This is a genomic window from Novosphingobium sp. 18050, assembly GCF_902706195.1.
Taxonomy (GTDB): domain Bacteria; phylum Pseudomonadota; class Alphaproteobacteria; order Sphingomonadales; family Sphingomonadaceae; genus Novosphingobium.
This window is the reverse complement of record NZ_CACSJO010000027.1, coordinates 1-57,671: the sequence shown is the minus strand read 5'-3', so window position 1 is coordinate 57,671 and position 57,671 is coordinate 1. Positions and strand designations below refer to the sequence as shown.

The window sequence follows — 57,671 nt, the reverse complement described above, 5'->3', positions numbered from 1 at the left end:
ACATCGCCGCCGATGCTCGCGCCGGACCCTATCGCAACCGAACCGTTGCCATCGGCGAAAGTGTTGCTGGTGCTGACGACGGTCGTGTTGGTAGCCGCCGTGTAGGTGCTGTCATAAGTGTAATTGGCGGCGTTGGGCTGGCGTGCAGTGATGCTGCCATCGACATCGCCATTGGCGACCACCGTCGCACCGGAATCGCCGACCGCCGTGATGCTGCTGCCGACCGAGCCGCCGGCACCGACCGTCACGCTGGCCAGGCCGCCGGAACGGGTGTTGGTCTGTACGTTGGTGGTCCCGGTCAGGTCGCCATCGGCATTGTAGCTGCTGGTGTCTGCGTAAGTATAGTCGGTTCCGGTGGAGGCTGCGTTGATGCTGCCGGCCACTTCGCCGTCGATCGCTACGGTCGCACCGGCATCGCCGGTCGCGTTCACGCTGCCAGCCACGGTACCGCCCGCGGCCACGGTAACGTTGGATGCGCCGCCGGTCTGGCTCTCGGTCAGTGCGTAGCTGTTGCCGGCGAGCAGGTCGGCGGTATCGCGCGTTTGGGTGTTGGCGTAGCGATAGTCCTGTGCGGACGACGTGGCGTTGACGCCGCCGGTCCCGACCTTGCCGTCGATGGTCACGTTGGACCCGCTGTTTGCGCTGGCGATTACGCCGGTCACGTCGCCATCGGCGCCCACCCCTACGGTGGCGGTGCCGGTCGCGGAGGTGTAGCCGTAGTCGTAAGTGGTCGTGGTCGCGTCGGCGACAGGGGTGCTGCCACCGTTCCAGGACGTGCCCGAGCCGGAGGCGCCGATCGCGTTGACCGTACCCGCCTTGGCGTTGACGTTGACGGCTGCGTTACCAGTGTTGGCGGAAGCGTTCAGGCTAGCGCCGGTCGCGCCGTCGGCAAGCACTGCGTCGCCATTCTGGGTGATCGCCGCGTTGCCGCCTGTGTTCGTCGACGTGGTGATACCGTTGGCGGTCGTGCTGGTGCCCTGCGAGAACGCGGTGGCGCGCACTCCGTTGAACGCCGATGCGGCGATCAGCGACCCGCCCGATGCGGTGGTCACCGAGACGTTGCCGAAACCGGTGCCGTTGATGGCGCCATAGACGGTCCCGCCGTTGGTGATCGCAACGTCGCTGCCGAAGTCCGTGGCCAGGATACCGGCCGTGACCAGTCCGTTGTTGGTGACGGTTGCGGTGTTACCGGCAGCGGACGAACCGGCGCCCACCAGACGCAGGCCGACGCTGTCGGTCACCAGGCCGTCGTCGTCGATGGCACCGAGTTCGCCGACGCTGGCGAAGCCGAGCGCTCCGTCACCGCGACCCGCGCCCAGCGACTGAAGGAAAACGTTTTCGCCGCCGGTGACGACACCTGTTCCCGTGACGCCGACCGAGACGGCGCTGGACGGCGTGTTCGTCGCTGCGGCGATTGCGGTATTGGCGGCGGTGCTGGTGGTCGGTTCGGCGATGCTTACGCTCTGTGCAACGGCATTGCCGCCGCCGAGCGAAACAAGCGCGGTAGTAATCGCCAGTGCTGCACGGCGATGGCGCAGACGACTGGCCATGTCTGTCGAAACATTAAATTTCATAAAGCCCCCTAAACGCAATTTCAGGTTCAGTAAAAGAGATCGCATAGGTGAATATGTGTTTGAAATTCACCTAGTCTCGATTTGCGCATTAGGGGATCGATAAAAGTCGTCATAATCATTTCGCCTGCACTAATTGCTAGTACAAAATGCGGTTAAAAATAACCGGCAATATATGCATGCAACTCTAGCTGTCGAAGTTCGTTCCTTGCTGCTGCCCCCATGAATATAGGCATCCCATTCGAACGCCGTGATACGAGGCCTGCGGATGTGGTCATGGCTGCGGGGTACAGGGATTGGTCGTCCACCATGCGGGGCGATCGCCGGGAATGCTGGATGTGACGCGGATGACAGGAACAGGCGCGGTAAGTTCAGGCGATCAGGGGCAGGTCCACGATACCATTCACAAATTGCTGGACCTCGACCAGGATTTGCGGGCGACGTTTGGTACCAGCCTGCTCAGTCACGATTTCAGGCTGATCCTACAGGCGACAGTCAGCAAAAGCCTGATCGTGAAGGACGCGTCGGTATCGTCGCTGCTGTCAGGAAGGGCTTTCCATGAATTGCTGAAGCGCCTCGAAACATCCGGGATCTTGCGCTTACAGGCCAACCCGGACGATCGCCGCTCCAAATCGATCGTGGTCGACGACGATTTCGTGGAGTTGATGAACGCGCACCTGCGCGATTGAATGAGTTGGAGAATGCCGGGGCCGCCATCTGCCTCGGCAATCGGCAAGTGCCAGGTTCGCAGACTGGCACTTGCGTGGAGGGCCTCATCCGCCAACTATACGCCCGGTCGTTACATCGTCGACATTGGCAGGCAGCGTATCGCCGCTTGGCCGCATGATGCGGGCAAGACCATGCCATAAGGCATCGCTGAGGTGCATCTGCTTGGTCCTGAGGTCCCCTGGTGCGGCCTTCTGACGGATCACTCCGTGGCACTCCAGACGCTTCGACAATTGGTAAAAGGCCCGATCCGACAAATGTGAAGACAGAGCCGCTTCCTTGACGATCGTTCCATCCTTCACCGCCAGCTGCAAAATAAGCCGCGCCTCATGGCTCAGCAGGCCGTTGGATGTAATCGAGCGCAATGATGCATCGGCTTCGAGCAGGGACTTACATCGATCGGCGATGGAATGGCGGTCGTGTTGCCCGCCATCCGTTGCAGAGGCTGTGAGGCCGAAGTGAAAGGCCTGGTTGGAAGGCGGCGCCTTCCTGCTGGCATGTTCAGTCGCAAGTTCCAATTTTACCCCCCGGTATTTAAACGGAAATTCTGGTGAAGTGCGACCCTCGGGCCGGCTTTGACCGACATCGAAAAGCGCAGCATCCCACATTTGTGGTATGGAGGAATTATTCTACATATTATTACGTATGTCCGTCGGTTCGGTGCGCGTAGCAGCCTTTTGGAGAGTTTTTACTATCCGGGAAATATCCGGTGTTTTCGCGTATGCCTCCGAATTGAGGGCAATAGAAAAGGGTCCGGAAGCGCTATCGCTTCCGGACCCTCATTACGCAAAAAGCCGGGTACTATTCAGGGTCAGAAGGCGTAACGAAGCGAGAATTGCAGGATCGGATAGATCTTGTACCTGTCGATGTCGTCCTCGATCTCCTGCTCCTCACGGGCGAGTGCTGCCTGGAACGCGGCATTCGCGGCGATCGGACCGCTGGCGCGCAGGCTGTTGATCCTGGGGGAACCCTAAAACATGGCCCCAGCTTCGACGCCGAACTTCACTCCGGTGGTGAGGCCGCCAGCGTAACCCACGGTCAGCGTGGGCGCGAACTTCTTCGTTTTCACCCGCCCGGCGAGCGTACCAATAGCGGCGCCGGAATACTCGGTGCCGCCAACTTCGACGATAATATCCTGAGCGGTGTTGGCCTTCAGGTTCACCTTGTTGCCGTTGAAGCGAAAGCCCCCTGAAACGCGCAGTCCGCTGCTGAACGGTTACAGGTCGGCCATCAGCCCGATCGAACCCAGCTTCAGCCGGCCATCATAAATGATGTCATCGCTGTCGACCGAGTGGCTGACCCGCAGGAACTTCGCGTTGGTACGCAGCGACAGCACCGGCGCTGCTGATATGATCATCGCCCCTGCAGAAATAACATGGACATACTTGATCACTTCAAACCCCTTAAGTAACGCGACAGGACGACTGATATTCCGGCACCGATCTCCGGACCTGCATGCCCATCTCCAATTGGCGCGGGCGCCTCCTGTCACGACCGGGCCGGACGTTCATCGCTCGATCGCGGTATTAATTGGTAAATTTCCTCCCATGAATAGGGATTCACCCAATGCAGGTATTTCGCTTCAGGCCAGACGATGCGAGCGCAAGGGCCTGCGATGCTAGCGAGGATGATTGCGCGATGGATTTCCCTGGGATTGTAGACAAAGGTAATCGCATTTGAGCGATCGCGCTCCGCCACTTCTTTCGACCGAACAAATCTACGACGCCCTGCTCGACGACGAGGCGTTCGACCGTTTGCCCGACCTGCTGGCGCGGATGGTCGGTGCGCGCTCGGCGACACTGGCGTGGCGCTATCCGGACGGCGACACCGATGTGCTGCGGCACAATCACTATTTCACCGATGCGCATTTTGCCGATTACTGCGCGAATTATGCCGCCGCCGACCCCTGGATCGCAGTGGCCCATCGCCCACAGCGGATGAACCGGGCGATCCGCATGGATGAGGAGATCGATGCGGCCGCCGTGCGGCAAACCTCCTTCTACAACGACTGGCTGCGTGCGATGGGGGACGACACGCTGCACTGCCTGGGCGCGGCCACCCGCACCGGTAACGGTGAGGGCATCATCGGTCTGCACCGCGGCGAATCCGACAGGGGCGCTTTCACCGTTGAAGAGTCCGGGAGGCTTGCCGAAGTATTCCCGCATGTCGCGCGCATGCTGGTACTGCGCGGTAAACTGGCTGAGGCGGCACGGCAGACGCAAACGGCGCAGTCCGCTCTCGACGCCACGGGGCTGGCGATGATCATCGTCGATCCTGCTGGGATTGTCCGTTCGGTCAACGCAGCGGGCCAGGCGGCCCTGTTCGAGGGGGAACCGCCTGCCCGCTTGCGCGGGGGAGCCATTTCAGCCGGCGCAGATCTGACCTGCGCGATTGCCCATGCCACGCACCGAGCCGTCCCAGGCGCGACGGCCATTATGGTGCGGCGATCGGACGACAGCCCGGTTTATGTGAACGTCACGCCGTGTACCGATCCTTCGGGGCGCCGTGCTGCCATGATCTTGTTCCGGTACGGAGCCGATCACGCGGCGCGTCGGGATGGACTACGGCAGTTGTTCGCGCTGACCGAAGCAGAAGCCGATGTCGCGCTGCTGCTGTCGAGAGGTGAACCGGCATCACGCATCGCGATTCTTCGGGGAACCAGCTTGCAGACGGTTCGCACACAAGTGCGAACCGTCATGGGCAAGATGGCGTGTAGCCGTCAGGCCGAACTCACTGCATTAATAAACGCACTGCCATTTTGACAGGCTACGGAAAAAGGCGCGTGCCCTGCGCAGGAATAGCTGCTGTCAGGATTGCGCTGAACGATGGGCACGTCATCAATCAAACATAATGATGGCGGATGCGAGATGTATGCCTCTGAGGAAAGAAAATAGGCGTCTATCGTGGCTAGTTGTAGCCGCTTGCAATCGTAGCAGCGGACAAGCGCTTCGATCTGCAGGGATGAGATCGGCGGCCTCCGTTGCATTTTCCGGCAAACAGGGCCGATCGACATTCAGGATTGAACTAACCCGCTGACGCGGGGGAGGGCGGGCTTTGTCCAATCGGTGCTGAACGTATCCCGAAACGGTGAATTCAGTTTATTAAGTGTCTTCTTTGTAAACATTACAATACAAACAATGTACAAGTTTCCCAAAATTTATTCACATATTTCAAAAAAATGAAATAAAAATTCTCAAAATTATAATTTTGAAAATGTCAAAATATCCCAATATTCATCCTTGCGACACAAAGGTAATTAACGTCACTTATCTGTCTTATTTTAGTCAAGAAATCGACCAAAAGTACCATAAAGTGTACCTAGTTCCGGGACAAATTTCACTAAGACAATGATCACCTTGTGATTTTCCGGAGCCTTTATTCAATGCGCAAAGCGTTTGCATCTGAAGAATCTATAGTCGCCATATCTATTCGCCTGTCTACAAATACTGTCAATGCGCAGGACAATAGCGGAACCAATTCGAACGACGAGGCGGTTGCTGGTGAAATCGTAGTAACCGGTTCACAAATTGCCCGTGCCGCTCTGGATGTTGCTGATCCTGTAGTTTCGGTTTCGCGCGATGCGATTGATCAATCCGGGCAAGTCAGCCTCGACGAAATCCTATCCGAAATGCCGCAGATGGGCATTGGCTTTGGTGCTTCGAACACCTTCTTCAATTATGACGATCCAGGCGCTGCTTTCGCCAACTTGCGCAGCCTTGGCACGAACCGCAGCCTTGTCTTGGTCAATGGCCGTCGCCGCGTTTCCGGCTCACGTTCATCCAGCGCGGTTGACTTGAACTCGCTGGCCCCCGGCATGATCGAACGGGTTGAAATTATCAGCGGCGGCGCTTCGGCGATTTACGGCGCAGACGCCGTCAGCGGTGTTATCAACCTGATTACCCGCAAAGATAAGCCCGGCTTCCGGATTTCGGGCAAGACCGGGATCAGCGAAAACGGCGATGCCGCCACGCGCAGCGTCAACGCTTTTGGCGGCACGACATTTCCTGGTGGTCGCGGCAAGATCAATGCGGGCGTCAACTACAGCACTCGTAAAGCGCTGATGTTCGGTGATCGGAAATTCTCCGACCGCCAAATGACCAGCCAAGCCAATACCGCCAATACCGGTCCAAACGATGGCATTTCCGATCTGAAGACGTGGGATGACGTTCGCGTCTCCTACATCACCCCGGACGCCAGCGTTTACATGGGCGGCCAGCACCACATGTGGACCGCAAACGGTCTTGAAACGGTGACCGGCCAGCTTCTGACCGGCGGCGCCTTTGGCCACAATCAGGGCGGTAACGCTCCGCACTGGTACAGCTATCTTTCGGTCAGCTCGCCGCTCGATGTCTATTCGGGCCAAGCCGATATTAGCTTCGACATCACGCCTAATATCCGCGTGTTTGCCGAAGGCGAATATTCGCGCACCGCATCAGATACATTGAAACAATATTATCGCTTCGATAATCGTTCGTTCTATTTTGCCGGTAATGGCGGCCCGAAGATCAAGTTTGACAACCCCTATCTGCCTTCACAACTGGCGGATATGGCGCACGGAATGGCCTGAGCAACGTGCCTATTCGTAAGCAGTTGCTTGATGAACTGGGCGGTTTGCGTAACAAGCATGAGCGCGAAACCTTTACCCTTGTTGGCGGTTTTGAAGGCCAGTTCAACAATGGCTGGAACTGGCGCGCTACGCACCAGCACGGCAAATTTGTCGATAATATCACCAATACCAACCTGATTATGGGCACGCGCTTTACCAACGCCGTCGACGTGATCAGCGACCCTTCGACAGGTATGCCAGTGTGCCGCAGCGCCGAAGCACGGGCCGAGGGCTGCCTTCCGGTCAACTTGTTCGAACGTCAGCCTTTCTCGCAGGGGCAACGCGATTACTTCGTTCGTGATCGCACCCAGCGCGTACAGAACACACAGGATCTGACCACCCTCAGCCTGTACGGTAACTTGGTAGAACTGCCCCATGGGCCGCTTTCGTTCGCCGTGGGCGCGGAACGTCGCAAAGAAACCTTGCGCACGAACGATGATCCACTGGCACTCAGCGGTGAGCTATACTTCTTTGGCGTGGTTCCTTCCGAAGCACTGAGCGAATCCTTTGAAGTTATGGAGGCTTATGCCGAAATCACAGCGCCGGTGCTGGGTGACCTTCCCTTCATCCGCAAGCTGACACTGGAAGTGGCTATCCGCGTTTCCGACTACAGCACCATTGGCACCACCACGGCATGGCGCGCTGGCGCCAACTGGCAAGTGAATGATGACATTCGTTTGCGCACAGTTCGTTCGGCCAGTGTTCGCGCACCGAACTTGTTCGAAATGTATCAGCCGCTTGCCATGTCCACGCTGCGGATCACCAATCCTTGCTCCTCCGTGCTGATCGATGCCAAGCCCAATCGTCGTGCCAATTGCGCGGCCATGGGTATCGACCATGTTGTCGACGATCAGAACCTGACGACATCATGGAGCGGTGGTAACCGCCAGTTGAAAGAGGAAAAGTCTAACAGCTTCTCGGCTGGTATCACCGTGACGCCATCGTTCCTGCCGGGGCTGATGCTGAAAGCCGATTATTATAACATCGAAATCGATGGTGCTGTTTCCTCTTTCACCGCACAACAATATGTGAACAACTGCTTTGATGCTCCGGCCATCAAGAACCCGTTCTGTGCGCAGATCCACCTTGATGAAAACAATCTGATTAACGAAGTCTATGTCGGCAACATCAACGTTGCCAAGCTTGAGACTTCCGGCATCGATTTCGGCATAGATTATAATCTGAGCCTTGGCAGCCTGGGCCGTTTGAACCTTTATGCTAACGGCACTTATCTGATCAAAAAGAGCCAGCAGGTTGTGCCTGACGATGCTTCTACGAAGATCATTCAGGCCGGCGAATATACCGATCCGGAATGGATGGTGAACACCCGCATTTCGTACATGAACAAGGGATTCACCCTCTCGATGAGCAACCGTTACATCGGTAAGTCAAGGGTCGATGTGCAATCCAACCTAGAATATTATGACCGTCCTTACGTTGCATCGCGCTTCTACACAGATTTCATGTTGAGCCAGCGCATTAACGAAAAGGCGCAGTTCTATATTGGCATCAACAACGCGTTCAACGTGACCCCGCCGGAGATCGCGCATTCTTACATCTATGCTGGCGTACTTGGCGGTGCCCGCTATGACAATTTGGGCCGCTATTTTCACACAGGCGTAAACTTCGACTTGTAATCGAGAGGCAGCCGCCGCCGCGTTTCATGCGTGGCGGCGGTCATAGTGCCTGCGAACGCTGACGGCGCCTTCCATAGCTTTGTGAAAAACGCTCACGGACAGGTGCGCGGGATCGATGAAAGCTTTGTCGAGACCGGTTGCAACAAGGAATATATCATGGACTTGGGTAGGGTTAATCGTCGCTCCGCGATCGGCTTATTTGGTTCTGGTGCGCTGCTTTCGGCCACTGGTGCGGCAAGCTCCTTAGCCGCCCAATCCGCCAGTGCCTCCTTCATTCATGGTATTGCCAGTGGTGATCCCACCGCAAATGGCGCCATCCTGTGGACCCCTGTGACCCCTCAAGATGCAGGCCATGGCGCCGCCATCCCAGTGCGCTGGCACGTTGCCACATCTCAGGACAGTAAGCCTGTTGAAACGGGGACAACCGAGGCCGGCCCGTCACACGACTTTACAGTCAAAGTAGAGCCGCGCCTGCTCAAGTCAGGCCGTGAGTATTGGTATTGGTTTGAACTGGCTGATGGCACACGCTCACCACAAGGGCGTTTTCGCACTTTGCCCAAGGGCAAGGCAGCCGAAGCCGTGTTTGCCGTCGTCTCATGCCAGCTGTATTCGGGCGGCTACTTCAACGTCTATAAATCCATCGCCCAAAAGGATCGGATCGACGCTGTCATCCACCTTGGCGATTACATTTATGAATATAGCGCAGACGGTTATGGCGCGGAGATTGGCCGCAAGCTGGATCGATTGGCAGAACCTGCCCATGAGATCCTAACGCTGGCGGATTATCGCACTCGCCATGCGCAGTACAAGCGCGACCCTGACTTGCAAGCCGCCCATGCCCGCGCTGCCTTCATCTGCGTTTGGGACGATCACGAAAGCGCAAATGACGCCTGGATCGGTGGCGCAGAAAACCACCAGGTCGCCACGGAAGGCGATTGGGCCAAGCGCAAGGCCGCAGCCATGCAGGCCTATTTCGAATGGCTGCCAATCCGCGACCCACAAAGCAATGATACGTGGGCCGCTATTAATCGTAGCTTTGAATTTGGCGACCTTGCAACATTGCTGATGGTACAGACCCGCCTGCTCGCTCGTAGTGAGCAAGCCCAGCTTTCCAGCAAGACGCCAACCCCCGCCGAATACGCCGCACTTCTCGCTACGCGTGCACGCCCTGACCGCGAACTTCTGGGCGAGCCACAACGTGAATGGGTTGAGCAGACACTCGGCGCTTCGGTCAAAGCCGGCACGACATGGCAAGTCATCGGCAATCAAGTGGTGACAGCGCGCGTCAACGGTCCCGATTTAAACGTTCTGTTCGGCGAGGAAAAGGCCAATGCCATGGTGAGTGCGCTGCCCGCACCCATGGTGGCTTATATCCAACAGGCCCAAGCCAGCGATCGGGCCGGTGTGCCGTTCAATCTCGATGCGTGGGATGGTTACCCTGCCGCGCGCGAACGGCTTTATGCCAGTTTCCGCCGAGCCGGTTCGCGCCCGCTCGTGCTTGCAGGCGATAGCCATGCATTTTGGGCTAACAATTTGGCCGACGACCAAGGCCACCCGGTGGCCGTGGAATTTGGGACCAGTTCGATCACTAGCCCCTCGTTCGGAGATGTCCTACCCGGCTTACCCTTGGGTGAAATGCTGGAAAAGGTCAGCCCAGAAGTGGCCTTTTGCGACATGCTGTCCAAAGGCTACATCCTGTTGACCCTAACCCCGCAGGCTGCACAGGCAGACTATATCGGGGTATCGACCGTACTCGATCGTACTTTCCAAGAAAGCCAACTGGCGCGTTTCAACGTTGATGCTCAAGCGGCAGAAAGAAAATTGAAGGTCGAGAGCAAGGGCTAAGGTTAAGGCGGGGGCTTATCCCAAAAGAAGACTAGGGCAAACCGGGGGCAGGGATCGGATAAGTGGAGTTCTAGTTCCGGATGGTGCAGTCGCTGGCGATGCCAATTTTCGTCAATGCCGAGGAGCGTATATAGCTTCATGTGATGCTGCTTAATGTTGGGCCTGCGCCATGACGTCGATTTCTGATATGGCCCGAGACGACGATCGACGAGCTGCATTGGCTGATCCAGCTCTGTATGGGCTGGGGCGAGCACAGCTGGCATGAGTTTCGAATTCACGGCAACCTCCAGTTCGTTCGCCGTCGCGGCTATGGCGGTACTGATCCCAGCGGCACGGCCGACCGGAGGCTTTCCAGCTTTTGCCTGATCGCTGGCGAGCGCTTCCGCTATGACTATGGTGGCTGGCGCTTTCAGTTTCGCCTGGAAAAGGTAGTTATGGTTGAGCCGGGGCTGACTATCGCGGATGGCGCTGCGCGCGGGCCCACTCAGCTTTAGCTGGGCCGACCTCGCCATCCCTATCTTCTACGCATCACCAGAATTCCAAGCCGCCCATCAGCAGATCGATAATGAACTGGGCCTGGGACCGGGCCTCCATTGCCGAAAGCGGTCTGCCCATGCCGCGGATATTCAGCCATCCTGAGATCATTGCCATGATGGCATGGGCGATACGCTCGGGATCTTCGGCATGAATCCCGGATGCGGGACCATACACGGCAATCTCATTGCTCATGAATGCAATCATGTCCGTGTAGCCGAAAAAGTCTGTGAGGACATCTTGGGGCCCGCGCCCCGCGGCATTGAGCGCAAGGCGGATGATGGCACGGACATCCGGCTTGGTCGTCCAAACCAGCATCGTCGTCGTGTGGTGGACGAGGCGTTTCTTCAGATCTTTCGGCAGACGGCCGTCCTGGCGCGAGGTCACTTGAGACCACGATGCCACCTGATGAATGATTACGTCGTTTACCAAGGCTGCCTTGTCGGCATAACGCTTGTACAGGGTTGTTTTCGGTATCCCTGCGGCATTCGCGACCGCCTCCATCGACGTGCCATCAAATCCGTCCTTGACGAACAATTCGGCCGCCACGGCGAGAATGGCCTCGCTAATCGCCGCAGATTGCTCGTGCGAGGGTCTGCCGCGTTTCGTTGGCCGGGCTGTCGCCGGTTTTTTGATCCTGGGAGGCGGGGCAGGGCTTGCGTCGCTCAACATGAGTTCCTCAAATTGGGAGCTCACCCTTAGCGCGGCCACCGATCTCCGCAACATCCACGGGGAGGGCCGCTCGTGCGTCGATGGCGGTCTGGGATATGCGCGCCGTTGGTCGGGGGGACACCCTCGACCAACGGCTGGAGCACTACGCCCGGTCGACGACCCGCTGGCGCCGGGACCCGGAAGTGCGGTCGTTCGGTGAATTGATCCGCGAATGCCGGGGCACGGTCCGCGCTGTGGCCGAAGAAATGCAGACGATCCGCGTGACGCGCATGCTCGACGTGATAGAGAAGGACATCCGCGAATTCGGTCCGAAGGCCGGAGTGACGCCTTCCAACCCCCGGCTGATTGCCGAACTTTTTCTCGGAATGATCGGCGGTGTCCATCGCTACCTGGAGGAGTCCGGCCAGCCGGACGACGGCGCGATTTCACAACATTGCTTGAACCAGGCGGTGAATGTGTTTGTCGCCGGCAAAGCTACATGGAGGTAATATTCACGGCCATAGTCCGGCGATGTGTCCGGGCTATTTTGCGACTTCGAATGTGCCGGCGAGCGAGGCTAGGGAATCGCCGCCGATCCAGACGTCGAAGGCCGACTCGTCCTGGACCTGCTCCTTAGTGATGTCGCTCCAGTAAGAGAGGTCTGCGGGCGTGATCGTGAAGCGCAACGCGCGCTTTTCGCTTGGCTTCAGGGTGACCCGCTGGAAGCCCTTGAGCTGACGAACCGGCCGCGACGATCCGCCGACCTTCTGGTGAAGATAGAGCTGGGCCACCTCGTCCCCCGTTCTTTTGCCGCTATTCTCGAGGTTGACGGTGACGGTTACGCTATGGCCCGGGGCCACTTTAGGCGTGGTAACTTTCAAGTCGGAATAACGAAACGTGGTGTAGCTAAGGCCGAAGCCGAATGGCCAAGCGGGTTCGTTCGACCCTTCCTGGTATCGCTTGAAGGCGTCGGCAGGAGCATGGGATGGAAGGCGCGCGTAAGTCATGGGCGCTTGCGAAGCGCTGCGCAGCCAGCTGATCGGCAGCTTCCCGCCCGGCACGGCGTCGCCGAACAGAAGGTTCACCGCTGCATCGGCGCCCTGGCTTCCGGGGTACCAAAGGTCCAGGATCGCTGCCGCCTTGCTGTCAAATATCGTCAGCGGGCGCACGCTTGTCAGCAGCAAGACGACAGGCTTGCCAGTGGCCACGACGGCATCGAGCAGTTCGCGCTGCCGGCCGGGAAGTTCGAAGGTGGCGCGCGAGGCCATCTCGCCGCTCATGTCCTGCGATTCGCCGAGCACCAGCACGGCGACGTCGGATTGCCGGGCGATCGCGACGGCTTGGGCGACCCCGGCGGTTTCGTCGATCGGTTCACGCTTCTTGTTCGTGCCGTCGAGCGTGCCGAACGGGGAAGGGTTGACCCGCTGGGGGATCTGCACGCCTTCTGCGTAGGCCACGGCGACCTTGGTTCCCAGCTTCTCGCGCAGGCCCGCCAATACGCTCTTCCCGCTCGGCGAATTCATGGGGAAGACCCATGATCCCATCAGGTCACGCGCGGAATCCGCGAGCGGCCCGATCACGGCGATGGATTTCAGTTTCGCATGATCGAGCGGAAGCAGATTGCCCTCGTTCCGCAGCAGCACGGCGGAGCGTTCGGCTGTGATCCGCGCGGCGAGTGCATGCTTGGGATCGTCGAATACGGTTTTCGCCTTGGCTTCGTCGACATAGGGGTTTTCAAATAGTCCCATCCGAAATTTCGCCGCCAGGATCGGGCGGACCATGGCATCGAGCTCGGTCCGCGACAGCTTGCCCGCAGCGATCGCCGCCGGCAGGCTCACCATGTTGGCATTTTGCCCGGGCGGGATCATCTCCATGTTGGTCCCGGCCTTGATCGCCTTGAGCGCAGCCTCCGCTCCGTCGCTCGCAACGCCGTGGGTCACGAGCGAATTGACCGCGCCGGAGTCGCTGACGACCCATCCCTTGAAGCCCCACTGCCTGCGCAGCACGTCGGTCAGCAGCCAGTGATCGGCTGTGGCCGGGACCCCGTTCAACGCCATGTATGCAGACATGATGTTGCCCGCACCCGCGTCGATGGCGGCCTTGAAGGGCGGGAGGTACAGGTTGTGGAGCTGGTTCTCTGAAATCTCCGCTTCGTCGTAGTCGCGCCCGCCCATCGCGGCACCGTAACCGGCGAAATGCTTGGGACCGGCAATGATATGGCCGGGGGCGCCGATGTGGCGGCCCTGGAAGCCGCGAACCTGCGCTGCGGCCATGGCGGCGCCGAGATAAGGGTCTTCGCCCGCGCCTTCGAATATGCGGCCCCAGCGCGGATCGAGTGTGATGTCGACCATCGGCGCGAAGGTCCAGTGCATCCCGACCGCACGCGCTTCGGCGGCCGCGACGGACTGAGCCTGCTCAACCATGGCGGGGTCCCATGAAGCCGCCATGCCCAGCGGGGCAGGGAAGATCGTGTGGAAGCCGTGGATGACGTCAAAGCCGAAAAGCAGCGGAATCTTGAGACGGGTCTGTTCGACCGCGATCTTCTGCGCGCGGTTCACCAGTTTCGGGTCAGTGGTGAACAGCACCGCCCCGGCCCGTCCAGCGGCGATTTCCTTGTCCACCTTCTGCGCCAGGGGCGGGAACTGCGAGAAGTAGAAGTACTGGCTGAGCTGGCCGGCCTTTTCCTCGTCGGTCATCTTTGCAAGCAGGGTATCGACCTTGTCGGCGACGTCGGTATCGCTCATTGCCCCGGGCTGCGGCGATGCACGCCCGGCCTCTGCGAGCGCCGAGGATACCGCTGCCATCGCGCAAGTGGCCAGCAACACCTGCGAAATTCGCCTGAAACCGCTCTTCATCGACATACTCTCCCCTTTTCGCCGCGTCGCTCCGGGAGCCAGGCCCCCGCGCAATCGCGATCAGTCTGCCAGTTCTGCTCCGGTAGGCGCGGCCTGTCCGGGGGTGCCGCCGCCGATTGCGCGCGTGGCGGCAACGCGGTCCTTGATGGCTTCGAAGTCCATTTCGTATTTCTTGCGCATGGTGCCGCACAGGCGGTCCCAGATCGTCGTGTAGCCGCCGAAGTTGCCCGTGAAGTAGCGATGGTGCTGGTCATGGAACGTGGCGGAGATGAACCATTTCGTTGCCCAGGTCCGGTTCCACCATCGGGGCAGGAATTCGTATCCCGAGTGGACGTAGAGGCCCATGAAAATGTTGGTCGGCAGGATCAGAGCCATGGTCGCATCGTGGACCGTGAAGGCCGCCAGAAACAGGGGCACGAAGCCACCGTTGATGATCGATTCCAGTGGATTGACCGAAAGCGTCGTCAGCAGGTTCGGCGAGGTCGATTTGTGGTGGAGCTTGTGAACCCAGCTATAGACCGGCTCCTTGTGCATCCAGCGGTGCAGCCAATAGAAGTAGGTGTCGAACAGAAAGAAGTAGAGCGCATATTCCCCCAGGATCGTCCACCAGGCGGCGGGGCTAGAATCGAAGGTGATCCAGCCATGGCTCTTGGCCCACCCCGTGCCTGCAGCGATGACCTTGCCGGATATGGCGAGCGTGACGAGTGCGATCACGGCCTCGTTACGGAAGATCTTCCATTTGAATCCGCGCGGCTGGATTTTGCGTGCCTTGAAGAATCCCGAGGCGACCCCCGCGACAATACCGGTTACGATGAACGCAGCCAGCCACAGGTTCAGTGCCTGCTCGCCGTCGATAAATGCCTTGAACATTCAGACCTCAGGAAAGCACGAGAGCAAAGGCGACGATGTGCGCTGCCAGAGCGAAGGGAAGGGCGTATACGGCGGCTTCGAGGCGTGAACTGGTCATGGAAATCTCCGGTTGTGAAGGCCCGACATTGGACCCGGAAACTTGGTTGGCAGTTTGCGATTGGCCGGCCATCGCAATTACGTAACGCAAGGCATGTTCCGCCGATGAGCCCAGGAAACAGACGTTTTTCCGTTTCCCGCATCGTGAATGGGCATGATCTGCCCGCATATGGACACGTGTCACGCCATGGCTACGGTCACGCCGCCTCCCTTGAGTCCCGCGCTTCTGGCATGGATTCGCACCGTGCCGCGCTGACCGTTCCCGCGAATAATCAGTAGCGCCCGGCCGCGATAGCTTTCCGTGCTGGCGGACTGGAAGGAGCCCGTTGCGAGGGGGCTTGCGCTGCCGAAAGCGGCCAGGGAGGCCGGTCCGTCGATGACCAGGTCGATCCGGCGCCGGTCATCGGGAAGGACGCGTCCCTGCGCGTCGACGATTTCGATCCGGAAATAGCTCAATGCGCCGCGTCCTGCGCCGGCGTCGAGGCGCTCCGGAACGATCTGGATGCGCGAGGCCGCGCCCACCGTTTCGAGCGCCTTGTGCGCAATGCGCCGGCCGGCCCGGTAGCTGAAGGCTTCCAGCTTTCCGGGCGCATAGGGTATCTGGAATTCAGCCCGGCGGCGATCGGAAGGGCCAAGCTCTTTTGACCCGACGGGCCTGCCGTTCAGATGAACTTCCACCGTGTCACCCGCAGCATGCACGACGACACCAAGCATTCGTCCCTCCGACCCGGGCCAGCTCCAGCTTGCCAGTTCGTCCGGCCAACCCCAGTTGGAGACATATTCGAACGTACCCTCCGGACCGGGGCGCCGAACCCAGATTTCCAGATCGCTCACTCCCCACACGACGTCGCGGGCAAGCGAGGAGGCCTTCTGCTCGCCGATCAGGTCGATATCGCCGCACCAGGCGTTGACCCAGGGAAAGCCGGGGAGATAGATCGGGTACGCGCCGTTCTTCAGACGGGCGGTAGCACCGATCCCCGCTTCGCCAAGGTAATCCATGGCCGTCCAGAGGAACTCACCCAGAAAGTAGGGCGCCTTGTCCTGCAGGGCCTGATAATCGTAGAGGTCCCGCGCGAAAGTCTCGGACGCGTAGACCACGCGTTCGGGATGGGCGGTTTGCTCTGCCGCGATGTCTTCGAGGCGATAATTGTATCCGGGCACGTCCAGAAATACGGTGGAGGCATTGTCCACCTTTCCGGCCCGGCCCGGGCGCGCCGTTTCAACCCCTGCTATAAGTTGGCTGCCAAGGACACCGTTCAGTCCGGCCGTGACCGGCCGGGTCGGGTCCAGGTGCTTTACGGCATTGGCAAGCTTCCACTGCCATTCGACGCCTTCGTCAGTGGACCGGAACGGTATTTCGTTACCGATGCTCCACATGATGACCGAAGGGCTGTTCCGGGCGGAGCGGACCATGGCATCGATCACCGTGTGCCAGTGCTCGGGGAACTGCTGGGCGAAGTCCTGGGGTTCCTTGGAAATGAGCCAGGCGTCGAACGCCTCCTCGATCAGGAACATGCCGATACGGTCGCAGGCTTCGCGCAAGCTGCGGGACGACGGATTATGCGACGATCGAATGGCGTTGAAGCCGCGCGCCTTGAGCAGACGCAAGCGGCGCTTGTCCGCGTCCGGGTAGGCGCAGGCCCCCAGCAGGCCGTTGTCATGATGAAGACAGCCGCCCTTGAGCTTTACCCTCTCGCCATTGACCGTCATTCCTTTCGCCGCGTCGAATGCGATGATCCGGATGCCATAAGGCTGGACCAGACGGTCGAGGACGATCCCGCCTCTGACGAGTTCGGTTTCCAGCGAATAGAGTTCTGGGTGCTCCGCCGACCAGAGACGAGGGCCGCGAAGGTGCAGGGCCTGCCTGGTCACGGCCGTCGCTGGCGTGCTGACCTCCGCCGCAATGCGGCCGTCCGGCTCAACGAGCCGGGACCTCAGGGTATCGCCTTTCTCAGGCCCCACCACTTCGCTCGACACGTCCACCACGGCGCGCCCGTTTTCAAGCTTGCTTGTCCAGGCAGCCACGCCCCAGCGTTCAACCCTTGAGGCTGGATGAAGGATATCGAGTTCCACCGAGCGATAGAGGCCCGAACCCGAATACCAGCGGCTGTTGCGGCCCAGATTCCTTACGCGCACGGCGATCACGTTGTTGCCCAAACGATCGAGGTGTGGCGTCAGGTCCAGCGCAAAGGGTGCGTAACCCGCGACGCTGCCCCCTACGTTTCGGCCATTGAGCCATACGTCTGTCATCAGGTAAGCAGCGTCGAAGACGATCTCGATCCTGGCGTCGGACGGGTAGGAATCGACCCGGAAATGCTTGCGGTACCACCCTTCGCCGCCGTTGGTGAAACCGGTCGCGGTCCCGCCTATGGACCGCTTGTCGAAGGGCCCGACGACGGCGCCGGGTGTCTGCTCGGGCAGGTCCTCGATGCTCCAGTCGTGCGGCAGGTCGACCGATCGCCAGCCAGTATCGTCCCACGCCAGGCTTTCGGCGCCGGTCTGGTCGCCTTGCATGAAACGCCAGTCTTCGTCGAATGGCTGGCGGCGTCCGCCGGGTTCAGCGGCTGGCCTGCCTTTCGCATTTGCCGCCCCGGCCGTGATGGGGACGCCGCCCATGGCCGTCACCGCGGCCATCACAAGCACGTTTCTTCTGTGGGTCGAAAGGAAGTCGCTTGCCATCACCGTTCACCCAGCGCTTTCAGTCTCTGATCGATGCGATCGAGCGCATCGGGCTTCACCACGCCGAACTGGAGAAGCGAGCGGAACGAGAAGTTGCCGAGATGCGGCTTGATTATCTCGTTGCCGATGCGTCCCTCGATATTGGGTATCTCCGCTTCGACGATGGCCCATGCCTGCGGGATCGCCTTCAGGTCGGCGATGGCCGTGTCCTTCGTATCGAGCAATCTGGGCAGTCGCCGCGGCATTACGAATGCCCGCGCGGGCGGATATAGCGGAGCATCCATTGTCGATGTGGTCCTTGCTTGTATTCGGCGCATGGATGGCGCCGGTTATTGCGCGCCTACGGTGACCGGCACAGCCGAACCCGAACTCTGCCGGCTACAGCAGCAATCGCGCGGATCAGCGGATCATTTCTTGGGCGGGAGCTTGGTGAGATCGGCATCAATCGCCGCCAGCTTCGCATCGGTGATCTGATCGGCCGAATACTGCTGGATGACCTTGAGCGTCATGCTTCGCGCCATGTCGATCTGCTCGCTCCTGATGATATCGGGGATGTGCTTTGCAAGAATTGCCTTAGCTTCCGGATCGTCCAGAAGCGTTCCGACATACCTATCCTTGGCCGTGTATCGCGGGGCAGCGAGGCTAGTGTTCGGCGCGGTTGCGGTCGTTGGCGTTCCAGCGGCCTGCGCTCCTGCGCCGGCGAACAAATCTGCGGTGACGGCCACGATAACCAGATATGCGCGCATCTCATTATCCTCTCACGCTTCACGTTCGTCTTTGCAGATCTCTGCTTGGCACGCATTTAATGTACGATCCGTATATATAACGCTCCTCAAGCGATTGCTACGGTATTTTTTCGATCAAGCCTGTTTCTCGCTATAGTGGTGTCGAGGCATATTGCTGCGGGGCACGTCGATCTGGTCGCCCTTCACCAGTTCGGGGAGGTGGTCGACCAGGATGCCCTTGGCGCGCGAGAGGGCCGACCGGCGACGGAAGTCGCCCCGACATGCAAATGCAATTCGGGGTGCTCCACCGCCGGCTCTCCGACCGTCAACCGGCCATATCCTCTTACGTTTGACCGAGCTTCGCCGGACGCGTCATTTCACGGTCACGCGAACTCTTCCAAGGTTCTGGATGCGGCCGAACGGGGTCTTCCTATCCCCGTCGCGTTGCGAAATGCCGCGCAGGGCGGGGAAATAGGTGCCGGGTTTGTCGAACCTGTGGGTGATGGTGACGGTGGCTGTCCTGGCGTTGGGCTTGATGTCTGACCGACCGGTGAACGTCCCCGCGCCCTCGAAATCCCATTCCGCCGCGATGATGGTGCCGGTGCCCGGTGGCACTTCGATCGTGCCCTTGAACGTCACGGTCTGGCCGGCGCTGATATCCGCACGCTCGCCGCCATTGGCCTTGAGCGAGACCACTGGCTGGATGCCGCGGCGCGCCGCAGCGGTCGGCGGGACAATGATCTGGCCGTCATCGTACTTGTAGCTCGTCGAGGCGGGGGGAGCGATCCCCTTTTCGGTCCAGAGCGCCACGTCGCGAAGCGCCTGGTTGAGTACCGGCACGTAGCTGACCGTATGGATCGCATCCTCCTGCGTATCGCTGTCGCCGTGCAGGGCGTGGTCGGTGAACCAGAGACGGAAATGATCGTCGGCTTTCGGTCCGAAGTGCTTTTCGACCCGCGCCCGGTACCAGTCGGCGGACCAGGGATAGGCCTCGCGGTCCCACAGGGATTCGACAAGGATCATCTTGCCCTCGAAGTTGCCTTCCGGAACCGAGCCTGCCGTGGCCTTGGTGAAGAGCGGGCCCAGCAGCATCGGGCGCTGTGGATAGATCGGCTTGCCGTCAGGTCCGCGGAACTGGTCCCAGACCTTGAATTCCGGTCCCGGCACCTGATGGCGATGGTAGGTCTGCGCTGCCAGGAAGTTGCTGTTGTCGACCTGCACCTCGTCGCCGTTGGCCAGCTTCGCAGCCACGGCCGGGTCGACGATCCCGAACACGGCCGTGTCGCCCTCGATCCGGCTCAGGGTCAGCCGTGTGCCCTTTGCTGCGCCGGACAGGACGATGAGATCGCCGCCAAGGAACTGGATCGCCGGAGGCGTCGACGAAAGGCGGACGGCCACGACATATTGCGCCTCCTTGCCTTGCAGGGCGGCATAGCTGTCATCGACGTTGCCTTTGGTCTTCCCGTTGGTGACGCTTGTTTCGAGCTTCTGGCGCTGGGCATCCGCGCCGGTCACCAGCGCGGCGATCGTCGCCTTGTGCTGCATCCGGTATCCGGTGAAGCTTTCGGGGTGGTCGAAGCCGTAATAGCCTGGCTTGGTCCAGAAGTCCGTGAAATAACCGGGGTCGGCCATGACCACGCCGCCGTAGAGCGCCGCGAAGCCGTGGATGCCCATAGTTTTCCACCCGAACCACGACTGGAGCGGAAAGCCCATGCGGGTCACTTCGTGAAGTGCCGCTGTCTGCTCGGCGTTCAGCCCGGCATAGGGATCGCCGCTGCCGCCCGGTTCCATGGCATCGACGATCTGGGGGAACTTGTCGGCCAGCAAGCGCATCGCGTGCATGCGCACGGTGAAGCTGTTGGGGATCGCCATGCTTGAGCCGAGAACGTGCGGAACCGCACCGTCCCAGACTCCGCGCGTATTCTCCATCGAGCCGACGGTGCGGTAGGCGCCGCCGCTGCCGCCGTAGGCATAGCCGTAGGGCCGCTTGCCGCCATACATCTGCAAGGCGACCACGCGCGAATACTGGGCTGCGGCGGCATTGGCGCGGTAGGCGCCGATCGTCGGATCAGTGGACCCGAAGCCAGCCACGGCCGGGCCGCCGCCATTGGTTTCGACGAAATATCCGCCGCTGCTGATCGAAAAGGTGATCTTGTCATTGGCCGGCGAGGTTGGTTTCTGTGCCAGGTTCTCGTTGTCCGGGGCCGGCGTGAAGTGCTGGAAAAAACGGCCCTGGTACTGCTCCTTGGGCGGCAGATAGAACGAGAAGCGCGTGTCGGTGCCTTTGAAACCGCCATGCACGTAGCGATGGCGAACCGGCGCATCGCGCCATTCGTCCACGTCGATGTAGGGCTGCGCAAACAGGGGATCGGGAGCGGGCGCGGCGGAAGTCGCGGCCGGCGTGGTCTGGGCGTCGACCGGCGATCCCTGCGCGGCGGCGGACCCGAGGATCGCGGCGGAGGCGAACGCGAGCTTCAGGAATCTGCCGGTTCTGTCGTTGGTATCGGTCTTGTCGCACGCGCGTTTCATGGAAAGGCTCCGTATTTTCAGGTTAGGGAGGCGGGCCGTCGGCGCGTGCCGGAGCAGGCGGCTACGGCCGTTCGATAGGTCAGAATTTCTTGCTGATGCCGAACTGGAACACCCGCCCGATGCTGGTGACCGCATAGCCGTCCAGCGAGTTCAGCGAGCCGTTGTATGGCGGCGGGTCCTTGTCGAACAGATTGTCGACATTGAAGGTCAGCGCGAGGTTTTCCATCACGCCGCTGCCCTTGAAGTCATACTGCGCGAACAGGTTGATGGTGTCGTAGGCCTTGATCCGCGACTGGTTGAGGTTCGATGCGAGAGGGGCGACGTTCCATCCGCCAAGGTGGCGCCAGGTAGCCTGCGCCCGCAGGTTGCCGACGTTGGTTCCCAGCGTGCTCGAAACGATGAAGCGGGTCTGCGCCTTGACCGTATCGACGAAGGCCGCTCCTGCAACGGACTGCTCCTTGCGGTTGAGGACGTAGTTGCCGTTTACCTGCAGGTAGACCGAGCCGAAGCCGGTGGACTGGTCGTAGGCCAGCGAGAAGTCCAGGCCATCGGTGTTGACTGCGGCAAGGTTGGTGCGGCGGCCATCCGCTATCGAATATACCTGTCCTGGCGTGACGGTGTAGGGGGAAACCGCTGCGAGCCCGTCGGGCACCTGCGATGCCAGCGCGTTCACCTGCGCGATCGTCGGGTTCATGACGTAGTTGCCGGTGAACAGGGTGTAGAAGACCGAGGGGTTGAACACCGGCGGGATGTCGATGAGATCCTTGAACCGGATGTTGTAGTAATTGAGCGAGGCGACGAACCCCGGCAGCGAGGGCGGGGCGACCTCGAAACCGGCCGACCAGGTCTTGGCCTTCTGGGGCTTGAGGTTGTTGCCGCCGCCGCCCAGGAAGATCTGGGCCTGACCGGGAAGGGGCGCCACCGCCGGGTTGGCGAAAAGGATGAAGGGGAAGGCGAAGATCGTCGCGGGTGCGGCGTCGGCGCCGTCCGCCAGGCTGGGGGCTTGGAACGATTTGCCCCAGCTGCCGCGCAGTTTCACGCCTTCGAGCGGTTCGTACGTCAGCCCGAACTTGGGATTGAAGGTGCCGCCGAAGTCGCTGTAGTGATCGTAGCGTCCCGATGCCGAAAGGCTCAGCGAGTAGATTCCCGCGCTGCGGTTGCCGTCCCCGAAGACCGGGACCTGAACCTCGCCGAAGACGGCGGCGATGCGCCTGCTGGACTTGTTCACCGGAAGATCGGCCACCGCGCTTGCGCTGACGGTGCCGTCGATCCGGGATTCGTACTTCTCGTAACTGTATTCGCCGCCGACCGCGACCTTGACGTCGCCGCCGGGGAGATGGGCCAGATTGCCGTCGACCACTACGCGGGTGTTGATCATCTCGTTCTTGCCGAGGCCGTAGTCCAGGAAATTGGAGACGAGCGGCAGCACCGCGGAATTGGCGGGGTTTGACAGGTTGTAGGGATCGAAGTTGCCGGTCAGCACCAGCGTCGACAGCGTACCGTCGTCGATCTTCTGGTTCATGACCTCGGAGCGGCCCCGGCCGTAGTTCCCCAGCCAGCGCAGCTGCCAGCCGCTTCCGAGGTCCGCCGACATGGACGGCGTGATGCCCCAGGTTTCAAGCGCGGTACGCTGGCTGGTGTGCGCGCCGAGGACCGAGGAAAAGTCCATCGAGACCGACTGGGCCTGGAAGCTGTTGGCATCCCCGGTGTTGCGATAATAGGGATTGAACACCGTACCGGGGACGAAGGGGTTGATCGGCGCGATCGTGGCGGTGGCGGTAATCGGGCCGCCGTCGCCCTTGTTGACCCGGTTCATGTAGAACGCGCGCACGTCGAACGTGATCGGACCGCCGGAGTCGAGCGAAAGGCCAGCGAAAACCGAGTGACGCTCTTCGCTGGGATAGAATGTGCGGGCATCGCTGACATCGCAGCGGTTGCCGGAGCCGGGCATCAGGCCGGGCAAGGCGTAGATAGATGCTCCGATAGAGACATTGCCCGCACCGCAGGTCAGGTCGAAGGGAAGCCCGTTCGTGTAGTCGAGGCGGCGCACGTAATCGCGGTCGCGGCCATACAGCGAGTCATGCCAGGCATAGTCATAGCTGACATAGACGGAGGCCGTGTCCCAGGTCTTGCCGACGGTGACATCGGCGTTGAGGGACTGATAGTCGTCCGCAAAGCCATAGCGGGCCTTTGCCTCGATACCGTCGAAGCGCTTGCGCGTGATGAAGTTGATGACGCCGCCGACAGCATCGGCACCGTAGATCGATGAGCCGCCGTCCAGCACGATCTCGACCCGCTCGATGGCACCGGGCGCGATCGCGTCGGGATCGGGAACGGTCTGGCGAACGCCCATGCCGGGCAGGCGATGGCCATCGACGAGGATCAGGGTGGATGATCCCCCGCCCGACGTCCCCGGCAGGTTGCGCAGGTTCGGCCGGTTGATGGTGATCTGGCTCGAACTGATGGCCGATACGATGGGCGCGGAGTTGTACGATGCGGTCTGGGGAACGCTGGCGAGAAGCTGTGCGGTGGAGTTGGCGCCCACTGAGGTAATTGCCTGCGCATCGAGAGAGACCGTCTGCGAGCCGGCCGGCGCGACGCCGCGCAGCAACGTGCCCGTTACGATGATCTCCTGAATTTCCTTCTCACTCAGCGGTACTTCATCTGCCTGACCGGGGTCAGCCTGAGGTGCGACCTGTGCGAGTGCGGCTATTGGTGCGAGCGCGATCATCGAGACGCCGATCAGCGCGCACTGACGGATGGATCCGAAAGTCCTTTTCATGCTCTCTCCCCCTGCATGGCACCTGCGGATTGTTTCCGGGTTGCCTGTCCTTCTCCCAGCAACCGCTGTCGTTTTGGCGACAGTAGAAAGCGCTGGAGCCTTAGGGGTGGCAGATTCGAATGCGCTTGTCTCGTTAAAATTTTAGGGACTAAAATAATTAGTTCCCCCCGGTATTGCCGAGGTGGGCCAATTGGCCGATGGGAAGTGCATGCGTCTTTCGGATCAGGAATATAACCGTCTGCTCTTGCTCAAGAAGTTGCGGGCGAGCGAGCCTGTCGCCCGCACGGATCTGGTCGCCCTGACGGGGCTGACGGGGGGGACGATCACCGCCATCACCGCCGATCTCGTCAATCGCGGGATCGTGATCGAGGAGAAAGTCGCTTCCAGTTCGCCGGGCCGCCCCCGCGTCAATCTGCGGATCAATCCGAGCGGCAAGTACGTGATCGGCACCACCGCAACGGGTGACGGCCATGTCCTGACGGAAATCGTCAACCTGCGAGGCGAAAGTCTGGGCGTCTCGACAGCGAAACTGCGGACGGCGACGCGGATCGAAGACCTCGCCGGGCAATTCGCGGCGGCGCTCGACAATGCGATCGCCGGTTGGGAGTTGCGGCGCGAAGACATCTTCCGGATCGGCGTGGGATTGCCCGGCATCGTCGATTGCCGGACCGGTATTGTCGAGCAGATCGTCACGTACGAGCCCGGGCCATGCGATTTCGGCGGCATCGTCTCACGCGCGCTGGGCATCCCAACCCTGGTCGACAACAACATCAACCTGCTGGCACGCGCGGAGCACTGGTACGGGGCGGGCGCCCATACCAGTGACTTCACCCTCATCAACGTCGATCTCGCCATCGGCGCAGCGCTCTACAGGGGAGGGCAACTGATCAGCGGCGCCCACGGTATCGCCTCCGAGTTTGGACATACCAAGATCGTGCCGGACATCGGACGCCCCTGCTTTTGCGGCGGTCGGGGCTGCCTGCAGGCCTATTGTTCGGTCCAGTCGATCATCGAGCAATCGTGCAAGCGGTTGGGCCGTGCATCACCCGCTTACGACGGCATGAATGCCTGCTTCGACGGACTGCTGCGCGAGCACGCGTCGGGCGAAATCGACATCTGGCCGGTTCTCGAACAGGCGACCCATTATCTGGGCATTGCAGTGGCCAATCACGTCACCATGCAGGACCCGGAAGCAGTTATCATACTGGGGCCACCGGTCGCGAAGATGGACAGGCTGCGCACAACCTTCTTTGCCGCATTGGAGCAGAACACGTTCCCTGCCCTGCGTCGACGGACCAAGCTTTACTTCAAGTTCGCGGACAAGAGCGCTTATGCCCGCGGCGCGGCAGCGATGGTGCTTGAGCATGTTTACGCAGCCTCGTGACGGCGCTCTGAAGGCCAGGTTTGCAGCGAACGACGTAATAGCTGCGGGACTGGGCGTGTTCGCCGAACTTTGAGGTGATCCGGGAAAGGGAGGCGGCGCGCGCTTATGCGGAGGGGCATAGCCTCAAGCTATCGGCGCAGGGCGCTGTCCCATGCGAGCGCCGAATTAGCCTCGCCGCGCGCGACCGACACGCGCCGGGCGATCCAGCGCCGCACATCGCCCTGATTATCGCGTACCAGCGCCGGGACGCGGCGGACGACGACGCCTTCGCGCGGAACTTCCTCCTCGAACATGTCGAGCGGCATGGGGGCGAGAATGCGGCCGCGCGAGGCGTCCTGGTCGGTGAAACTGCCCTTGCGCAAATGGAAGCCGCCGCTGTTTCCGTTGGCGACCGGGACCATCGGTATCCACCAGCCGGGAACCTCCGTTTCCAGGCGATAGGTCAGGTCGGTTCCGTCGGCGGTGACAAATGCGTTGCTGGGCTGCGGCTCCAGACGCCTTTCGCGCGGATCGCCGGTGGGGCCCTGGACCCGCTTCTCGATCGCCCAGACCATGTTCGCGGTTTCGTCACGGGCGAAGACCACTTCCTCGATCGCCGCACCTTCCTGCGCATTGCGGCCACCCGGCGGCACGAGCAGTCCGCGCAACGTGCCGCCCGGCGCATTCAGGGTGAAGAGTTCGAAATCCTCGGCGCCGGTATTCCCGTCGGTCACGGTGATGGTTTCGTTGAAGGTGGTGCGGTAGGACACCGTAGCCATTTCGATCAGCGCCCCGCGCGGAACATCGAGCGGCGCGATCAGCCAGTCATCGGCATGGACGGTCGCGAAATCGAGGAACGCCAGGCGGGTGAGATCGTGCGGTTGGACTTCGACCATACCGAAATTGACCTGTCCGTCCTCAAATCGCCAGAGCCTTGTCGTCGGCATCCCGGCGTAGCGCAGCCGGGTGGCGTGCACCGTGGTTGCGATCTGGGTTGGCCCGGCCGCCGCCGGGTCGTCTGCCACTGCGATCCGCGCGGCGGCGTCATGGTCGAAGCTGAACCAGTCCACCGGGCCGCCGTCATGGGCATTGGCGCGCAGCGCGCGCTGGTCGTCGCCCATGCCCGCGCGCACCGAAAAGCCATATTCGAGACGGGCCTGCTGCCAGCAATCGCCCAATGCCCCTGAAGGTTCGATATTGCCGCGAAACCACGTCAACCAGTCCCGCGCGGCCTGCTCTACCGTAGCGCTTGCTCCGGCGGCCCAGGAGGTGAGGAAGCTACCGTCCTCTATCTGCGCAGCGGCGGTGGAACCGTCGATCCCGCCCCGGGCGAGCAACTGCCACATCGCGGAGATGGAAGGGTCGGCCGGGACGGCCAGCGGACATGCGGTGACCAGCGCGGGCTGAATGTTGGCGCCCGCGTCGGCAAGCATCGCGGCGAGCAGCGTTCCCGCCTCTGCCCGGTCGCGCAGGGTCGCCCCGCCAAAAGGCTCTGCCTCTGCCTCGGGCTCGATCAGGTCGCTTTGGCCCAGGCTACGCGCTTCGTGCCCTTCGGGTGCGAAGGCGGACAGGTTGCGCGCGCTGGCCGCCAGGTCCACGGCCACGGGCGTCCCGGCGTCTTCTCCGTCGAACTCGCCGAATTGCCACTGGCGGGCGAGCAGCCATAGCGGGTCGTGGACCCGGGCGGCCAGCGCCTGGGCCGGTTCCCCGCTCAGTGTCTGAGGTTCCAGCCGCGTCCATGCCGGCGGGGCCAGCACTGGAAAGCGGAGTGCGGCTTCGGATGCGAGCTCGACGTAAGCGACCGCGCCTTCCCGGGCAATGTCTGCACACATGTCAGTTCTCCTCGACCATCGCGAAGGCCCTTAGCGGCGCTCCGGCAATGGAGGCCTTGAGGAACACGTCCCCGAACTTCGACCAGTCGATCGTTTTCTGGCCCTGGAGCGACCACGACTGCGTGTAGATCGCGGGCAGGATCCGGGCGGCGAGCGGAAGGGTTTCCAGTGTGACGAGCCGCATCCGCGCCATGTCCATGGTCTCCGTAAGGAGGTTGAAGACGCGCTCGTCGTTCCAGCGTGCGCCATCGGGGGAAATACCCAGCAGCATCGTCTGGGGAGGCTGGGCGTTGGGCGCATTGGCGTGGATGGCGACGCCGGCCGTGGTTTCGAGTACGGGCTTTGCCTCGTCCCCTTCGCCTTTCAGTGCGCGGCGCGGGAAGGTTTCGGTCCAGTCGTCGATGACGAGCCCGGCAAAAGTGGCGGGCGGTGTTTCCGGCGCATCCGCGATGATCGAGATGATGGCGGCGTCGGGCGTGTGGGCATCTTCGGGAAGCGCGTGCGCTACCCAGCGTCCCGGCTCGCCGCCCAATTGCATGACGGCGAGACGAGGCGGAAGGCCGATCGCGTCGCAGAGCATGAGGTGATCTGTAAACAGACGCACTTGCGGGCGCACCGTCGCGATATCGCCAAGGTAGCGGCGTATCGATGCCGGGGCGATGGGATCGAGCGCGACTTCAAGGCTGGGCTCGGTCGTTGGTACTTGCGGGATCGGCAGGACGAAATCGTGTCCCAGCAGAGCGGTGGCCCGCTGCGCTAGCGCTTCGGGATCGATCGGCGCTGCGGCGAGGGTTGCATATGCGGTGATCCGCCCGTCGGCTTCGGCCGCCGCGAGCAGCGCGGTTTCCCCGAGCTGCTCTGCCGAAACGCTGGGGGTCGCGATGCCGAAGTCGGTCACGGCGACCAGCGCGTTCGACAAGGCCGTGAGATCGGCTTGCGGCGCTGCGATGAGTGTCGACAGCGCATCGCGCCGCTGCTTCAGCATTAGCGCCGCATCGTCGAGCGCGGCGGCCAGCGCGGTCAGGGCAGAGAGGTCCGGCGTATGCGCGGGCGGCGCGCCGGGCAGGCCAAAATCGCTGCCTCCTGCCACGCGTGCCCCGGAGAGGAGGCGGCGGAGGCCATCGGCTACGACGAGCGCATCGGCCAGTGCGGTGTCGCCCGCAGCCAGGCGCGGATCGGCCGGGAGGGCGGGGTCGAAAGTGGCGTTCCCCGTCGCACGGCGTGCTGCCGACTGGATATCGCTGCTCAGTGCGACGAGATCGAGAGCGGCGATCGTTCCGAGGGCGAGGCGCACGGCCTCTCCGCCCTCGCTGAAGCCTGCGACGATCCGCGAGGGATCGCCGAGCCGTTCCGCGGCCCAGCCTTCCAGCCCCGGCGCAACCTTTGCGCGGGGGGCGTTGCGGTTCCAACCACCATCACGGCCGATTATAAGCAGTCGGTGCGACACAGGCTGGCCGCCGCGGGCGGAATTGACGAAGTCGGGCTCGGGAGGGGCGACGTCTCCGCGCCCTGCCGCGTCCATCGCCGCCGATGCCCGCGCCAGATTGCCCTGGGCGACCTGGTGCACGCTTTCCGCCAGCAGCATGTCCGCCACCGCGTCGACCGAGGCGTCGAGTTGGCGGATCGCGCCGTCCACCGTCGTCCAGTTGGCAGCTGTCAGGGTGGGCCAGACCATGCCGGCAGGGAAATAGGGATTGTTCGTCGGCGGCGTGTTGAGCTTGGACTGGATATCTGCGGCGCCGGTCGGGCTGCGCCACAGCTCGACCAACCGAAGACCATCGGTCACGTTGCTGGCCGCGATCGCTTCCTGCGCGGCACTATCGACCGCGTCGCCGCGATCGCTCAGTTTGCCCTGGGTCAGCGGCGCCAGCGAGCGCAGGCTGAGTACGAGGTGGCCCAGCGTGGCGTCCTGCAAGGCGCGCTCGATCCGGTAACCCAACAGCGCACCGAGCGGCTGCCCTTGCCGAATACCATCGATCAGATGCAGCGCATCGCGCACGCGCGCCGAAGACAGGCCGATCGCGTAAGGGTTGCGCGCGCCGGGATCGGGGCGGTAACTCAGGTGGGCGGCGCGCAGAATTCCTGCAGTCGTCGCGTGGCCGAGGGAGGGAGCCAGGATAAATCCGCCCGATTGCGGACGCTGTTCGGGCTGCAGGTTCTCGACATAGCCGAAAGCGCCGATGGTCAGGCCAACGGGCTTGGCAGTTCGCTGGGTTGCCATCCTGCGCGAGACGGTGCCGGTGATCCAGCTGTCGAGCCGGTGCGAGACACCGTCGAGGGTCTCTCCCACCAGGATATGCCGCGCCTGATTGGCGGCATCGCCCACGTCTTTCGCCAGGTGGTCGAGGGCCGCGCGAAATTCGGCGCTGCTCATTCCCGTGCGCAGGAACTCGTCGGCAACGAGCACCGACAGATAATCGCGCGAGGCTGCGCTGCTGACGTTGTCGAAATAGGTCGCGAAGCTGGGTTCGTGCGTGCCGTCCATGGCAAAGCTGCGGGCCGCAGGGCGCGCGGCAGGATCGTCGGCACCGGGCAGTGCGGCGCGAAGCCGCTCGAGCGAGGCGAAGTCGGTATTGGCGGGCTGGGTGATCTGCGTGATGATCGCATCTCTCACTGCCGGGGCGACGGCCGCGCTGTCGCGGAAGTGGTCGACGAAGTCCCGTCCAGGTCGGGGCCTGGCTGCAACCAGATCGGCGGCGATGGCAATTAGCGCCTGAAAAACGCTGGAAATATTACCGCCGCTGCCATTGGCCAGCAGCGCGGTAAGAAACGCGGGATCACGCGTGTCGTCGGCATAGGGCAGCAGTATCGCGCGGGATTTGTCGTCCAGCGTGGCGCCGAGATTGGCATAGCTGAAATTGCCGATCGCCTCCTGCAACATGCGCGTCAGCAGAGATTCGATATCGGTCGCCGCCTTGGCCGTGCCGGTGACTTCGGCGACTGCGCCTACCATGCTGCCCGACAGACAGCGCCTTGCCCGCACTCCGTAAGAGACGCCGGACTGGCCCAGAATACGGTCCATCGTGTCCCGCAGGTCGCTGCCGGAGCCGATATGCGCAAGGTCGCCTGTCGCCGCCATCCAGTTGGGCCGAAGTTTGCGCAGAAAGCCGGTGAGTTGCGCGCCGAACTTGTCGCCGGCATCGTCCTTCCACGCCGCCGCGAAGCTTGATACCGGCAGGATGCCATAAGGCTGACTGCCGATCCGCAGCGACGGCACCGGACCCCTCCCGCGCACGTGATCGCGGTGAAAGCTGCGGATCTGCTCGATCACCACCGGCGAAATGGCGTCGCTGCCCTCATCCACCGCATCGAGAAACTGGCCGAGCGTGGCGGGCCACAGGGCGGTGTTCATCGCCGCTGCGTCTGCCTGCTCCTGTTCCTGCGCATGATCGGCAGTCGCGAGCCAGGGCGCATCGATCCCCAATATGTTGGTCAGCACGGCAGCGTTGGAATTCGCCGCTGCCGTCATCGGCACGGCAGGCGGCGCCGATTGCGCGATCTTGCGCTGCCATGCCGAGCGGGCGATTTCGGTATTGTTGGTCGGGGTGCCTTGGGGCAGGAAAGCCAGCCCGTCGCTTTCCCAATGCGCTTCGAGCAGGGCGGAGAAATCTGCAGCCGCGCCGGCCGGATCGCGGCTGCGCTGGACGCCGGTAACTACCAGCCGGTCGACCTTGCCCGGGCGCGCGAGCGTCAAGGTCAGCGCAAGTCCTTTGGCCACCGCCGCATCGTAATCCGCCAGCCATTCCGTACCGGGCAGGATTTTCAGGCCCTCCTTGTCGACCATGGGCTCGTCGTCCAGCGATAGCAGGCCGATCCGTACCTCGGGTGGTATCGCGGAACCGACCGCGCGGCTGCGGTTGCCGCCCTGGTCCGCCATCGCCACGAAGCGATCGGGCAGCAGCCGGGCCAGTGCCGCCCCGCCGGCTTGCGCTGTCGGTTCGGGAAAGACGGGAGCGCCTGTGCCCAGTTGATCGACATTCGTGGGCGTAGTGGTGCGAGCTACCCAATGCGCGCGCGCTGCGCCTACGGCAGTCAGCAACTGTTTCCAGCTTTCGGCAGAAGCGGCCTCGGCAGCATCGCCAATCCCGCCGGCCCACAGTCTGGTCCAATAGGCCTGTCCGGCGGAGGCTTCCGATGCGGACAGACCGCGGTCCAGCCGGTCGACATGGATTTCATCGGGATAGATGCGGATGCGCAATTGGGTGGCGTCGGCGTTGAACCGCGTTTCGACGCGCACCGGCAGCAGCAGCAGGGGAACGTCGGCAGGCGCATCGCAGCTATCGAGCAGGGCAAGACGCTCGACGAGGCGGGCGTGATCCTCGTCTAGTGCCAGCCGGTCGGTGCGCGCGGCTTCCGCGCGCCCGGAAAGCGTCTCCAGGGCGCTCTCGCTGCGCCTGGCGGCGGCCTGGTCGCCCGTGGCCTTGGCCGCAGCCAGCGCCGCGCGTGCGGTCCGCAGATCGGCTCCGATTGCGGCGATCTCCTCGCCCTTCGCTTTAATCTTATCCAGCAGGGAGGCCGAGGAACCATGCACTTCGGCCAATACGGCTTCATCGGGATCAGGCATTGGGACCTCCTGGTGCGGCGATGGAATCGAGAAGGTCGTTACCGTCGAACGCGGCGCGGACCGGATCGCGCAGCAGCGTGCGTGCGACGACCGCCGAGGAGCCGGGCCATTGCTGGACTTCCGGTACGCTACCTACGTCGCGGATTTTCACGGTGCGCGCGCTGGGGGCCAGGAAACGGCCGCGATCGAGTACCGGCAGATCGCTGACCAGTCCGGTAAGATCGTTCCAGTCGAGGTTGTCCTGCGCAATCACGGCGTCCGGTGCGCGCTGGTTGCCGATCGGGATTTCCGCCATGCCGAACCGGGGCGCGGTAGGGTGTTCGGCCAGCAGGAACCACCAGTTGCCACTGCGGACCTGCTCGACCGAGAGCTTGAAGCCCACCAGCAGATAGTCGGGCTTGAGATGGGCGTGGAACAGGATCTCCGCTTCGCTTCCCTCGACGAAGGCAGGCGGGAAGGTTGCGGCGCTCGCACGCACCGCAGAGATGATCGCTTCGGGATAGCGCCGCACGATGGCGCCGCGAACGACCAGCACCACGGGCCGGAAGCCGGGGCTCGACGTGCCGCCGATCGCCATGTGCGTTCCCAACGGCTGGGCCGAGAAGCGGTGGATGGGCGCTGTCAGTTCATCCTGCTCCGCATCCCAGAAGCGCTTGAAATAAGTGCCGCGCTGGTCAGTCGGATAATTGCGCCACAGCAGTTCGCGGCCCATCTCGTCGGACAGGCCGGTCAGGAAGGCTTCGCAGAACGCAGGGTTCGCTTCGAGGAGCGTGACGAAATCGGGTTGGCTTATGCTGCCAAGCCCCGGCACCAGCCAGTCGCGGTCGTAACTGTCGAGCGCTTCGTACATTGCGCGCGGAAAGATCGGCGCGGCCATTACCGGATCGATGCGCAGGTCGTCGAACCAGTCGGGCCGGATCAGCGCGGGCCAGGCGCGTACGCGGCCTTTCAGATAGGCGGTCATCGTTCGCGCCGGAGCCAGCGTCTCGACGATCTGCGCGGTCGTCAGTGCCAATGGCTGGACCGATGCGGTATCACGCACGGGGGGCAGGGCGATGGCGTTGATAGTGGCGTCGAAGGCACGTGCCAGGGCGCTGGTCTTGAGCGCGGCGAGTTCGGAGACCTTGCGGGTCAGGTCGCGCGACAGGGGCATCTCGAAGCGCGCTACCGGGTCGGCAGCAACCGGGCGCGGCTGGATCGGCGGCAGGGTTGGCGGACGGGTCACTACAGGGCCGCGCCGTGAGAAGACGCTGCCTTCCACGCCTGTAAGCACCGATGGTGCCGCAGAGATGCGCGTGCCGGCGATGCCCGTGCTGGCCGCCAGTCCGCCGGGGGAGATGGGGCGGGTGCTGGGCTGGACCGGCGCTGTCAGGTCCCGGCGGACGGCGGCTGCGGGAATTGCCGCGGCAAGACCTGCAATCGGCGCTCCGCTGACATTGGCGAATTCGGGCGCCGCTACCTGGGCCAGGCCGGCCAGTGCCGCTCCCGCCAGTTCGGCACGCAGCACACCGGCCGCATCGCCCGGATCGGGGACGCTGGCGTCGATGCGTTTGGCGAAATAATTCGCGTAGAGCCCACCGACGGCGCGGTCCGGCTGGAGCTGCCATGCCCCCACGCCGCCGGACAAAAGCGCAATTCCGGTTCCTGCGGACAGAACCGTCATCTTGTTGCGCAAGGTGCTGAAGGCGGCATCGGGGGCTACGCCGAGCACGCGGCCGACCAGTTCGGGGCCGAGAACTTCGAGCCCCTTGTCGGCGACTGCGGTGATGCCGTCCGGGTTGGCATAGGTCATCCGTCCGTCGCGAAAACGGCCGGCCGTGGCCACGAAATCCGGCGCTGCGGCCAGCTGGCGCTGCGCCATGCCCTTGCGCATGGCCGGCGACGATATACTGGTCATGCGTTTCGCGGTGACGCTGAGGAGGCTGCCTGCGGTGCGGCTTTCCTCGATCTGCTTCCACAGGCTTTCGGGCCGCGCGGCAACACGTATCCGGTCGTGCAGCGGGCGCGTTACTTGCGTCATTTCGCCAAGATCGCGCACGGCGATGCGCCGCCGCATGTTCGATTCGTTCAGCACTTTGGCGAACTGGTGCTGGTGAATCTGGTGGTTGAGCTTGTTGATCTCGCTGACCTGGGCCCAGGCCGATTGCATCAGCAACTCCTGGTCCTGTTGGACCACGCGCGTGCCCAGCCCGGCGACAATGCGCTGCAACGGGTCGGTGTTGATCTGGGAGAACCAGTTCGCGTCCGCCGCTGCCGTATCCACGGGCGGGCTTCCGAACACCGGGCCGATGGTATTACGTCCGGCGTGGAAGCGTGCGTAAAGCCGGGGGCCTACGCGCGGCAGCAGCGGCGTGTCGGCATTTGCAGCTTCTACCCGCAGTCGCAGGGCGTCGCGCAGCGGAGCGGGCCATCCGGATTCGCTGTCGGCCGGACTGTCGGCCGGGGCCGGTGCCGGTGACCTCAGGGCGCAGCTCAGGATCTGGACGGCGCCCGGCGAGCCCGGCGCTGCGCCCGCGATGTCGCCGCCGGGCTGGGTGCCGTCGATGATCCGCCGGCCGACCTGCCAGGGCGCACCGATCGGCACCAGCCGTTCCGCCAGCGACTTGAAGTCGCCCTGCGGTGCGGTATCGAAATCCCAGCTGTCGTAGGCGGGAAGGAGGATGGCGCTTTCGGCGTCGTTGCCGTCAGGCGCGCGCATCCAGGCCCGGTCGAGAGTTCCTCCCGGCACGCCGAGGCCGACCTTGGCACCGCAGTCGAAGGCGGGCACCAGAACCGCGCGGTAACCCTTGTTCGGGTCAAGTTTGCGCGGGCAGATCAGCCGTGACAGGTTTGCGAGCGCATGTTCGTCCGACAGGCGATCGGCGATCGCCGGATTGGCCGGGACCGCAATTTTGGCACCGCCGATGACCTGGGCATGGGCGAAATAGGCATTGTCGTCAAGCGACTGCAACTCCCCCAACTGGGTGGAGAGTACGCGGGGCAGGCCCGGCGTCGAGGGCGGCAGGATCTGCGACAGCGCCCTTTCGCAGACCACCAGCGCCAGCCAGGGTTCCAGCCGGTCGCCACTGGCGGCAAGGGGACTGAACAGCCAGGGTATGTCGGGCCGGTCGAATTCGATCTGCACCATGAAGGTATCTTCGGCCGCTGCGGCACCCGGCGATGGTTCACGGCGGATGATCTGTCCGGGGTCGAGGCCGACGATATCTCCCGGTCCATAAATAACGAGGTTTTTTTCGACCTTTATCGTTTCGGCGCCGGTGCCGCTGACATCGAACGCGACATGCACCTGCGAGCGCAAACCCTGCGGCGCAGTGGCGATCGCGGCGGAAAGCCCATTCCGCACGAAGGGAACGAAGTTGTAGTCTTCGAGGACGATCTCCTCTGGTTTGAACGGTGCAACGAGGTTGACCCGGGCGTCCGCGACGAAGTTCTTCGCCAGGCTAAGGGATTCGATCATGCCGCCATTCCACTTGCGAGGACGCCGAGATCGTTCGATCCGGCCAGGAATTCGGCCGCGTGGGTCGCGCCGATGTCGGTCAGGGTTGTCGCCAGAGGCGCCAGCGTATCGCGGTGGATCACCGTCACCAGCCCGGGATCGGCGAGTACGGGCTGGGGCGGCTCGGGTGCGACGGCCAGGTAGGGGTTCGCGCTTTGGCGCCGCGCCTTGGCGACGGCCGATGTGGCGAGCATGGTTTTGGCGATACCGGCGATCTTCCAGCGGTCCGTGCCGGCAACGGCAGGCTCGGGGCGGTGCGGATAGACCGTGTTCCAGGCATAGGCTGCGTGGACATCGCTGGTGAACACCGGCCGCGCCGAAGCCGCGACGACCAGCCCCGCCGGCATCTGCTCGAAATCGGGACGCGCCATCAACTGGTCGTCCTTCAGGGCAAGGAAATGGCCCGGCGAAAAGCGATCCTGTACTGCCGAAACCGCAGCGGCCTCGATCGAACCCACCATGGGCTGGGCGAGATACACGCGCCGGGCCGAAACGGAGCTTGAGCCGATGCGGTCGATCTCCGTTTCGAGCGGCACTTGCGCCTGCTTGACCTCGAGCCGTCCGAGCGGGTGGAACAGCCGGTCGCCGCCGGTGTCGGTGAAGCGCGCGAGTTGCAGCGCGTCGGCGGGCAGGATCGGGGTCCACGCCGCATCGGCCTGCAGCGCATCGGCGGCAGTTTTCACACTGTCTACCTGCGGCGCGTCGGCCGGGCGCGGTTCGCCCCAGGTGAGCGGCCCGATATCGACATCGACATCCCACCACAGGATTTCGGCAGTCGCCGTGCCTTCAAGCCGCCAGGGCTGATCGCCGGACAACTCGCCATGGAAATGGACCCCCGCGATGGTGGCGCCAAAGGCCTTAACCTCGATGCCGACATCAAGTATGACGATGAAGTGGAAATAGGGCGCCCACTGGAACAGGGCATCAAGTGAAATCCAGGCATGCGCGGAAGCCACCCCGACATCGGCGCTGAGGTCCAGTTTGCCGCCGAACTGGATCGAGTTCGAAGTGATCGCGACATAGGCTTCGGCGGTGATCTTGAGCCAGTCTACCGGCGGCTTGAAGCCGATCGATAGGCGGTCGAGCTTTCCGATCTCCTTGGGCGCATCGTATTTCGGGAAGAACCCGCCGACCGATAGCGCGAAGGCCCCTTCGCCCGCCCATTTGATAAATACCGCGATGTCGCCCGACAGCGACAGGGTGAACAGCTTCGACTTGAAGATCGAAATTTTGAGCAGAAAATAGTCGGGCGTGATCTCGCCGAGCAGATCGGCATGGATGTCGACGATGCGCTTGTCGGGTTTTACGTCGGCGGAGGGCACGCCGATTTCCAACGCGCCCAGGATTACCACTTTCGGGTCCGGCAGGCTGAGCACGACGCCCAGCCGCGCCTTGACGAATCCGGCCTGGGAACCCCAGCCAAGTTCCGCGATCGGTCCGACGACAAAGCCGCCGTCGCGCTGCGGGAACACTTTGCCCAGCGAGTCCAGGATCTGCGGCGCCGCCGCTACCGGATCGGAGGGGAACAGCAACTGTCCGACGATATCGGTCTTGAGCCCCTCGCTGAGCGCGGTGGTATCGACCGAACGCTCGATCGCCAGAATGCCGCCCAGGCCGTTGAGCGTAAAACCGAAGCCAAGGTCGATCTTGGGCGCGAAGTGGACGCCGATCACGATCACGAAGCTGAACGGCTCGGTCCCGAGCAGGCCGATCGCGGTGATCCCGAACTTCAGGAACTGGAGATCGAAGACCCCGCCGTATTCCTTGTTGTCCTCGGAATAGCGCAAATAGCCACCGCCGCTGACCACGCCGGTATTGATCCGTGCGCCAATCCCGGTGGGGATCTTGGGCTGCACGTCCGGCCCCGCGTCGTCCGTCCAGCGAACCGATACACCGCCGCCTTCGACGACGACGGCGAAGACATCGCCCAGCTTGCCGGCGATCGTCATCACCACGTCGATGCGGTTCTGGCTGTCCTTGTTGTCCTTTTCCGGCTGAATCAGGGCAAATTCGCGCAGTTCGATGCCGGGGAAGGAAAAGCGGACAGGCAGGATCAGCTTCTTGTCCTTGCCCGCGCCGAAGGTCAGCCCATTGGCTGTATCGAGCGTGATCGCGACCTGATCCGTCTCGGCGGTCTTGCCCTGGCCCGGCATGATCTTTTCGAGGAGCTTGTCCGAGCGCAGCCCTGCGGCCATCTTGGTATGCAACTCTACGCCGACCTTGGCCTGCGTCTTGTAGTCGAGGAAGGCTTCGACATAGGCTCCGTCGAAGCTGATTGGCCCGAGCGACCTGGGTCCGGTGCTCACGAATTTCACGCCCAGTTTCTTGTCGGGCCGGCTCCACACCAGCGCATCGGCGACATCGCCATGCGCATCATCGACGCCGAGCACCGCCTTGCACAAGGAATCGAACGCCTTGATCGCATCGGCGCCCAGCGCCTTGAACGGCGCCTTCCAGGGATCGGTGATCCCGCTGATCGCGTCGAGTACCTGCTGCTTGCTGGCGGGGTTCTGTTCCCGCTCGGCGATCTTCTCCGCAAGTATGTCGAGAGCTTCGTCGAAAGCGATCAGCACATAGGCCAGTTCGGTCGCGGCACGCGCGGCGGCCTCGAGCGTGAAGGGATCGGTCCCGATTTCGGTGGCCATGTTCGTCACCGCGGTTTTCGCGGCCTCGAACTTGGGTTTCAGCGCCTCGCCAAGCGCCTTGCCGATCGGTGTCAGGTCCTTGACGTCCTGTTTTATCGTATCGAGCGCTGTCTTGGTGGTGCCGGATGCCCCGTCGAACAGCGAGGTTATGAACGAACCGCTGTCCTTGAACGTGGAGCCGACCATGTCGCCGGCCCGGCTATTGGTGAAACCGAGCACCCCTTTGACGAGGGCCGTCCAGACGTCGTCGCTCATGCCGACACCTGCAGGCCAGAGGAAGCGGCAGCAGCCCTGTGAAAATGGAAGTTAGCTAAAAGACTAATGCCCGATGCTTCGTATGTATGAAGCAATAACCCAAAGTGTAGCATGCCCCCCTCCCAAGCGGGAGCGCAAAACCAATGCGCATGGGCAACCCAAGTTTCTATTTATTCTTTTACCTGCGCAGATTGCGCGCTTTTATTGCTGAATTGTCAACGGACGTGAGGTGAGGCGTTCGATGTGAGCGGCTAGAAATTAAGGTCGCGATGTCGAAAATAACTAAGCGTGTAAGGCGTTTTCTCGCGAGATATTGAAATCACCTCGTTTTTCGTACTTGGTGCATTTGTGCCGGTCAGGCCGGGGCAAGGTATCTGTGGTGCAGGGCGAGCCGACCGACCTTTTTCGTCGGAATCTGTCGGAAGCTTTCGCTGGCGGTCGGATCGAAAAAGCCAGCCGGGGCAGCATTGCCGATCTGCGGAATTTCGATTCGTGCACTCGCTTGCGACCGATTCTTAACTGCTATAAATTGCATCCTGAACGCCATTTTTGTCGGCATTCGGTGCCTTGCCAGCTAGGCTTGGTTGGCTTACCGGGACCCCATCTGTCTCCACGCCGGTCAACGTTTTCGGAACGCAGCGCCGAATCCGGGTCCGTGCACCTCATGATGTTGGGATTACGATGAGCGTATATCAAGATTACCTGGCCGAAATCAAAACCCGCGAAGCTGAAGGGCTTGCTCCCAAGCCGATCGACGACGGCAAGCTAATCGATGAAATCATCGCTCTCATCACGAATGCAGGCAGCGAACACCGGGCGGATGCTCTCAAGTTCCTTGTCTACAATACGCTTCCCGGCACCACGAGCGCCGCAGCAGCCAAGGCTGCCTTCCTGAAGCAGATCATCCTGGGCGAAACCGTCGTCGCGGAGATCACGCCCACTTTCGCCCTTGAACTGCTGTCGCACATGAAGGGCGGCCCCTCGGTCGAAGTGCTGCTCGACATCGCCCTTGGCGATGACGCCGCGATCGCCGCGCGCGCGGGCGATGTGCTGAAGACCCAGGTGTTCCTCTACGACGCCGACATGTTCCGCCTGCGCGATGCCTTCAAGGCCGGCAATGCGGTCGCGACGAGCGTTCTGGAAAGCTACGCGAAGGCCGAGTTCTTCACCAAGCTCCCCGAAGTCGAGGACGAGATCAAGGTCGTCACCTTCATCGCGGGCGAAGGCGATATCTCCACCGATCTGCTGTCGCCGGGTAATCAGGCGCACTCGCGCTCGGACCGCGAACTGCACGGCCAGTGCATGATCACGCCCGAAGCACAGCAGCAGATCGTGGCACTGAAGGCCCTGCACCCCGACAAGCGCGTGATGCTGATCGCCGAAAAGGGCACGATGGGCGTCGGCTCGTCGCGCATGTCCGGCGTGAACAACGTGGCGCTGTGGACCGGCAAGCAGTCCAGCCCCTACGTGCCGTTCGTCAACTACGCTCCGGTCGTCGCGGGCACCAACGGCATCTCGCCGATTTTCGCGACCACCGTCGACGTCACCGGCGGCATCGGCATCAACCTGAAGAACTGGGTCAAGCAGCTCGGCGAAGACGGCAAGCCTGTCATCAACAATGACGGCAACCCGGTCCTCGAGCAGACGTTTTCGGTTGAAACCGGAACCGTCCTGAAGATCGACGTCAAGGGAAAGACCCTGCGCGACGAGAACGGCAACGAACTGGTCGACATCGCCGCCGCCTTCACGCCCCAGAAGATGGAGTTCATGAAGGCCGGCAGTTCCTATGCCATCGTCTTCGGCAAGAAGCTCCAGACCTTCGCCGCCGAGACCCTCGGCGTCGAGGCGACCCCGGTCTATGCCCCGAACAAGGAACTCACCGTAGAAGGCCAGGGCCTGACCGCGGTCGAGAAGATCTTCAACCGCAATGCCGTCGGCGTGACGCCGGGCAAGGTGCTGCACGCCGGTTCGGACGTGCGCGTCAAGGTGAACATCGTCGGTTCGCAGGACACCACCGGCCTGATGACCGCGCAGGAGCTTGAGGCGATGGCGGCTACCGTCATCTCGCCGATCGTCGACGGCGCGTACCAGTCGGGTTGCCACACGGCTTCTGTCTGGGACAAGAAGGCGCAGGCGAACATCCCGAAGCTCATGTCCTTCATGAACAATTTCGGCCTGATCACCGCGCGCGACCCTAAGGGCGCCTATCACGCGATGACCGACGTGATCCACAAGGTGCTGAACGACATCACCGTGGACGACTGGGCGATCATCATCGGCGGCGACAGCCACACCCGCATGTCCAAGGGCGTGGCCTTCGGTGCGGACTCCGGCACCGTGGCGCTGGCGCTGGCCACCGGTGAGGCGACCATGCCGATCCCGCAGTCGGTCAAGGTGACATTCAAGGGCTCGATGCAGTCGCACATGGACTTCCGCGACGTGGTGCACGGCACCCAGGCGCAGATGCTCAAGCAGTGCGGCGACAACGTGTTCCAGGGCCGGATCATCGAAGTCCACCTCGGCACGCTGCTGGCCGACCAGGCCTTCACGTTCACCGACTGGACGGCCGAGATGAAGGCCAAGGCCTCGATCTGCATCTCGCAGGATGAGACCCTGATCGAGTCGCTGGAAATCGCCAAGTCGCGCATCCAGATCATGATCGACAAGGGCATGGAAAATGCCGCAGGCACGCTGCGCGGCCTGATCGCCAAGGCCGATGCGCGCATCGCCGAGATCCGTTCGGGCGAGAAGCCCGCGCTGGCTCCCGACGCCAATGCGAAGTACTTCGCCGAGGTCGTCGTCGACCTGGACCTGATCGACGAGCCGATGATCGCCGACCCCGACGTGAACAACGCCGATGTGTCCAAGCGTTACACCCACGACACGATCCGCCCGGTTTCGTACTACGGCGGCACCAAGAAGGTCGATCTGGGCTTCGTGGGTTCGTGCATGGTGCACAAGGGCGACATGAAGATCGTCGCGCAGATGCTCAAGAACATCGAGAAGACCGAAGGCACGGTCGCGTTCAAGGCACCGCTCGTCGTCGCGGCGCCGACCTACAACATCATCGACGAACTGAAGGCCGAAGGGGATTGGGAAATCCTCCAGAAGTACTCGGGCTTCGAATTCGATGACGTGAAGCCGAAGACCGCCACCCGCACCGAGTACGAGAACATCCTCTATCTCGAGCGTCCCGGCTGCAACCTGTGCATGGGCAACCAGGAGAAGGCCGAGAAGGGCGACACCGTCCTCGCCACCTCCACCCGCCTGTTCCAGGGCCGCGTCGTCGAGGATAGCGCCGAGAAGAAGGGCGAATCGCTCCTGGCTTCGACCCCGGTCGTGGTGCTCTCGGCAATCCTGGGCCGCACGCCCAGCACCGAGGAATACAAGGCTGCCGTCGTCGGGATCGATCTGACCAAGTTCGCTCCGCCGAAGGCTACTCCCATCGACGCCAAGTCCGTCCAGTTCTAAAAGTCGAACTGGATTTGTCAGAATACTGACACTGGTCCTCAGGAACGGCGGCGTATGCGGTTCGCATGCGTCGCCGTTCCTGACCCACTGGCCGTTTCAGACCCACTGAGGCCATGCCGATACTGACGTTTGAACGTCGGATCGCGCGCAGGGCTCCTGTGCCATAGCGCCGGAAGCCATTATTCGCCGTGCAGCCTGCCGATAAAGGCCGCTCCCGGCTATTTTCATTCCAGACCCTTGATCGCTTTTCGAATCTGCCCGTTTTGCGCGCTGCTTTGCGTAGCGTGCGTTCGTCTATTGGCTTCGCGATGCGAATTCGATAGGGCGGGGCAAGGCGGCAGGCTTGCCTGTCGCCGGACATGATCGTGCCGGTGCCCTTGACGGGCTTAATCGGGAATGCGGTGCGGGGGCCTTGGCTCCCAATTCCGTGGCTGTCCCTGCAACTGTGAGCGGATAGCGCGATGCACATGCCCCATGCCGGGGCAGCCACTGGAAGGGCTCATTAGCCCATCTGGGAAGGCGTGCATCAAGCTGTGACCCGCGAGCCAGGAGACCTGCCGGCGCACCGGTCGCTCTTGCCCTGACCCAGGGGTTGGTCATGGCACGGTACTTCTCCGTCTGGGCGACGAAGCTGTGTGGCTGGGGCTGCACGGCCGCGTGGCGTTGGGTGCTTTTGCGCCTGCCCAGTGGTGCGCGGCGGCCGAGGATGTCGGTAAGCCCAGCCTTCTCGCCCGGCGCGTGGAGAGGGACTGTGAGCACACCGCAAGGTGGCAGCAGCGGCGGCAATGTCAGGGGCTGGTGCCCTGATGCCTGGCGCCCGATGATGGCGGGAGACGGACTTCTGGTCCGCGTGAAGCCGCGCCTTGGCCGCCTGACACCGGTGCAGGCCGCCGGGCTGGCCGAGGCGGCGCTTGCCTGCGGTTCGGGCTCGCTCGATGTCACGCGCCGCGCCAACCTGCAGATCCGTGGTGTGAGTGAGGCGGCATGGCCGGACCTGCTGGACCGGCTGGTGGCGTTTGGTCTCGTCGATGCGGACGGCGTGGCTGAAAGCCGCCGCAACATCCTCGTTTCGCCCGAATGGAAGCCGGGCGATGATACCCACCGCATCGCAGCCGCGCTTCACGACCGGCTCGGCGAATTGCCCGCGCTGCCGGGCAAGGTCGGCTTCGTCATCGATGCAGGCGCCGTGCCCCTCCTGAGCGCCGAGCCCGGCGATTTCCGGATCGAGCGCTGCAGCAAGGGCGATCTTTTGCTGCGCGCAGAAGGCCGCGCAAAAGGCGCGCCGCTTCGGCCGGGCGGTGAGGCACAGGCACTGCTCGACCTGGCGCAGTGGTTCGCTGTGAGCGGCGGGCCTACCGCTGGGCGCATGGCGCGCCATGCCGCCTCCCTGCCCGACTGGGCGAACGGAGGCGCGGAGCCTGCGCGGCCGAAACCCGCTCTGACGCCGGGTATGCATGAACTGGGGGCGGCCTATGGCCTGCCCTTCGGCCGCCTGAAAGCGCAAACCCTTGGCCAGCTGGCGCAGATGCCGGGTGTCAGGGGCATACGCACCACTCCCTGGCGTATTCTTATGGTAGAAGGCGGGGTGCCGGGTGAGGTCGATGGCCTGTCGATCGACCCGCACGAACCGCTGCTGCGCATCGATGCCTGTCCCGGCATGCCGGAATGCCCGCAGTCCAGCGTGGAAACGCGGGAGCTGGCGCGCAGGCTGGCGCCGCATGTCGCGGGCCGCCTGCACGTCTCCGGCTGCGCCAAGGGCTGCGCCCATTCCGGCGTGGCCGATGTGGTGCTGACCGGACGCGGCGGCGCTTACGATCTTTCCTTTGGCCAGCGTGCCGGTGCCCCGCCGCTTCGAGCGGGCCTGGATATCGACAGCCTTATCGCCCACTTCGGAGCCACCTGATGCCTTACGACTACGAAAAGGATGGCTCGGCGATCTACCGCCAGTCGTTCGCCATCATCCGCGCCGAGGCCGACCTGGCGCACTTTGACGCTGAGGAAGAACCCGTTGCGGTGCGGATGATCCATGCCGCGGGCATGGTGGAACTGGCGCAGCACATCCATTTCTCGTCCGGTTTCGCCGTTGCCGCGCGCGCTGCGCTGGCGGCCGGTGCGCCGATCCTGTGCGATGCGCGAATGGTGGGCGAGGGCATCACGCGCGCGCGCCTGCCCGCAGGCAACCGGGTGATCTGCACCCTGGGCGACGAGGCCGTTCCAGACATGGCAAAGGTGATGGGCAACACCCGTTCCGCCGCCGCGCTGGAACTGTGGCGACCCCATCTTGCCGGCGCGCTGGTGGCCATCGGCAATGCGCCGACGGCCCTGTTCCACCTGCTCAACATGCTGGAGGACCCTGCCTGTCCGCGCCCCGCCGCGATTATCGGCTGCCCGGTCGGCTTCGTCGGTGCGGCAGAGTCCAAGGATGCCCTGTGGCAGGCGCTGCCGGTGCCCGGCTGTATCGTCGCGGGGCGATTGGGCGGCAGTGCTGTGACAGTGGCGGCGGTCAACGCGCTGGCGAGCCGCGCGGAATGAAGGACGCGGGAACGATCGGGACGATCCACGGCGTGGGGCTGGGCCCTGGCGCCATGGACCTGATGAGCGTGCGGGCCGACAGGCTCGTGCGCGGGGCCCGGCAGGTGGCCTATTTCCGCAAGGCGGGCCGCTTCGGCCATGCAAGGCGTACCGCCGAAGGGATGCTGCGGCCTGACGTCATCGAAATTCCCATGGAATACCCGGTCACGACCGAGATCCCGTTTTCCGACCCGGAATACAACGCCTGCCTATCGGCCTTCTACGCCCGCTGCACCGAGCAGTTGATGGCCGTCGCCAGCAACGGTGAAGACGTGGTGGTGCTGTGCGAAGGTGACCCCTTCTTCTACGGGTCGTTCATGCACCTGCACAGCCGTCTCGCCGGGCGGGCTCCGGTGGAGGTGGTGCCCGGCATCACCGGCATGGCCGGGGCCTGGAACGCGACCGGCCTGCCGATCACTTGGGGGGACGATGTATTGACCGTCGCCATGGCAACCCTGCCCGAGGAAGAACTGGTACGGCGTATCCGCGATACCGATGCGCTGGTGGTGATGAAGATCGGCCGCAATCTGGCCAAACTGCGCCGCGCTGTTGCCGCTGCCGGCCGCGAAGACGGGGCGTGGCTGGTTGAACATGCCGCCATGCCGGGGCAGAGCGTAACCCGCCTTGCCGACGCGCAGAGCGTCACGCCCTACTTCGCGATACTGCTGATCCACGGGCAGGGCCGCCGACCATGAGCGGCTGGATCGCTATCGCGGGACTTGGTCCGGGCGACGAGGCACTGGTGACGCCGCAGGTCGATGCGGCGTTGGCAGAGGCGACCGACGTGGTCGGTTATGGCCCTTACGTTGCGCGGGTAAGGCCGCGCGAAGGGCTGGTGCTGCATCCGTCCGACAATCGGGTCGAGCTGGACCGGGCCGCGCTCGCGCTTGATCTGGCGGCGCAGGGACGACGCGTGGTCGTCGCCTCGTCGGGCGATCCGGGAGTCTTCGCCATGGCCGCCGCCGTGTTCGAGGCGCTGGAAGCCGGGCCGGAGCATTGGCGCACACTGGACATCCAGGTCCTGCCGGGCATCACCGCGATGCTGGCGGCATCGGCCCGTGCAGGCGCGCCGCTGGGCCACGATTTCTGCGCGATCAACCTGTCCGACAATCTCAAGCCCTGGTCGGTGATCGAAAAACGCCTGCGCCTGGCCGCCGAGGCGGATTTTGCGATGGCTTTCTACAACCCCCGCTCGCAGGCGCGACCGGACGGGTTCGCCCGCACGCTGGCGGTTCTGCGCGACGTCTGCGGGGATGAACGCCCGATCCTTTTCGCCCGCGCGGTAACCACGCCCGAGGAAACCCTGCGGATCGTATCACTGGGCGAAGCGCGGCCGGAAATGGCGGACATGCGCACGATGGTGATCGTCGGTTCGAGCCGGACCCGGATCATCCAGCGACCGGGCACGCCAATCCTCTACACGCCGCGTTCGGTGCCGGGGGAGGCATCGTGACCGAGCCAGAGCAGGACATCCTGCGGGCGGTGGAATTCGTGCCGCTCGGGCAGGGCGGGGCGATCGATCATCAGCACCGGCAGGCCCAGTTGGCGTGCCGCGACCAGTTTCGCGCTGGCGCCGCTGCCACCGGCGTTCTTGCACACAATGAGGTCGATGGCGTGCGCCTGCAGCAGTTCGCGATCGGTCTCGGCCGCGAACGGACCGCGGTCCACCACCAGGCTGTGGTCGGGCAGGGTGGGGGGATGCTCCGGCGCGTCGACGAAGCGCAGCAGGTAATGGTGCTGGGGCTGCGCGGCGAAAGCATCGACATGCATCCGGCCCAGCGCCAGCATGATGCGGCGCCGGGGCCCGGTGAGCGCCGCGACGACATCGTCAAGACCGGACACGCGCGTCCAGCGGTCGCCCGCTTCGGGCTGCCACGCGGGCCGGGTGAGCGCGGCAAGGGCCGTGCCGGTCAGAGCTGCGGCGGCCACAGCATTGGCGCTCATCATCGCCGCGAAGGGATGCGTGGCGTCGACGAGGTGGGTGATGCGGTGCTCCCGCAGGTACGCCGCCAGCCCGGCCACCCCGCCGAAGCCGCCTATGCGCATGGGAATGGGCTGTGGGCGCGGGCTTTCGGTTCGGCCCGCATAGCTGAAACTCGCGGCTATCCCGCATTCGGCCAGCAGCAGGGCGAGCCTGCTCGCCTCGGTCGTACCGCCCAGCAGCAGGACGTTCGGTTTGGCTGACATGAACTCCCACTCTCCCTGGTTGACGATCGTCGGCATCGGCGAGGACGGCGCCTCCGGCCTCTGCCCAGCGAGCCGGGCTGCACTGGCGCAGGCCGATCTGGTGATCGGGCCGCCGCGCCACCTTGTCCTTCTGGGGCCGGTTAGCGCTGCCTGCATCGAATGGCCAGTGCCCTTCGCCGAGGGGGTGGAGCAAGTGCTTGCCCACCGGGGCCGCAGGGTGGTGATGCTGGCATCGGGCGATCCGTTCTGGTTCGGCGCGGGCTCCAGCGTGACGCGCCATCTTCAGGCGGGAGAGTGGACGGCCTATCCGGCGCTTTCCACGTTCGCGCTGGCGGCGGCGCGGCTTGGCTGGGCGATACAGGACACGGCATGCCTTGGCCTTCATGCGGCCCCGGTGCAGCGGCTGCGTCCCTACCTTTCGCCGGGGCGGCGCATTCTGGCATTGCTGCGCGGCGGCGAGGCAGTGAGGCCGCTCACGGCCTATCTTGCCGAGCAGGGCTTTGGAGCCTCCGCCATCCATGTGCTGGAAGCACTGGGCGGCCCGCGCGAACGGCTGCGCACTGTAACCGCCACCGCGCCGGAGCTTGCGGAGGTAGCCCACCCCGTGGCCGCCGGTATCGAAGTACGGGGCGAGGGGGCCGTGCTGCCTGCGACCTGCGGCCTGCCCGACAGTCTGTTCGACCACGACGGCCAGATCACCAAGAGCCCCCTGCGCGCGCTGACCCTGTCCGCTCTGGCCCCGCGCCCCGGCGAATTGCTGTGGGACATCGGCGCGGGATCGGGGTCCATCGCGATCGAGTGGTTGCTCGCCCATCCCGCCAACGCGGCCTGCGCCGTGGAAGCGGACGCTGTGCGGGCCGGGCGGGCAAAGGCCAATGCCCTGGCCCTGGGCGCGGACAGGCTGGAGGTGATCCTTGGCCGCGCGCCGGAGACGCTTCCGCAAGGATCGCCGCCTTCTGCAGTCTTCATCGGCGGCGGGCTGTCGCAGGCGCTGCTCGAAGTGCTGTGGGCGCTGCTTCCCGCCGGCACCCGGTTGGTGGCCAATGCGGTGACGCTTGAATCCGAGGCCCTGCTGGCCGCATGGCACGGCCGGCTCGGCGGCAACCTGCTGCGTATCGAACTGGCCGACGCTGCGCCGTTGGGGAGCCGCCGGGGCTGGCGTTCGCGCTACCCGGTCGTGCAGTGGAGCACGGCGCTGTGATCGTCGCCGGCTTCGGATTCCGGGCAGGGGCCAGCGTCTTCTCGCTATGCTCGGCGTATCAGCTTGCGCGGGAGGGCGCTCCGCCGGTGACCCATCTGGCGACCTTTGCCGACAAGGCGGACGATCTGGCCGAACTGGCGAACCTGCTGTCCCTGCCGGTGATCGCCGTTGCCCTGGAACAGGTGGTGGGTCTGCAGACGCTGACCCTGTCCAAACTTTCGCTGGCGAAGCGGGGCGTGGGCAGCGTGGCCGAGGCCTGCGCCCTTGCAGCGCTGCGGGCGCAGGAGCCACGCCTGCTGGCCCCTCGCCGGATTTCACAAGATCGCATGGCGACCTGCGCCATCGCACAAGATATCGCAAAGGGAGCATCGCAATGACGGTCCACTTCATCGGCGCCGGACCGGGCGCACCAGATCTTCTCACCTTGCGCGGAAGGGATCTGATCGCGGCCAGCCCGGTCTGCCTCTATGCCGGATCGCTGATCCCTCGGGCCGTGCTGGGGCACTGTCCGCCGAGTGCGCGCATCGTTAATACCGCGCCGATGGACCTCGATGCGATCATCGGCGAGATCAGCGCGGCCCATGCCGCCGGTCAGGACGTGGCGCGGCTGCATTCCGGCGATCTTTCGGTGTGGTCAGCTATGGGGGAGCAGGTTCGCCGCCTGCGCGCGCTGAAAATTCCTTTCACCGTGACCCCCGGCGTCCCCGCGTTCGCCGCCGCTGCCGCTGCGCTGGAGGCGGAACTAACGCTGCCGGCGCTGGCGCAGTCCGTGGTCCTAACCCGCACGCCGGGCCGGGCCAGCACGATGCCTTCCGCCGAGAGCCTGGCCAATTTCGCGGCTACCGGGGCGACGCTGGCGATCCACCTTTCGGTCCACAATCTGGCGCAGGTCGTCGCGGACCTTGGCCCGCTTTACGGCGGAGACTGCCCTGTCGCCGTGGTATGGCGGGCAAGCTGGCCGGACCAGCGGATTGTCCGCGCCACGCTCGACACCATCGCCGAGGCCGTTGCAGACAGCATGGAACGCACTGCGCTGATCCTGGTCGGCCGGGTTCTGGAGGCGCAGCATTTCGCCGAAAGCAGCCTCTATGCCAAAGACTACGACCGCCGGTTCCGCCCGCAACACGCGGGTTCCCGTTATGCAGGGTCGGCGGAATGAATCGCCCGTTCCGCGCCGCGCCGTCGCTGTGATGGAACTGAGTCTCATCGGCATCGGCACCGGCAACCCCGATCACCTCACCCTTCAGGCGATCCGGGCTATGAACGATGCCGACCTGATCCTGCTGCCGCGCAAGGGCAGTGCCAAGTCGGACCTGCTCGATTTGCGCAGGGGCATCTGCGATGCCGTCCTGACCCGGCCGGTGCGCATTGCCGAATTCAACCTGCCGACGCGCGATGCCGAGGGTGAATATCTCGGCGCGGTGAATGCCTGGCACGATGCCATCGCCGATGTCTGGATGGAGCAGATCGCGCTCCACCTACCCGATGGCGGCAGGCTGGCCCTGCTCGTATGGGGCGATCCATCGCTTTACGACAGCACGCTGCGCATTACCGAGCGATTGCAGCGCGGCGGTCTGGAGATTGACCTGCGGGTGGTTCCAGGCATCACCAGCATACAGGCCCTGACGGCCGCCCACCGCCTCCCCCTGAACCGGCTCGCCCGGCCCGTGACCATCACAACGGGCCGGTTGCTGCGCACACATGGATGGCCGGAAGGCGTGGATACGCTGGTCGTCATGCTGGACCCTGCCTGCGCTTTCGAGGTTCTGCCGGATCAGGACATCCGCATCTGGTGGGGCGCCTATCTCGGCATGCCGAATGAAGCCTTGGTATCTGGGCTACTTGCGGAAGCAGGGCCTGCCATCGCCGAACTGAAACCCCGCCTGCGTCGCGAGAATGGCTGGGTGATGGACGTCTACCTGCTGCGGCGCGGGACCGCCGAGGGCGGCTGAGCTAAGCGAGACGGCTTTCACGCATATGCGCCCGGCAGGCGGAGATGACTGGTCCCCATCTGAAAGTCGGGAATGAGATCCGCATCGGCTTTGGTAAATTACGGCCACCGGATTCGGCCGCCCGCGATTTTGTGGAGCCGCGCCGGAGGTTCATCGGCTTGCCGGGAGGGCGCTGAGGCTATAGCGTGACGGGAGTGACGGTAACGCCATGCCTTTCCATCAGCCGCCTTGGCGCGATGCTGTGCCTGTTCCTCATGCTGCTTTCGGCTGCGGTGCAGGGCGTAAGTGCATTCGATCGCATCCAGCATGACATTCCCGGCGAAGTGCACGGCGCACACCATCACGAAGGGCTTGGCGCGGTCACGATGGACGGCGCCGATATCCACGTCGATGCCGCCGCTGACGCCGCGCAGGCTGAGAACGAGCGCGATGCCGAAGGCACCGTGCCGGCACATCACCACCATCATGCCGATCATGGATCGAGCCTGCCGGCGCTTCATGGCGCGCAGACGGCGGACATGACCGCCTCGTCCTTGCGGCTTGGCATTCCGCAGGTTGCCGCCGTTCCAGGGCAGACCGTGCACGCGCCAGAGCGCCCTCCGAAGACCCTGCCCTCCGCCGTCTGAGATCCCCGCTTCGCTTCGAGGCGTGGATCATTTTTCCATGCCTTTTAGCGGGGGCCTCTCCATGTCCACTTGCCTTTCGAGGCGCGCCGCAGTGCGCGCTGCGCGCTGCCTTTCTTTCGGCGCTGCGTATCTTCTCCTGACCACCAGCCCGCAGGCGCTGGCCCAGACCATGAACCTGAACGACGTGCTGAACCGCGCTGCGCAGGCCGATCCCAGCGTGTCCGCTACCGCCGCGCGCATGGAAGCGGCCGAGGCCGCTGTGCGCCAGGCCGGGGTGCGCCCTTTCGACGCGCTGGCCGTCGATGCCGAGAATTTCGCCGGTAGCGGCACTTACCGTCCAGCCAACATGGCCGAAACCACCGTCTGGTACGAACGCACGCTGGAGCGTTCGGGCAAGCGCAATTCCCGGATCGATGCAGCGCGTTCCGAACTGGGCGTGGTCCACCAGCGCGGACGGCTGCGCACGCTGGACCTGCTGGAGCGGGTAGAGGAAGCCTGGGTGGATGCCCTTGCCGCCGAAGCCTCCATCGGCGTTGCCGAGGAGAACCTGCGCTCCACCCAGGCGGTCGAGGGTGAAGTGAAGCGCCGGGTTTCGGCCGCTCTCGACCCGCTGTTCGCGGCGCAGCGCGCGCACACCGACGCGGCGCAGGCACGCATCGCCCGTGATCAGGCGGTGCAGGCGGCGCGCATCGCCCGCGACCGGCTGGCGCTTTACTGGGGCGGCGCGGGCGACTTCACGCTGAACAAGGCCGAGTTCGAAGCGGCAGCGAATCTTGTGGGCCCACCGGCGCAGGAGGCGCCCGATCTGGACCTGCTGAATGCGGAGCGGGATGCCGCCAGCGCGCGCGTGCGCATGGAGGACGGCAAGGGCACTCCCGACCTCACCCTGAAGGGCGCGGTGCGGCATCTGGCGCAGTTTGGCGACGTGGCGCTGGTGGTCGGCGCGTCGATCCCGATCGGCACGCGCCGCGCGAGCCGCGCCAACGTCGAACGCGCCATGGCCGAGCAGACCGCTGCGGAGGCCGAACTGGCGGTGTCTCGGATCGAACGCGACCGTGAAATCGCCGGGCTCGTCGCCAACCGCGAAGCGACGCTGAACGAGATCGGGCGGATCGAGCGCGAAGTGCTGCCCGGCGCGCGCCGCTCGGTATCGCTGATCCAGGACGGACTGCGGCGCGGGGGCCTTGCCTTCACGTACCTTGAGGCTGCCAACGCGCGCGAAGTGGTGACCCAGGCGCACCAGCGCCGGATCGAACTGCTGCGCCGCTACCACCTTGCCGGAGCGCGGCTGGACCGCCTGACCGGCCGCCACACTTCCCTTCTTTCCAGCGCGGAGAACCGCTGATGACCCCGACGTATCTGCTGCGCACCGGCCTGCCGCTATCCCTGCTGGCCGCGGTGACCCTGCTGTCCGCTTGCGGCGGCAGTCCCGAAGCATCCAAGGAGGAGGGCGAGGGCCACGAAGCGGCCCAGGAAGAATTCGAACGCGGACCCCACCGTGGGCGGATGCTGCGCGACGGTGATTTCGCCGTCGAGGTGACGATCTTCGAAGACGGCGTCGAACCCGAATTCCACGTTTATGCCTACCGGGACGGCAAGCCGGTGGCGCCTTCGGAGGTTAAGCTATCGGTCGAACTGAAGCGCCTTGGCGGGAGGGTCGATCGCTTCGGCTTCGCGCCTCAGGACGATTACCTGAAGGGCAACGGCACGGTGCGCGAACCGCACAGCTTCGACGTCAAGGTTATGGCCTCCGAAGGTGGGCGCAGCCATAGCTGGACCTATGCCTCCTATGAAGGCCGCACGACCATTTCCGCCGATGCCGCGCGCGCCGGCGGCGTGAAGGTGGAGAAGGCCGGTCCCGCCGATCTGGCGGAAATGGTCGACGTATCGGGCCGCATCGAGATCACCCCGGAAGGCAAGGCCGAAGTGCGCGCCCGCCTGCCCGGCGTGGTCACCTGGATGCGCGGCGAACTGGGCCAGAAAGTGTCGCGCGGGCAAGTCCTGGCGCGGGTGGAATCGCAGCATTCGCTTATCACCTATCCCGTGACGACCCCGATCGGGGGTGTGATCATCGAGAAGAATTCGAATGTCGGCGGTGTCACCGGAGATACCCCGCTGTTCGTGGTTGCCGATCCCAGCAAGCTGCACGCCGAATTCTTCATCTATCCGCGCGATGCCGAACGCGTGCGCGCGGGGCAGCGCGTGGAAGTGCGCAGCCTTTCGGGCGACACCCGCCTTCAGGCCGAGGTGGAAGCCATCGTGCCGACTGCCGACCTCGTCAGCCAGACGCTGATGGCCCACGTTCACCTGCCGGAATCCGCCACTCAGGCGTTCCGCGCCGGGATGGGCGTGGAGGGCTCTTTCGCGGTGGGTGAACAGACGGCGCCGCTGGCCGTGCGCACCCGCGCGATCCAGCGTTTCCGCGATTTCGAAGTGGTCTTCGCCCGCGTCGGCAACACATACGAAGTGCGCATGATCAAGATCGGTCGCCGCACCCCGGAATGGACCGAGGTGCTGGGCGGGCTTGAACCGGGCACCGAATATGTCGCCGAGGGCGCATTCCTGATCCGCGCGGACATCGAGAAGTCGGGGGCCAGCCATGACCACTGATATAGCGATACCCCCGCGTGGTGCTCCGCTGCTGGAGCGCATCATCGCCGCCGCCATCCGCTTTCGCTGGGCAGTGATGGGCACGGTGCTGCTGCTGTGCGCGCTTGGCGTGTGGAGCTTCAATGCCCTGCGCATCGACGCCACGCCGGATATCACCAACGTCCAGGTCCAGATCAACAGCGAGGCCGAAGGCTTCTCTCCGCTGGAATCCGAACAGCGCATCACCTTCCCGGTGGAGACGGCCATCGCCGGCCTGCCGGGGCTGCAATATACCCGTTCCGTATCCCGCTATGGCCTCAGCCAGGTGACGGCGGTGTTCGCCGACGGCACCGACATCTACTTTGCGCGCCAGCTCATCAATGAACGCCTGCAAAGCGCGCGCTCGCAGCTTCCCGCCGGGGTCGAACCCGAAATGGGGCCGATCGCCACGGGTCTGGGCGAAATCTTCATGTACACGGTGGAGGCCAGCCCCGGCGCCCGCAAGGCGGACGGTTCGGCCTATACGCCCGAGGACCTGCGCACCCTGCAGGACTGGGTGATCCGCCCCCAGCTGCGGGGTACGCCGGGCGTCACCGAAGTGAACTCCATCGGCGGGTTCGAGCGGCAGTACCACGTCGCCCCGCTGCCGGAACGCCTCTCCGCCTACGGGCTGACACTGGGCGACGTGGTTCAGGCGCTGGAGCGTAACAACGCCAATGTCGGCGGCGGCTATATCGAGCGCTACGGCGAGCAATACCTTGTCCGCGTGCCGGGACAGGCGGCGGGGATCGACGATCTCAAGGGCATCATCGTCACCGCGCGCGGCGGCATTCCGATCCGCGTGGCCGACATCGCCGACGTCGGCATGGGCGAGGAACTGCGCACCGGCGCCGCGACCGAGGACGGCAGGGAAGTGGTGCTCGGCACCGTCTTCATGCTGGCGGGAGAGAATAGCCGCGTCGTCTCCAAAGCCTCGGCAGAGCGCCTTGCGGTGGCGGCGAAGGCGCTGCCTGCGGGCGTGGTCGCCAAACCGATCTATGACCGCACCGATCTTGTCGAACGGGCCATCTGGACGGTCGAGAAGAACCTGCTGGAAGGGGCGCTGCTGGTCATCGTCGTGCTGTTCCTGCTGCTGGGCAACGTGCGCGCGGCGCTGATTACGGCGGCGGTGATTCCGGTCACCATGCTGATGACCATCACCGGCATGGTGCGCGGCGGCGTTTCGGGCAACCTGATGAGCCTTGGCGCCTTGGACTTCGGCCTGATCGTCGACGGCGCGGTCATCATCGTCGAGAACTGCCTCAGCCGTTTCGGCGAGGCGCAGCACCGCAAGGGCGGGCTGCTATCGCGGGAGGAGCGCTTCGGCCTTGCCGCTTCGGCGACTTCGGAAGTGATCCGCCCCTCGCTGTTCGGGGTGCTCATCATCGCGCTCGTCTACGTGCCGATTTTTGCGCTGACCGGTGTGGAGGGCAAGATGTTCCACCCCATGGCGATCACCGTCGTCATGGCGCTGACCGGCGCGCTGATCCTGTCGCTGACCTTCGTGCCTGCGGCGGTGGCGCTGTTCGTCACCGGCAAGGTCGAGGAAAAGGAAAGCGCGATCATGGTGCGCGCGCGCCGGTTTTACGAACCGGCGCTTGGCTTTGCCCTGTCCCGCTCGAAGGCGATGGTGGGGATCGCGGCCGGGCTGTTCGTGCTGGCAGGCTTTGCCACCACGCGGATGGGCTCGGAATTCATCCCGAACCTCGACGAGGGCGACATCGCGCTCCACGCCCTGCGCATTCCCGGCACCAGCCTGACCCAGGCGGTACGGATGCAATCGGCGCTGGAAGCGCGGCTGAAGCGCTTTCCCGAAGTGGAGCGGGTGGTGGCCAAGATCGGCACGGCGGAAGTGGCCACCGATCCCATGCCGCCTTCGGTCGCGGATACTTTCGTCCTGCTCAAGGACCGCAGCGAATGGCCGGACCCGCGCAAGCCCAAGACCCAGCTCGTCGCGGAAATGCAAAAGGCGGCGGAGACGATCCCCGGCAACAACTACGAGTTCACCCAGCCGATCCAGATGCGCTTCAACGAACTGCTCTCGGGCGTCCGCGCGGACGTGGCGATCAAGGTGTTCGGGGATGACATCGACACGCTGCACGAACTGGGCCAGCGTATCGAGAAAGTCGCCGGCGGGATCGAAGGCGCCGCCGACGTCAGAGTGGAGCAGGTGACCGGCCTGCCGGTGCTGCAGATCACGCCGGACCGGGCGGCGCTGGCCCGGCTGGGGCTGAACGTGGGCGATGTTCAGGATGTCGTCTCGATCTCGATCGGGGGCAGACAGGCGGGGCAGGTCTTCGAAGGTGACCGCCGCTTTCCGATCATCGTGCGCCTGCCCGAGAATATCCGCGAGCGGGCCGACGAGATCGGCCGCCTGCGCGTGCCCCTGCCGGCCAGCGGGGAAGGCGCGCGCGGCTTCGTCCCCCTGCAGGACGTGGCCAAAGTGGATGTCGTGATCGGCCCGAACCAGATCAGCCGCGAGGACGGCAAGCGCCGCGTGGTGGTGACGGCGAACGTGCGCGGCCGCGATCTCGGCTCGTTCATCGAGGAACTGCAGGCGAAAGTCGGCGGCGAGGTGGAGGTGCCGGCGGGGTACTGGATCAGCTATGGCGGCACCTTCGAACAGCTGATCTCTGCGGCGCAGCGGCTGCGGCTGGTGGTGCCGGCGGTGATGCTGCTGATCTTCGGACTGCTGTTTGCGCTGTTCCGTTCGGCCAGGGATGCGGGCATCGTCTTCTCGGGCGTTCCGCTGGCGCTGAGTGGGGGCGTTGCCGCGCTGCTGCTGCGCGGACTGCCGCTGTCGATTTCGGCAGGGGTGGGCTTTATCGCCCTGTCCGGCGTCGCGGTGCTCAACGGTGTGGTCATGCTGGCCTTTATCCGCGATCTGCGCGCAGGCGGGGCAACACTGGAGGATGCCGTGCGTCAGGGTGCGCTCAGCCGCCTGCGACCGGTGCTGATGACCGCGCTGGTCGCCTCGCTGGGTTTCGTGCCGATGGCCTTCAACGTCGGCGCGGGCGCCGAGGTCCAGCGCCCGCTGGCGACCGTGGTGATCGGCGGCATCGTCTCATCCACGATCCTGACGCTGCTGGTGCTGCCCGCGCTCTACCGGCTGGTGCATCGCCGCAGCGGCGCGGCGCCGGCGGTCTGACGATCCGGCCCGGCGCCTCTCCGCAGGGAAACGCCGGGCCGGGCGCTCAGGTCGTGCAATATTCGGCGGTGTTGTCGAACTGCGCAACGGTGATCCGGTTTCGGCCGCCGTGCTTGCTCTGGTAGAGTTGGCGGTCGGCGTGGCCGATCCACTGTTCCGCCGCCATGCCGGGCAGGCACCGCGCGCTGGCCACGCCGATGCTGACGGTGATGAACGGGCTGATCTGCGAACGTTCGTGCGGAATGTTCAGCGACTGGACCTGCAATATGATCTCCTGCGCCACCAATTCGGCCCCATGCGGGTCGGCGCCGGGCAGGATGCAGGCGAATTCCTCGCCGCCATAGCGGGCCGAGAGGTCCGAGGCGCGCTTGACCGCCCGGGTCAGGGCAGAGGCCACCATGGAGATGCAGCGGTCCCCGGCGGGGTGGCCGTAAGTGTCGTTGAACTGCTTGAAGAAATCGATGTCGAGCATGATGACCGACAGCCAGTCGCCGGTGCGGGCAAGGCGGGCGGTTTCGGTGTGCAGCGCCTTTTCCAGCTGGCGGCGGTTGCTGAGGCCGGTCAGCGCATCGGTGACGGCCATGCTGGCAAGCTGGTCGCGCAGGCGCTTGAGTTCCACGTGGTTGCCCACGCGGGCGCGCAGGATCGCGGGCTGGATGGGCTTGGTTACATAGTCGATCGCACCCAGAGACAGGCCGCGCATCTCGTCTGCCGTATCACCCAGACCGGTGGTGAATATCACCGGAATGTCGGCCAGCAGCGGGTCGCCTTTCAGCTGGCGGCAAACCTCGAAGCCGTCGATCCCCGGCATCAGCACGTCCAGCAGCACGAGGTCGGGCAGAGTGGTCCGCGCCGTTTCCAGCGCCTGTTCGCCGGAGGTGGAAAAGCAGACTTCGTAGTCGTCCTCCAGCACGGCGTTCATGATCTCGATGTTCGAAATCTCGTCGTCGACGATCAGGATGGTGGCTCTGGTCACGGGGTGGCTCCTTCGCGGTCGGCAAGGCGCATGTCGGCTCCTTCGGGGGATGAGGCGGCGTCGATCAGGGTCAGCGCAGCGCCGTAGTCCAGCTTTTCCAGCGCCAGGAACACGCCGTGGCGCGCGCGTTCTTCCTCGGACAGCCCGATCGCCTGGGCAAAGCGGTTGAAGCTCGCCCGCGCGCCCAGGCTGCGGCGCACCACCAGTTCGCGCAGCTCCGCCTGCGCGCGCTGCGCCGCTTCCGGGTCGAGGGCGGGGGCAGGGACCGGGGCCGTTTGCGCCGGGCCGCCGGTAAGGCTTTGCGCCGCAGCGATGGCGGGGGTCAGGTGGACCTGCAATTCGGCGATGGCGCTGGCGGCCTGCTCGGTATCACCGCCGGCCAGCAGCCGTTCGAGGTTCGAAGCAGCTTCCTGAAGCGCGGGGAGTTCCAGCGATCCGGCCACGCCCTTCAGGCTATGCGCAAGGCGCCGGGCGTCGGGCAGCAGGCCGGATGCGATCTGCGCGCGCAGTTGATCCGGGGCACCTGCATAGGTCGCGGCGAAGGTGACGATCAGCTTGTGCAGCAGCGATGCCTTGCCGTTGACGCGCAGCAAGGCGGCCTGAAGGCCGAAGGGCGGCAGCGTGTCAGGCAGCACCGCACCCTGCGGTTT

Annotated in this window: 40 protein-coding genes and 1 riboswitch (1 of these 41 running past the window's edge); of the genes, 21 read left to right on the top strand and 19 right to left on the bottom strand. The window is 63.9% G+C overall.

Going from position 1 to position 57,671, the window contains the following annotated elements; all coding sequences use genetic code 11:
* Positions 1 to 1,550: the beginning of a hypothetical protein gene (locus GVL61_RS20280; protein ID WP_159982471.1), read on the bottom strand. 4,111 nt of this gene lie to the left of the window's left edge; 1,550 of the gene's 5,661 nt are visible here — the first part of the coding sequence; the start codon lies at positions 1,548 to 1,550; its stop codon lies off the left edge, out of view.
* Positions 1,551 to 1,900: 350 nt separating this feature from the next.
* On the opposite strand from GVL61_RS20280, the gene GVL61_RS20275 reads away from it, so the two are divergent.
* Positions 1,901 to 2,260, top strand: coding sequence for a hypothetical protein (locus GVL61_RS20275; protein ID WP_159982470.1), 360 nt, complete (start codon positions 1,901 to 1,903; stop codon positions 2,258 to 2,260).
* Positions 2,261 to 2,344: 84 nt separating this feature from the next.
* On the opposite strand, the gene GVL61_RS20270 is transcribed toward GVL61_RS20275, so the two are convergent.
* The 3 genes from GVL61_RS20270 to GVL61_RS20260 all read right to left on the bottom strand — a co-directional run bounded on the left by GVL61_RS20270 (position 2,345) and on the right by GVL61_RS20260 (position 3,690).
* Positions 2,345 to 2,815, bottom strand: coding sequence for a hypothetical protein (locus GVL61_RS20270; protein WP_159982469.1), 471 nt, complete (start codon positions 2,813 to 2,815; stop codon positions 2,345 to 2,347).
* Positions 2,816 to 3,267: 452 nt separating this feature from the next.
* Positions 3,268 to 3,459, bottom strand: coding sequence for a hypothetical protein (locus GVL61_RS20265; protein WP_159982468.1), 192 nt, complete (start codon positions 3,457 to 3,459; stop codon positions 3,268 to 3,270).
* 54 nt (positions 3,460 to 3,513) lie between these two features.
* Positions 3,514 to 3,690 carry a hypothetical protein gene (locus tag GVL61_RS20260; RefSeq protein WP_159982467.1) on the bottom strand — a complete coding sequence of 59 codons (177 nt, stop codon included), beginning with the start codon at positions 3,688 to 3,690 and terminating at the stop codon, positions 3,514 to 3,516.
* Positions 3,691 to 3,973: 283 nt separating this feature from the next.
* Between GVL61_RS20260 and GVL61_RS20255 the strand changes: the two genes are divergently transcribed.
* The 5 genes from GVL61_RS20255 (at position 3,974) to GVL61_RS25495 (ending at position 10,879) form a co-directional block, all read left to right on the top strand.
* Positions 3,974 to 5,059 (top strand): helix-turn-helix transcriptional regulator, encoded by a 1,086-nt coding sequence (locus GVL61_RS20255; protein WP_159982466.1) that lies wholly within the window; start codon positions 3,974 to 3,976, stop codon positions 5,057 to 5,059.
* 620 nt (positions 5,060 to 5,679) lie between these two features.
* Positions 5,680 to 6,864 (top strand): TonB-dependent siderophore receptor, encoded by a 1,185-nt coding sequence (locus GVL61_RS20250; RefSeq protein ID WP_159982465.1) that lies wholly within the window; start codon positions 5,680 to 5,682, stop codon positions 6,862 to 6,864.
* Positions 6,865 to 6,869: 5 nt separating this feature from the next.
* Positions 6,870 to 8,540: a TonB-dependent receptor gene (locus GVL61_RS20245; RefSeq protein WP_159982464.1), complete on the top strand. Its 1,671-nt coding sequence runs from the start codon at positions 6,870 to 6,872 to the stop codon at positions 8,538 to 8,540.
* 45 nt (positions 8,541 to 8,585) lie between these two features.
* Positions 8,586 to 10,385, top strand: a complete 1,800-nt coding sequence (locus GVL61_RS20240) for an alkaline phosphatase (RefSeq protein ID WP_235037817.1) — start codon at positions 8,586 to 8,588, stop codon at positions 10,383 to 10,385.
* 182 nt (positions 10,386 to 10,567) lie between these two features.
* Positions 10,568 to 10,879 carry a hypothetical protein gene (locus GVL61_RS25495; protein WP_159982478.1) on the top strand — a complete coding sequence of 104 codons (312 nt, stop codon included), beginning with the start codon at positions 10,568 to 10,570 and terminating at the stop codon, positions 10,877 to 10,879.
* Positions 10,880 to 10,913: 34 nt separating this feature from the next.
* Here the strand turns inward: GVL61_RS25495 and GVL61_RS20230 are convergent, their stop codons facing one another.
* The gene (locus tag GVL61_RS20230; RefSeq protein WP_159982463.1) at positions 10,914 to 11,588 is read right to left on the bottom strand and encodes a TetR/AcrR family transcriptional regulator; all 675 of its coding nucleotides are present in this window, start codon (positions 11,586 to 11,588) and stop codon (positions 10,914 to 10,916) included.
* An 83-nt stretch (positions 11,589 to 11,671) separates the two neighbouring features.
* Between GVL61_RS20230 and GVL61_RS20225 the strand changes: the two genes are divergently transcribed.
* Positions 11,672 to 12,079 (top strand): hypothetical protein, encoded by a 408-nt coding sequence (locus tag GVL61_RS20225; RefSeq protein ID WP_159982462.1) that lies wholly within the window; start codon positions 11,672 to 11,674, stop codon positions 12,077 to 12,079.
* A gap of 33 nt (positions 12,080 to 12,112) precedes the next feature.
* Here GVL61_RS20225 and bglX read toward each other — a convergent pair whose 3' ends face one another.
* The 7 genes from bglX to GVL61_RS20190 all read right to left on the bottom strand — a co-directional run bounded on the left by bglX (position 12,113) and on the right by GVL61_RS20190 (position 24,106).
* A complete protein-coding gene (bglX, locus tag GVL61_RS20220; RefSeq protein ID WP_200845007.1) occupies positions 12,113 to 14,431 on the bottom strand; it encodes a beta-glucosidase BglX in 2,319 nt (772 codons plus the stop codon).
* 54 nt (positions 14,432 to 14,485) lie between these two features.
* A complete protein-coding gene (locus tag GVL61_RS20215; protein ID WP_159982461.1) occupies positions 14,486 to 15,295 on the bottom strand; it encodes a sterol desaturase family protein in 810 nt (269 codons plus the stop codon).
* A 276-nt stretch (positions 15,296 to 15,571) separates the two neighbouring features.
* Complete coding sequence (locus GVL61_RS20210) at positions 15,572 to 18,025, bottom strand: glycoside hydrolase family 2 TIM barrel-domain containing protein (protein ID WP_159987326.1); 2,454 nt, start codon at positions 18,023 to 18,025, stop codon at positions 15,572 to 15,574.
* Positions 18,026 to 18,069: 44 nt separating this feature from the next.
* Entirely contained in the window at positions 18,070 to 18,315 is a 246-nt protein-coding gene (locus GVL61_RS20205; protein ID WP_159982459.1) for a hypothetical protein, read from the bottom strand.
* A 162-nt stretch (positions 18,316 to 18,477) separates the two neighbouring features.
* Positions 18,478 to 18,816: a hypothetical protein gene (locus tag GVL61_RS20200; protein ID WP_159982458.1), complete on the bottom strand. Its 339-nt coding sequence runs from the start codon at positions 18,814 to 18,816 to the stop codon at positions 18,478 to 18,480.
* A gap of 351 nt (positions 18,817 to 19,167) precedes the next feature.
* On the bottom strand, positions 19,168 to 21,324 hold the full coding sequence (locus GVL61_RS20195) for a PKD domain-containing protein (protein ID WP_235037816.1): 2,157 nt from the start codon (positions 21,322 to 21,324) through the stop codon (positions 19,168 to 19,170).
* A 79-nt stretch (positions 21,325 to 21,403) separates the two neighbouring features.
* Complete coding sequence (locus GVL61_RS20190; protein WP_159982457.1) at positions 21,404 to 24,106, bottom strand: TonB-dependent receptor; 2,703 nt, start codon at positions 24,104 to 24,106, stop codon at positions 21,404 to 21,406.
* Between the two features lie 208 nt (positions 24,107 to 24,314).
* Here GVL61_RS20190 and GVL61_RS20185 point away from each other — a divergent pair, with 208 nt between their 5' ends.
* Positions 24,315 to 25,490, top strand: coding sequence for an ROK family protein (locus tag GVL61_RS20185; RefSeq protein WP_159982456.1), 1,176 nt, complete (start codon positions 24,315 to 24,317; stop codon positions 25,488 to 25,490).
* A 128-nt stretch (positions 25,491 to 25,618) separates the two neighbouring features.
* On the opposite strand, the gene GVL61_RS20180 is transcribed toward GVL61_RS20185, so the two are convergent.
* From GVL61_RS20180 to GVL61_RS20165, 4 genes are read right to left on the bottom strand one after another with little or no spacing between them, the layout of a single operon-like run.
* Positions 25,619 to 27,301, bottom strand: a complete 1,683-nt coding sequence (locus tag GVL61_RS20180; RefSeq protein WP_159982455.1) for a hypothetical protein — start codon at positions 27,299 to 27,301, stop codon at positions 25,619 to 25,621.
* A 1-nt stretch (position 27,302) separates the two neighbouring features.
* Positions 27,303 to 31,865, bottom strand: coding sequence for a hypothetical protein (locus GVL61_RS20175; protein WP_159982454.1), 4,563 nt, complete (start codon positions 31,863 to 31,865; stop codon positions 27,303 to 27,305).
* Positions 31,858 to 35,322: a hypothetical protein gene (locus GVL61_RS20170; RefSeq protein WP_159982453.1), complete on the bottom strand. Its 3,465-nt coding sequence runs from the start codon at positions 35,320 to 35,322 to the stop codon at positions 31,858 to 31,860. The genes GVL61_RS20175 and GVL61_RS20170 overlap by 8 nt, the downstream gene beginning before the upstream one ends.
* Entirely contained in the window at positions 35,319 to 38,261 is a 2,943-nt protein-coding gene (locus GVL61_RS20165) for a DUF6603 domain-containing protein (protein ID WP_159982452.1), read from the bottom strand. Before GVL61_RS20165 ends, GVL61_RS20170 begins: the two co-directional genes overlap by 4 nt.
* A 681-nt stretch (positions 38,262 to 38,942) precedes the next feature.
* Between GVL61_RS20165 and GVL61_RS20160 the strand changes: the two genes are divergently transcribed.
* The 5 genes from GVL61_RS20160 to cobJ all read left to right on the top strand — a co-directional run bounded on the left by GVL61_RS20160 (position 38,943) and on the right by cobJ (position 45,756).
* On the top strand, positions 38,943 to 41,732 hold the full coding sequence (locus GVL61_RS20160) for a bifunctional aconitate hydratase 2/2-methylisocitrate dehydratase (protein WP_159982451.1): 2,790 nt from the start codon (positions 38,943 to 38,945) through the stop codon (positions 41,730 to 41,732).
* A gap of 352 nt (positions 41,733 to 42,084) precedes the next feature.
* A riboswitch (cobalamin riboswitch) is annotated at positions 42,085 to 42,309 on the top strand.
* A 243-nt stretch (positions 42,310 to 42,552) separates the two neighbouring features.
* Positions 42,553 to 43,635, top strand: coding sequence for a cobalamin biosynthesis protein CobG (locus tag GVL61_RS20155; protein WP_159982475.1), 1,083 nt, complete (start codon positions 42,553 to 42,555; stop codon positions 43,633 to 43,635).
* Positions 43,635 to 44,264: a precorrin-8X methylmutase gene (locus GVL61_RS20150; protein WP_159982450.1), complete on the top strand. Its 630-nt coding sequence runs from the start codon at positions 43,635 to 43,637 to the stop codon at positions 44,262 to 44,264. The genes GVL61_RS20155 and GVL61_RS20150 overlap by 1 nt, the downstream gene beginning before the upstream one ends.
* The gene (gene cobI, locus GVL61_RS20145) at positions 44,261 to 44,998 is read left to right on the top strand and encodes a precorrin-2 C(20)-methyltransferase (protein ID WP_159982449.1); all 738 of its coding nucleotides are present in this window, start codon (positions 44,261 to 44,263) and stop codon (positions 44,996 to 44,998) included. Before GVL61_RS20150 ends, cobI begins: the two co-directional genes overlap by 4 nt.
* The gene (cobJ, locus tag GVL61_RS20140) at positions 44,995 to 45,756 is read left to right on the top strand and encodes a precorrin-3B C(17)-methyltransferase (protein WP_159982448.1); all 762 of its coding nucleotides are present in this window, start codon (positions 44,995 to 44,997) and stop codon (positions 45,754 to 45,756) included. Before cobI ends, cobJ begins: the two co-directional genes overlap by 4 nt.
* Here cobJ and GVL61_RS20135 read toward each other — a convergent pair.
* A complete protein-coding gene (locus GVL61_RS20135; RefSeq protein WP_159982447.1) occupies positions 45,720 to 46,490 on the bottom strand; it encodes a cobalt-precorrin-6A reductase in 771 nt (256 codons plus the stop codon). The two genes, cobJ and GVL61_RS20135, sit on opposite strands and share 37 nt — an antisense overlap.
* On the opposite strand from GVL61_RS20135, the gene cbiE reads away from it, so the two are divergent.
* The 8 genes from cbiE (at position 46,480) to GVL61_RS20095 (ending at position 56,045) form a co-directional block, all read left to right on the top strand.
* On the top strand, positions 46,480 to 47,691 hold the full coding sequence (gene cbiE / locus GVL61_RS20130; RefSeq protein WP_159982446.1) for a precorrin-6y C5,15-methyltransferase (decarboxylating) subunit CbiE: 1,212 nt from the start codon (positions 46,480 to 46,482) through the stop codon (positions 47,689 to 47,691). The genes GVL61_RS20135 and cbiE overlap by 11 nt on opposite strands.
* On the top strand, positions 47,688 to 48,068 hold the full coding sequence (locus tag GVL61_RS20125; RefSeq protein ID WP_159982445.1) for a cobalamin biosynthesis protein: 381 nt from the start codon (positions 47,688 to 47,690) through the stop codon (positions 48,066 to 48,068). Before cbiE ends, GVL61_RS20125 begins: the two co-directional genes overlap by 4 nt.
* Complete coding sequence (cobM, locus tag GVL61_RS20120; RefSeq protein ID WP_159982444.1) at positions 48,065 to 48,850, top strand: precorrin-4 C(11)-methyltransferase; 786 nt, start codon at positions 48,065 to 48,067, stop codon at positions 48,848 to 48,850. Before GVL61_RS20125 ends, cobM begins: the two co-directional genes overlap by 4 nt.
* 28 nt (positions 48,851 to 48,878) lie before the next feature.
* Positions 48,879 to 49,643 (top strand): precorrin-6A synthase (deacetylating), encoded by a 765-nt coding sequence (cobF, locus tag GVL61_RS20115; RefSeq protein ID WP_159982474.1) that lies wholly within the window; start codon positions 48,879 to 48,881, stop codon positions 49,641 to 49,643.
* Positions 49,644 to 49,828: 185 nt separating this feature from the next.
* Positions 49,829 to 50,269, top strand: coding sequence for a hypothetical protein (locus tag GVL61_RS20110; protein ID WP_159982443.1), 441 nt, complete (start codon positions 49,829 to 49,831; stop codon positions 50,267 to 50,269).
* 61 nt (positions 50,270 to 50,330) lie between these two features.
* On the top strand, positions 50,331 to 51,614 hold the full coding sequence (locus tag GVL61_RS20105; RefSeq protein ID WP_159982442.1) for a TolC family protein: 1,284 nt from the start codon (positions 50,331 to 50,333) through the stop codon (positions 51,612 to 51,614).
* On the top strand, positions 51,614 to 52,879 hold the full coding sequence (locus GVL61_RS20100; RefSeq protein ID WP_159982441.1) for an efflux RND transporter periplasmic adaptor subunit: 1,266 nt from the start codon (positions 51,614 to 51,616) through the stop codon (positions 52,877 to 52,879). Before GVL61_RS20105 ends, GVL61_RS20100 begins: the two co-directional genes overlap by 1 nt.
* Entirely contained in the window at positions 52,869 to 56,045 is a 3,177-nt protein-coding gene (locus GVL61_RS20095) for an efflux RND transporter permease subunit (protein ID WP_304621352.1), read from the top strand. The genes GVL61_RS20100 and GVL61_RS20095 overlap by 11 nt, the downstream gene beginning before the upstream one ends.
* Positions 56,046 to 56,091: 46 nt before the next feature.
* Here the strand turns inward: GVL61_RS20095 and GVL61_RS20090 are convergent, their stop codons facing one another.
* Entirely contained in the window at positions 56,092 to 57,021 is a 930-nt protein-coding gene (locus GVL61_RS20090) for a diguanylate cyclase (RefSeq protein ID WP_159982440.1), read from the bottom strand.
* Positions 57,018 to 57,671, bottom strand: a 654-nt coding sequence (locus tag GVL61_RS20085) for an Hpt domain-containing protein (RefSeq protein WP_200845006.1), incomplete at its 5' end; no start/stop codon positions are given. The genes GVL61_RS20090 and GVL61_RS20085, both read right to left, overlap by 4 nt.

Coding starts and splice junctions, on each gene's coding strand:
- GVL61_RS20215 (WP_159982461.1), bottom strand. CDS start 15,295: ATGTTCAAGGCATTTATCGACGGCGAGCAGGCACTGAACCTGTGGCTG.
- GVL61_RS20200 (WP_159982458.1), bottom strand. CDS start 18,816: ATGCGCGCATATCTGGTTATCGTGGCCGTCACCGCAGATTTGTTCGCC.
- GVL61_RS20100 (WP_159982441.1), top strand. CDS start 51,614: ATGACCCCGACGTATCTGCTGCGCACCGGCCTGCCGCTATCCCTGCTG.
- cobI (WP_159982449.1), top strand. CDS start 44,261: ATGAAGGACGCGGGAACGATCGGGACGATCCACGGCGTGGGGCTGGGC.
- GVL61_RS20180 (WP_159982455.1), bottom strand. CDS start 27,301: ATGTGTGCAGACATTGCCCGGGAAGGCGCGGTCGCTTACGTCGAGCTC.
- GVL61_RS20195 (WP_235037816.1), bottom strand. CDS start 21,324: ATGAAACGCGCGTGCGACAAGACCGATACCAACGACAGAACCGGCAGA.
- GVL61_RS20275 (WP_159982470.1), top strand. CDS start 1,901: ATGCTGGATGTGACGCGGATGACAGGAACAGGCGCGGTAAGTTCAGGC.
- GVL61_RS20210 (WP_159987326.1), bottom strand. CDS start 18,025: ATGGCCGCGGTGACGGCCATGGGCGGCGTCCCCATCACGGCCGGGGCG.
- bglX (WP_200845007.1), bottom strand. CDS start 14,431: ATGTCGATGAAGAGCGGTTTCAGGCGAATTTCGCAGGTGTTGCTGGCC.
- GVL61_RS20150 (WP_159982450.1), top strand. CDS start 43,635: ATGCCTTACGACTACGAAAAGGATGGCTCGGCGATCTACCGCCAGTCG.
- GVL61_RS20250 (WP_159982465.1), top strand. CDS start 5,680: ATGCGCAAAGCGTTTGCATCTGAAGAATCTATAGTCGCCATATCTATT.
- GVL61_RS20205 (WP_159982459.1), bottom strand. CDS start 18,315: ATGCCGCGGCGACTGCCCAGATTGCTCGATACGAAGGACACGGCCATC.
- GVL61_RS20155 (WP_159982475.1), top strand. CDS start 42,553: ATGATGGCGGGAGACGGACTTCTGGTCCGCGTGAAGCCGCGCCTTGGC.
- cobM (WP_159982444.1), top strand. CDS start 48,065: ATGACGGTCCACTTCATCGGCGCCGGACCGGGCGCACCAGATCTTCTC.
- GVL61_RS20190 (WP_159982457.1), bottom strand. CDS start 24,106: ATGAAAAGGACTTTCGGATCCATCCGTCAGTGCGCGCTGATCGGCGTC.
- GVL61_RS20135 (WP_159982447.1), bottom strand. CDS start 46,490: ATGTCAGCCAAACCGAACGTCCTGCTGCTGGGCGGTACGACCGAGGCG.
- GVL61_RS20175 (WP_159982454.1), bottom strand. CDS start 31,865: ATGCCTGATCCCGATGAAGCCGTATTGGCCGAAGTGCATGGTTCCTCG.
- GVL61_RS20165 (WP_159982452.1), bottom strand. CDS start 38,261: ATGAGCGACGACGTCTGGACGGCCCTCGTCAAAGGGGTGCTCGGTTTC.
- GVL61_RS20105 (WP_159982442.1), top strand. CDS start 50,331: ATGTCCACTTGCCTTTCGAGGCGCGCCGCAGTGCGCGCTGCGCGCTGC.
- GVL61_RS20095 (WP_304621352.1), top strand. CDS start 52,869: ATGACCACTGATATAGCGATACCCCCGCGTGGTGCTCCGCTGCTGGAG.
- GVL61_RS20225 (WP_159982462.1), top strand. CDS start 11,672: ATGGCGGTCTGGGATATGCGCGCCGTTGGTCGGGGGGACACCCTCGAC.
- GVL61_RS20160 (WP_159982451.1), top strand. CDS start 38,943: ATGAGCGTATATCAAGATTACCTGGCCGAAATCAAAACCCGCGAAGCT.
- GVL61_RS20170 (WP_159982453.1), bottom strand. CDS start 35,322: ATGATCGAATCCCTTAGCCTGGCGAAGAACTTCGTCGCGGACGCCCGG.
- GVL61_RS20185 (WP_159982456.1), top strand. CDS start 24,315: ATGCGTCTTTCGGATCAGGAATATAACCGTCTGCTCTTGCTCAAGAAG.
- cobJ (WP_159982448.1), top strand. CDS start 44,995: ATGAGCGGCTGGATCGCTATCGCGGGACTTGGTCCGGGCGACGAGGCA.